We start from the raw sequence: 56,716 nt of genomic DNA on the forward strand, positions 1-56,716 counted from the left end.
GATTTTCTCGAAGATAAATTCGCTCAGGCATCCGAAGTATTGAAACCCTATCTGGTCTGACGGCTACAGTAGCGCACCTTCATGATCCGACTCGAAGACCTGGTGATTTTCGTATCCGCTGCGGCCAACGGCAGTCTGTCTGCCGCTGCGCGCCAGCTCGATCTCACGCCCGCCGTAGCCAGCGCGGGGCTCAAGCGGCTGGAAGCCGAACTCGGCGTGCGGCTGCTGGCGCGCTCGACCCGCAGCCTGCGCCTGACCGCCGATGGCGAGCGCTACCTGGAATTCGCGCGTAACGCCATCGAGCAACTGGAAGCGGGGCAGAACGCCGTCGCGCACGGGCGCAAGATGATCGGCGGCACGGTGTCGCTTTCGATGCCTTCGGATCTCGGGCGCAACGTGCTGGTGGAATGGCTCGACGCGTTTCAGGCGCTGCATCCGGCGGTGTCGTTGCAGGTGCATATCGGCGACCAGATCGCGGATATGTTTCGCGCGCCCATTGGTCTGGCAATCCGCTATGGCGTGCCCGAGGATTCGAGTCTCGTGGCGCTGCCGCTCGTGCCCGGCAACCGCCGCGTGCTATGCGCGACGCCCGACTATTTCGCACGCCACGGCAAGCCGGAAACGCCTGCGGATCTGTCGCGCCACAACTGCCTGCGTTTCGCCTTGAGCGAGACGCTGCACGACCGCTGGACCTTCTTCAGCGAAGGCGAGCCGATTGTCGTGAGCGTGCACGGCAATCGTAGTTGCGACGATGGCGAACTCGTGCGCAAATGGGCGCTGGCGGGTTTGGGCCTCGCCTATAAATCGCACCTGGACGTGCTCGCCGATCTCAAGGCCGGCCGCCTTGAAGCCGCGATGCCGGCCTTCGAAACCGAACACGCACCGCTTCATCTCGTCTGCGCGCACCGCGCGATGCTTTCGCCCACGGTCAGCGCGCTACGCGACTTTCTCCAGCAGCGTTTCGCGGCCTATCTGGCTTGAGCGCGGGACCGCCGGTTTCCTCAGCCGGCATTTTCAATTCTGCTTTGAAACTGATTGCGCGCGTGCCCTCTGGGTTACCCGCGCGATTTCGCCCATCATTCCTCCCATGACGAATCGCGAACGCAACGGGAGGTGCAACGTGGTGATTGCCATCGCGCGTTTTCATTTGCGGCCCGAGCGGGCAGCGGCGTTCGATGCCGTGTGGCAGCGCGCCAGCCTGCTGCTTGCGAACGAGGATGGTTATCGCGGACACCGTCTCGGTCCGCAATGCGAAGACAGCGCATGCTACGTGCTGGAAATCGAGTGGGACAGTCTGGATGCGCAAAGCGCCTTCATGGCGCACGCCGATTTCCAGCCCTTTCTGCGCATGCTCTGGCCGCATTTCGCCGCCGACCCCGAACTGATTCATTTCGAACCGATGCCGCAGGTTCGCTGATTTGTCTTTGCCTCTAACCGTCCGCAACTGGAGAAACATGATGAAAGCGATTGGCTACCACCGCAGCTTGCCGATTACCGATCCTGAATCGCTGATCGATTTCGAACTGCCCGATCCGACGCCGGGCGCGCACGATCTGCTGGTCGAAGTGCGCGCTGTTTCGGTCAATCCGGTGGACACGAAAGTGCGTATGCGCATGGCGCCCGAAGACGCTCAGCCGAAGGTGCTGGGCTGGGACGCGAGTGGCGTGGTACGCGCCGTTGGTGCGAACGTGACGCTTTTCAAGCCGGGCGATCGGGTCTGGTACGCGGGTTCGCTGGTGCGTCCCGGCACCAACAGCGAACTGCATGTGGTGGATGAACGCATCGTCGGCCATATGCCTGAGAAGCTCGATTTCGCGCAGGCGGCGGCGCTGCCGCTGACCACCATCACGGCCTGGGAACTGCTGTTCGACCGGCTGGGCGTCGAAGCATCGCGCGAGCCGAACGGCCAGGCCTTGCTGGTGATTGGCGCCGCGGGCGGCGTGGGTTCGATCCTCGTGCAACTGGCGCGGCAATTGACCGGCCTCACGGTGATCGGCACGGCTTCGCGTCCTGAAACGGCGCAGTGGATCACGGACCTGGGCGCGCATCATGTGATCGACCATACGAAGCCGCTTTCGCAGGAACTCAAGCGTATCGGCATCGAGGGCGTGGAAGCCATTGCGAGCCTGAACCAGACCGATCGTCATTTCGACGAGATCGTTGCGTCGATCAAACCGCAAGGCCGTCTCGCGCTGATCGACGATCCCGAAGTATTCGACTTCCGCAAGCTCAAGTCGAAGAGCGTATCGCTGCACTGGGAGTTTATGTTCACGCGCTCGATGTTCGGCACGGCAGACCAGATTCGCCAGCACGAACTGCTCGATCGTGCCGCCCAACTGATCGACGAAGGCGTGTTGCGCACGACGCTCAACGAACGCTTCGGCACGATCAACGCGGCGAATCTGCGTCGCGCGCATGAACTGATCGAAACCAACCGCGCTCGCGGCAAGATCGTGCTCGAAGGTTTCTGAGCGGCTTTAAATTGCCTCGGGGCGTGTCGAAGCCGTCTGCACGCCGGGATATACTTCGCTTCGTGAACAGGCACGGCCAGCCGCGCGTGCCGGCATTCCTATCCCTCATACGAAGCAACGTTTATTCCGGCGGTGATTCATGGACCTCGTCCAAAGCATGCGGGTCTTCATACGTGTCGTGGACGCGGGCAATTTCACGGCCGCGGCCAATACGCTCAATACGACCACGGCCTATACTTCGCGCGCGGTATCCGAACTCGAAGCGCATCTGCAGACGCGCTTGTTCAACCGCACCACCCGCAAGATCACGCTGACCGAAGCGGGCGAGCGCTTTCTCGCGCGCAGCCGCCATATTCTCGACGATCTCGAACAGGCCGAATCCGAAGCGCGCAATGCAACGGTGGTGCCTTCCGGGCGCCTGCGCATTCATTCAATGAGTGGCTTCGGCACGCGCTATGTGGTGCCGCTCATCTCGCGCTATATGGAGCAGCAGCCGCTGGTCGAAGTAGATCTCACGCTGCATCAGCGCATGCCCGATCTGCTCGAAGAGAGCCTCGATGTCTCCATCGTGCTTGCACAGTCGCTCAAGGAATCGAACTATATTTCGCGCTCGCTCGGCAGTTTCTATAGCGTGATGTGCGCGTCGCCGGGTTATCTCGCGCGTCATGGCGCGCCGCAATCGCTCGCCGATCTCGACCAGCATGCGTGCCTGAAACTCGTGATGCCGTCGGGGGAATCGGAATCATGGGTGTTCGAAAACGACGCGGGGCAGGCGACGTTCTCGCCGCAGAAATTGCCGTTCGCGGTGAACCTGCCTGAAGCGCTGGCCGAAGCGCTCGCTTGCGGTATGGGTGTGGGCGTATTGCCGGCTTCGACCTTCGTGCGCGAATTCATGGCCGGGCGTCTTGCGCGCGTGTTGCCCGAGTATCGGCTGGATGTGCGCAACATCTACGCGATCTATCCTTCGCGCAAATACCTGGACGCGAAGGTGCGCACGTGGATCGAGTTCGCGGGCGAGCATTTGCCGCCGTTGCTGGCAAGCGATAACGCGGTCATCGCTTGAATATGGCTTGAATGTGGTTTGAATGCTGTGCGCGCATCAATTACGGGCTGATGCCGATTAATTGCGCACACAACCACTCTGCCGTTATGCCCCCGCCTTGTGCAGGCGTGGTGTACCCATCTTGAACCACGCCTTTGCGATCTTGCCGTCGAGAACTTCATAGATGGCAAGCACATCGATTTCGCCCACACCTTCGGGAAAATCGCGCGTCACGCGTTCCTGATCGACAACCATATTGCCCACCACACCGCGATGCACCAGATGCCCGTGCAGATGCGGTTCTTCGAAGCGGGTGAGATGGCGCGCGCGAATCTCCGGCGCGCCGCTGGCCAGCAGTCGCGAGGGGAATTCGTAGTATTGGGCGTCGTCGGCCCAGCAGGCCATGAAGGCGTCGATATCGCGCGCGTTATAGGCGTCGAGTTGCCGTTCGACGGGCAGGGCGATATCGGCGGAAAGGGTGTCGCTGGCGATCGTATCGGTCATCGCGGATTTCCTCATATGAAAACGCGTCGCCGATTCTAGCCTGCGTAAAGGCGGGATGTGAACGGAATCGATGCGCTCGCAACGATTCCGCTCAAGAGGCGCGCGACGTGTATGCCGCGCGCCTCCTTTGCAACATTACTTTGTTGCGAGTTCGCCTTCAGCGACGTTTTGTTCGGCTTGCTGCTGGTGCGCGCGCGAGAGGCGACCCATCAGCGGCAGCAGCAGGATCGCGAGCAGCGCGCCTGCCGCGGCGAGCCAGCCCAGACCGTCGAACAGCCGCGTGTACAGCGGCAGCGATTCGAGCGGCGAGAGATTGCCTTCCGGCATCTTCGCGAACGTGGCGACCACGCTGCCCAGGTATTGCGACACGCCCGTGGCCACGAAATACGCGCCCATCATGAAGCCGCTCATGCGAGCCGGCACGTAGCGCGCGATCATCGCGAGGCCCAGGCCGCTCACCAGCAGTTCGCCCAGCGAGTAGAGGCCATAGCCCGCCACCATGAACCACGACGACACGCGGCCATCGACGGCGTAACGGGCGCTCAGCGCATAGACGAAGAAGCCCGCCGATACCACCACGAAACCGAGCGCATACTTGGCTGCGACCGGCACATCGCCGCCACGGCTCGCGAGACGCGAATAGAGCGTCGCGAGAATCGGGCTCATGAGCATGATCCAGATCGGATTGAGCGCCTGGAACTGCGCCGCGCTCCAGCTGAACAGCGTCGTGCCGAACAGGCGGAACGCCGGATCGACGTTATGCACCGCGAACAGCGTGAGCGACGTCGACATCTGCTGATAGAACACGAAGAACAGGATCACCTGCAGCACGAGAATCAGCGCGGCCACGAGGCCCGCGCGCTCCTGGCGTTCGCAGGTCATCAGCATCCAGCCGAAGATCGCGAGAATCGCCACGCCCGCCGTGTACACGCAGGTGACGGCCAGCTTCTTGTCCTGCAGCACGAACATGGTCGCAGCGCCCAGCACGAGACCGCCCGCGAGTACCCACGCGAGACGGCGCCACTGGATCGGTTCCGCATCGGGAATCGAGCCGATCTGCGCCAGCGTGCGCTGCATCAGGAAGAAGTTGGCGATACCGAGCAGCATGCCGCCGCAGCAGACCGCGAAAGCCGCGTGCCAGCCCCAGTGATCCTTGATCCACGGCGTGAGCAGCATCGACACCGTCGAGCCGATATTGACCGCCATGTAATAGATCGTAAACGCCGCGTCGATACGCGATTCGTCCCCTTCATAGATGCGGCGCACGAGATTGGCCGCATTCGACTTGAACAGACCGTTGCCGACCACGATCACGCCGAGCGACGCATACATATGGCCGAGGTGATCGTTGGGCATCGCGAGCATGAAATAGCCCGCGAACAGAATGGCCGCGCCCAGCACCATCGAGCGGCGCGAACCCAGCACGCGATCGCCGATCCAGCCCCCAATCGAAGGCGACGCGTACACGAGGGCGGCAAACGCGCCCCACGTGAGCGTGGCGTGCTCTTCGCTGAAACCCAGTCGTTCGACCATGAAAAGGACGAGCAGCGCCGCCATGCCGTAGTAGCCAAAGCGCTCCCACATCTCGATCAGAAAGACCGTCGAGAACGATCGCGTCCGTGAAACTGTTGAATTCATTGTGACCTCAATTTGCTGCGAATTTACTGCGATAGTGGCAATTGCACGCGGATGGCGTGCGAAGCGGGCCCAGGCATACGCCGGGAGGTGGGCCGCTGGCAAGGACGGCGCTTATGGCGCCAGGTGATGTCATATCTCCTCCTCCTGGGTGGGACTGCGGATCGCGCAGGCACCAGGTTTACAATTTCGTGTTTTTCTTCAAATCCATCACAGTGACGGCGCGGATCTCGCTGACGCACTGTTTTGGTGCCGGTTCATATAAGTGAAATTCCGGAAGGACGCAAGGGTATCAAACGAGATTTACTTATATCAAACTTTTTTTGGCGAAAATTTACGTTCCTGATATGGTTTCTACAAGTGGGAAGCAGGACCCGATGGCGTTGGCGCTCGGCGAAAAGATCCGTGCGCTGCGTCAGCGGCTCAGTCAGACGCTGGATCAGACGGCTAGGGCAGCCGGTATTTCCAAGCCGTTTCTATCGCAGGTAGAACGCGGTCTGGCCTCGCCGTCGCTGACTTCGCTATCGGGTATTGCGCGGGCGTTGGGCGTGACGATGCAGTACTTCATCGAAACGCCATCGGAGGAACGTTCGGTCAAACGCGGCGATCAGCTCGAGTTTTTCGGCTTCGCGGATTCAGCGAATCTGTTCGCGCGACTCACGAATACCGCAGGCGGTCGTCAGCTCGAATCGATCCTCGTGCGTCTGCCCGTCGGCAAGAAACGTTCGGAAGTGACCACGCACGCAGGCGAAGAGTTTCTCTATGTGCTGGACGGCGAGGTGTCGCTGGAACTGGAAGGCAAGGCCTTTGTGCTGCAGGCGGGAGACTCGGCACATTATCAGTCGACGGTGCCGCATGGCTGGAGCAACAACGGCAGCAAGGAAGCGGTGCTCGTCTGGGTTGGGACGCCGCGTCTGTTCTAGGCAGGGAAGTGCCAGGCAAGTCGAAATATCTGGTGCTTCCTTGAAAATATTGATAAGGATGGCGAAGTGAATGTGCGGGCGTGGCAGCCGGCGCGAGCCATAGAAATCGGGGCAATGCGCATCGCCTGCGCATTGCCCCGTTTGCCTTGATAAAGGTGCTTTTGCTTTAACGCACCGGAATCACCAGTTGTTCGCCGACCAGAATCAGATTCGGATTCGGCAGGTTATTGCGGCGCTGGATATCGCGGTAACGCGAGCCCGTGCCCAGTTGCGCGGCGGCGATGGTGTTGAGCGTATCGCCGCGCTTGACGGCGTAGGTATGCTCACCGTGGCTGGCGGCGATCACATCGGCCTGATTGCTGCGGAAATACTTGCGCAGCAGATCCAGATACGCGGGCGATTGCTTGACGCGCCCAATCGCACTGTTCAGATACACCAGCAGATTCTGGTCGTTTGCACGCACGCCAATCTTGTAGCTGATCGACGAGCCATCGAGCTTGGTCTGCGCGAACTTGAGATCGCTGCCTTTGATCGATTCGACGGCGAACGGGTAGTCGTAGATAAACGCATCGACCTGATGGCCGTCGACGGCCTTGTTGATGAACTGATCGTCGGCGTCATTGACCTCCACGAACTGCGTGTTCGGATATTGGCGCGTCACGAAGGCCTTCACATCGGGATCGCCTTGCAGAATGCCCACGGTTTTGCCCGCAAGATCCGCCGTCGAGTGTATCGCCGAATTCTTCTGCACGATCAGCGCATAGCCGAAATCGTCGAGATAAGGATTCGTGTAGAGCACGCCGGCGGGCGTGTTGTCGGGGAAGGTCAGACCGTCCATGGCGATATCGACAGCGGGCACGCCGTTATCCGATGCCAGCAGTTGACGCGGCACGTCCTTGTAGGCGCTGACTTCGTGATGCGTATCGATGGTGACCGGGCCGTTCGCATTGAACTCGGGCTGACCGAACAGCAGCTTCGCGAACTCGTAGTTGAAGCCGTGCGGCGTGCCGTTGGTCTCGCCGTAGATCGGCTCGCTGGGGTTCTCCACGGAAATGCGTACGACGTGGTTTTGCAGGATCTGCTGCCGCGTGTCCGCGTTGGGCGTGAAGCTGGCCGGGATCGGTTGCGGGGCGGGCTGCTGCGCTGTTTGCGGCGTTGCGGGCAAGGAAGACGTGGACGTCGTGGAAGTCGTGTTATTGCCGACGTCGAGCGCCGCGGCCGGCTGCTGCGCATCGCCATGTTTGCCGATGAGGCCGTGCTGCCAGGCATAGTACGCGCCGTAGACGATCGCGACACTTGCGACGAGGCCGAGGAAGCGCTTCGCACCGGTGGTCAACTGCATGAGTAAACTCCTTGGTTTTTTGTAGCGGGCTTAGTTTTTGTAACGCGTATAGTCGATCGGGCCGGGCGCCGGCGGCTGCGATTGACCTGCCGATGTAGGCGACCCATGTGCGGGATCGGTCAGACGCGCGGCCGGCGTGAAGTCGATCTGCCGGCTGTTGAGGTCGGCGAGCAGTTGCAGGCCGCGTTCGGTATCGACATCGTCGCGAATCTGCACGGCGTCGATCACTTTCACGCTGTCCTGCACATAGGCGCGCATTTCGCCCATTTTCGCGGCGCTGTCGTCGTTGATGTAATCGACCAGCATGTCGCGCAATTCATTGACCGTCGTGGTACGGCTGAATGCGCGCCGGAAGCCGCGCCACGCTTCCGTCATCGAATTCACGGCCTCGTATTCCTTGACCTTGAGGCGAATCTTGAACTCCGCTTCGTCGTGCATGCGCCGGAATGCGGTTTCGGCGTCCACGAGATTGTTGTAGGTCGCATTCAGTTCGTCGTAGACCTTGCCGGTGCGCTGGATCGCGGCATCGAGTTGACCGATGCGCCGCGCGTGCGAATTGATCTCTTCCTGCGGACGATGTTTGCGCGCCATCGCCATGGCTTCGCGCTTGAGCTGCTCCTGTTCTTCCTTGAAATCGTCGATGGTCTTGCGCACGGCTTCCACGCGCCCGCCGCCTTTCACCCGGGCGTCCGAAGCTTCGTCGATCATCTTGTTGATCTCTTTGGAGAGAATGCGCTCCGTGGCGGCCGGATCGTATTTGATGATCGAATAGGTCAGCCCTTTCATCAGAAGCTGATAGGCGAGCCACAAACGGCTGCGCAACGTGGAATCGAACACGAGCACGTAGACCAGACCCACGGCAATCGCGCCGAAGAAAACCGCAGCGGCCGTGTTTTCCATCAGCCGCGCGATATACGGCATGACCTTGCCCGCGCCCCAGACCAGGCCGCCGAGCGCCGCGACGCCCACCACCATGCCCACGCCGCCTTCTTTCGTGTCCCAGAACGAGCGCACGCGCTTCTTGATCTCGGACTTCACCAGGTCGTTAGCCATGTGCCGATTCTCCAAGATAGCCCTGAAGCTTCTTCACGATGCCGTCATATTTCTGCACAAGCGTCGAGCGCACCGACTCGAAATCGATCTTCGCCTTCGCGAGCCCCGCCGTCTTGCTGGTGATGGACTTGCTGACTTCGTCCTTCTGCGCGTTCTTTTCCGCAAGCTCGCGCGCCAGCGCGCCGATTTCGTCGTTCAGACGCGTTTCCTGTTCGCGCAGCGAGGCAATCTCCGCTTCCGAACGCGTAACGTAAGCCGCCGCGAAATTCTGCTGCTCTTTGGCGAGCACATCGGCATGCGAATTGACTGCGCCGAGCAGCGAGTCGAGATTGGTCTTTACGCCGAGCAGGGCCGCGCGATAGCGCTGCTGTTCGTCCGGCACGGCGGCCGCGATCGACTGGCTCATTTCGGCGAAGGCGCGATAGGGCGCGTAGGCCGGATTGTCCTGAATGAGGGTATCGATGCGCTTTTCAAGGTCGGTGACATCGATTCCGCTCGACGCACCGGCTTGCCCTTGCTGCGCGGATTGAGCATCCTGAGCCGCGCCTGATGCAGCGGCTGACGAATCGCTTTCGGTCTCTGCCGTGGCGGATGCGGATGAAGCGGATTCATCCACGATCACCAGATTCACCACTTTCCTGAGACCTTCTGGAATTTTCATTCAGTCCTCTCTGGGTGTTTGCTGACGACACAACGACTATTGCGCGCTCATTGTGCGCTGCCCACAACGAAAATCAAGAGGCGCTTGAGGGGTTGAGCGTACGCTCTATGCACGCAGCATCATCTTGAAAATATGCGTGATAGATGGATAAAAACGTCATGTGACCGCCACGAAGAACGAGGCATTTTTTGAATCGATAAAAATAATCTGGAATCCGAAGTATTTGGATGCGAAGGCATCGACATGAGCCGTCATCGATTGAGTCTTGCGAAGGTTCGTCCACGTGCCGCTCGTCGACCGAAAAAGTCTGCCGATTCGTCCCGGCGTCGGTTACGGGTATCTACCAAGCTGCGAACCCGGCGAAGCCGCCGGGCAACGCGCTACGATAGCTCTCGCGACACGAACAAAACGCCCCGCGGCGGCTGGCATCATGCGCGGGCACTTATATTGCTACTCAGAAAGATTTGCGGTGCCCAGAACCGTCAGCGAAGGCCATGGCATTCCCGTACCATGGCAAGGATGCGCGGTGGCCCAAAAGGCCTGCGCGCTCATCGGCGGCTGGTGCCCGGTTCTGCAAGGAGACATCACGCATGCGTGCAATGCCTTATCTAGACGGCTCCACAAGCGAAGCCCCGGTGCGCGATCTTCGCCGCGTACCCATTCACCCCGATCATTGGTATCCGCTCGCCTGGTCGCGCGAACTCAAGGCGGGCAAGACGCTGGGCGTGCATTTCGCGGGCGATCCGATCGTGCTGTATCGCACCGCGTCCGGCAAGGTGTTCGCGCTGGAAGACCGCTGCGCGCACCGCCAGGTGCCGCTGCACAAGGGCGTGGTCGATGGCGAGTCGCTGCGCTGCGGCTACCACGGCTGGACCTACGACTGCTCGGGTCAGTGCGTGGATGTGCCGTATCTCGGCCGCGAGCGCCTGCCCAACGGCGTGCGCGCCTACCCGTGCGAGGAAGCGCACGGCATGATCTTCGTGTTTCCCGGCGACGCCACGCTGGCCGCCGAACGGCCGGTTCCGGCGTTGGCCTCGGCGGAAGACAAGGCCTACAAGACGCGCCGCTTCGGCCGCGAAGTCAAGTGTCACTACTCGTTCATGCACGAGAACCTGATGGACATGAACCATCAGTTCCTGCATCGCCGCCAGATGGGCCAGATGCGCGCGCGCTCGCTGGGCCGCCGGCGCGGCGAAGGCTGGATCGAGGTGGACTACACCTTCTCGCGCATGGAGGGCAAGCAGCCTGCGGGCGAGGCGCTGGTGTTCGGCGGCAGCAAGAAGCGCTCGGACCCGGCCGATCAGAGCGTGATGACCATCCGCACCGAATACCCGTTCCAGACGCTGCAGATCCATTCGAGCGACGGCACGCGCGTGATGGATCTGTGGATCAACTATGTGCCGCTGGACGCGGAGCAGCGCACCAACCGCACCTTCGGCATGCTGTCGATCCGCCGGCCTTCGGTGCCGTTCATGCTCGATATTGCGTGGCCGGTGCTGGTGTGGTTCACCGAGCGCATCTTCGCGGAAGATCGCACCATCGTCGAGCTCGAACAGGCCGCGCACGACAAGCAGGGCGCCGACTGGAACCACGAAGTCTTTCCCGTCATCAACGAGTTGCGCGAGCTGCTGCGCACCTGCGGCGCGCGCGAAGTCATTCCGATCCGCGAAGTACCTAACCTGGTCTGATGCGGTTCAGGCGTCCGCTTTCCGTGCAGTTTTAGCGGCGGGCGCCTTCTTTGCCTGCTTTTCCGCTTTCCTGAGCTGGTTGAATTCGATGGCCGCGCGGATCAGCGCCTTGAGCGCCCGCGCGTTCACCTTGTCGCCCTCGAAGAAGTCGATCGCCCGCCGCGCGTTGCCTTCCAGTCCCGCGTTGAAAAGACCGTCCGGGTCGGGCAGACTCGCGCCGTACTGGAAGGTCAGCTTGACCTTGCCCTTATGCGCATTCGCCACGGCGATGATGCCGTCGCATTCCCAGACCGGGCTGCCCATCCACTTCCATTCCTCGACGATAGCCTTGTCAGCCGCGAGGATGGTCTTGCGAACGTTGGCAAACGTTTCTGCGCGCCAGTCGGGAATGCCGGCGATCAGGGCGTCGATCTGTTCGGAAGGCGTCATGGTGTCTCCTCGCGTGTAAAAACTACAAGGCCAGCGGCTTAGCGAATCGCGCGCGCCGCGGCCCACATATCCCGTGTGCCGATGCTCGCGTGCCACGCCTCGAATTGCGTGCGCCATTGCTCGAACGGCTCGGTGAGCGGATGGCGCGGATCGCCGCTCAGCGAATACGCCATTCCTTCGATCAGCCATTTCGGCCGCGTGGCGACCGCGAGATTGCCGAGCACTTCGGCCTGGCGGTAATGAATCAGTTCGTGCGCGAGATAGAAAGACTTCCAGCCGCGCGGCGCGACGATCACGCCGAAGTCGCCCACGGTCTGCGCGGCCTGTGCGCCCAGACCGAAGGCGTGCGCGCAGGCCGGCGTCGAGCAGAACACGACGCGGGGCGCATCGCGAAACGGCCCGACGGCGTCGCGCGCTTTTGCATAGCCGTCGTGATAGAGCGCGCGGGCGGCGTCGAATTTCGCGGCATCGTCGGTGCAGAGCGTGTCCTTGATGCAGATGACGCCGGGCACCAGCGTCGGCACGACAACGCGCAGCGGTTTGACCAGCGCGAAGGCCGTGACCGGCGCGGCAACGAGCACGGCGGTCACAGCAACGAGGGTGATGCACAACAGACGCTTGACAGTCATGGCGAGCAGCGGCGAGTCCACGGTGCGGGCAAGCTTAGCATTGCCGCGCTGAAAGACTGCGTGCGCCGCTCAGTGCACCTTCGGCACCTTAATGCACGGTGAAGCTGTAGTGTCCGGTCGTGCGATGGCCGTCCGCCGCCACGGCAATCCACGTCACCGTGTACAGGCCCGCGCTCAGCGCGTTGAGCGGTACGGACATGCGCTTCTTGTTCGAGGCATCGACAGCGGCCTTATCGTGGATCACCGACTTGCCCTTCGAATCGGCGACTTCGATCGAGCTGAAGGCGGGTTCGAGCGCATCGTCGAAGTCGATCGTCACGGTGTTCAGCGCGGTCGTGACGGTGGCGCCGGCGCCCGGTTCCTGATGCGTCGGATAGGCATGCGCCCAGGCGAGTTGCGCGGCGCCCAGTGCGAGTGCGGCGGCGGCGAGTCGGAATGCAGCGAATTTCATTTTGAGTGCTCCAGAAAGCGGTGAAAGCGGATGAGCGGGGTTATTGGAACAATGGCTTGCCGATGGAATTCGGCGCCACGTCGTCGAAGAAAATATGCGTCTGCACGAGGATGCCCACGTGCGAGCCGCTGGCGCGATTGAGCGGAATCTGCGCCTCGATGCCGAGCTGGCCGTAACGGTTGATCCAGATAACGCCCGGATTGATCGTGCCGGTCGTCTGCCCCTGGCTGCGCGAAAGCGGCACTTCCACCAGCGGGATCAGGTTCGAGAGCGGTTGCGGCAGGCCCAGATCGTGTACGTGCTGCTGCAGATACGGCAGGCTGTACTGGAACGTGAAACCGTAGTTGAAGGCATTGGGCTGGCCCGCGCCGGTGGTGAACGACGGCCCGAGTTCGCCGGTGATGGCAACCGGGCGCAGCCACGCGAGCGAATCGGGCAGATCGCCCATGCCCTTGCCCGCGTAGAGCGTGGGCGAAATGGTCGAGAAGTTATCGCCGATCGCGCGGCTGCCGGTGCCGCCCAGATCGGCATCCACGCCCACCGAGGTCATGAACTCGTGCGCGTCGTTCACATACAGCAGGTACTTCAGGCCGACGCCGAAGTTGTCGAAGCCGCGCGCGGTGGGGTTGTTCTGCATCACGTAGCCGCCGCTCACGGAGAGCGCGAGGCGCGGCGTCAGCAGCTTGTCGTATTCGAAATCGAATGAGTTGATGCTCTGGTCGCCCGAGTCGCCGGGCACGCGCACATGGCCGAACTGCAGATCGGCTTCGTCGCCGACGCCGGGATCGTCCACGGCCATCGTCGCCGGAAAGACGCGGTCGCCCGCAATGGCGTGGGCGTGGGCTACGCGCGGCGCGAAGGCGAGCGAGCAGAACAGCGCGCAGGCAAGCGTTGCGGCCGTGCGCGGGAAATGGTCAGACATGATGGTCCTGGTAGCGTAAAGCTGTACGCGTGCCAGGCGGCGCGCGTACAAACGCACGGCGACGCGCCAAAGCGCATCGCCGCGAAGGCGGGCACGATCAGGTCAGACCAGGGGCGGGGCGCGTGCGAGCGCGAAGGTCAGCGGTTCGACGCGCGCGAGGCGCTCGAAGCGTGCCGCGACGCGCGCATGAACGAGGCGCGTGGCGAGCGCAAGCGTGACGGGCACGCCGGGCACCACGGGCAGATGGGCGAGCAGGTTGCAGTAGCCGCAGTCCTGCAGATCGCCATTGGGGGTGTAGTCGTGGTGACTTGAAGCGCCGGTGGTGTGTTTGGCGCTTTGCATGTGCCGCATCGACGGCATGTCGCAATGCGCGGACATCGACATCGTCATGGTCATCGGCGGGCCGGACGATGCAGCGGATGTCGCGAGCAGATGCGAGATCACCGGGGCGAGCGTCGTCATGAGGATCGCAAGCGTCCCCAATAGACTGACCAGCCTGAGATGAATCCGGCTCACGGCGATAAGGCAAAAACTGCGCTAAAGAAGCGGGGATTATGCCATGCCGGGCATCCGGCCTCAGACCGCCTCGCCCACCCACGCCGTCGCCCGCGTCTGCAACCACGGCGCGAGCGCCTCGTGCCGCAAGGGCCGCGCATAGAAAAACCCTTGCAGTTCATCGCAGCCAATGCGCCTTAGCGCATCGGCTTCATGCGCCTGTTCGACGCCTTCGGCCACCACGCGCAAGCCCAGTTCGTGCCCAAGCTCGACAATCGCGCGAATCACCGCGAGATCGGCGCTTGCTTCCAGCCGGCCGTTCACGAACGCGCGATCGATCTTCAGACGATCGAGCGGAAACCGGTGCAGATAACTCAAGCTCGAATAGCCCGTGCCGAAGTCATCGAGCGAAAGCTTCACGCCCAAAGCGCGAATCTCGTTGACCACGCCCAGATAGCGATCGACGCTTTCCATCAGCACGGTTTCGGTGATTTCGAGTTCGAGGCTGCCTGCTTCCACGCCATGCGCCGCGAGACTGTCGCGCAGACGGTTCACGAGTTGCGCATCGTCGCGCAGCTGCACGACGGAAAGATTGATCGAGATGCGAATCTCGGGCAGGCCCTCCGCGCGCCACCGCGCAATCTGCCGGCAGGCTTCGTCGATCACCCACGCGCCGATCGGCACGATCAGGCGCGTTTCCTCCGCTATCGGAATGAAGTCCGCCGGCGACACGAGCCCGAGATGCGGATGCTGCCAGCGCAACAGCGCTTCCACGCTCGTCAATTCGCCCGTGCCCGCATGCACGCAGGGCTGATAGGCGAGCCATAGCTCGTCGTGCTCGATCGCCGTGCGCAGATGCGTTTCCAGTTCCAGCCGATGGCGCGTGCTCTCCGCCATTTCGCGCGAAAAGAATTTGACCAGATTGCGTCCGCCCGATTTCGCGCGATACATGGCGGCATCGGCGTTCTGCATCAGCGTTTCGATATCCTCGCCATCGTCGGGATACATGGCGATGCCGATACTGCACGCCACCTGCAAGGTCATGCCGCCGATCGTGTGCGGCTCGCGCATCAGCGGCAGCAAGCGTTCTTCGATCAGATGCGCCACGTCGCTCGCTTCGCCCGCGCCGCCCAGCAGCACGGTGAATTCGTCGCCGCCGAGCCGGCTGACCGTGTCGCCCGCCCGCACCGATTGCAGCAGCCGCTGCGAGACCGAGCGCAGCAGGCCGTCGCCGGCATGATGGCCGAACGTATCGTTGATGTCCTTGAAGCGATCGAGATCGATAAAGAGCACGGCCACGCGACCGCATGTGAGCCGCGCCTGATCGATCGCGCTGCCCAGTCGCCGCGTGAAGAGTTCGCGATTGGGCAATTCCGTGAGCACATCGTGCTCGGCGAGAAACTGGATGCGCGCTTCGCTCTTCTTGCGATCGGTAATGTCGATCAGCGTGCAGATGTAGTGCGAAACGCTGCCGCGTTTATCGCGCACGGCGCTGATCATGAGCCACGCGGGATAGTCGCCGCCCGCGCGCCGCCGAACCACGGCTTCGCCATTCCAGACGCTGGCGATATCGACCAGCGCAGTCAGTTGCGCCATCAACGGTTCGCCGTTATTGCTGGCGACAATGAATTGCGGCAGCTTGCCGCCGATATTGCCGGCGCGATAGCCCGTCGCGCGATAGAACGATGCGTTCGCGGTCAGCAGGCGGCGTTCGTTGTCGAGAATCAGTATGGCTTCGGAGGATGCTTCGAACACTTTGGCCCATAGTTCGAGGCGCTGTTCCATCAGCTTGATCTGGTTGATCGGCGTGAATGCGGTGAGCACCGCATCGCGGCCCTGGAAGGTGAGGCGGCGCGCGGAGAGCATCGCCCAGGTGGGCTCGTCGCTGGCCATCCAGCGCACTTCGAATTCGTCGATGGCGCCGCGATCGGATAGCTGCTGGAAAAAGCGCGCCCGCACGGCGGAATCGAGCCCGAAGGCCCACGGGTCCGACGTACAGCCGTTGAGCCAGTAAAGCGCCGGATGATTGGCGTGCAGCACTTCGTGGCCGGGCACGGCGGTGACCATCATCGGCACAGGCGTGGCTTCCACCAGCGCGTGCTGCGCTTCGGATGCGCGCGCCGTGGCGGCGAGTTCCTTCTGCACGTCGCGCTCGTGATCGAGTTGCGCGAGCATGTCGTTGAAGCCGGTGACAAGCTGGCCGATCTCGTCCTGGCTATGCCACGATGCGCGCTGGCGATGGTCGCCGGTGCGCCGCACGGTGTCCATCACGCGCGCGAGATGGCGCAGCGGCCGCGAAATCTGCTGCGCCACCAGATACACCATCGAAAGAATGCCGCACAGCAGGAACAGGGCCGTGCCCAGATGCAGCCACATGCGCGAGAACAGGCCGCTTACGCGCGCGTGCAGCAAGGTGTCGAGTTCCGCGCCGGTCGCGCGCCACGCATCGCCCACGCGCGCAACGAGCGCCTGCTGGGCCGCATCCGCCGCGGCGCGCGAGGCGTCGTCGGCGCCGCCGTGCGCGACCGCCGTGCGTGCCGCGTCGCGGTAGGTTTCGATTGCGCCCAGCAATTGCGCAATCGGCGCGGCGAGCGCGAGCTTGACCTCTTCGTTGGCCGCGCCCGCTTCGGCGAAGTCGGAACGCAGCCCTTGCGCGACGGCGTCGAGCTGACCTTCGAGCACGAGATAGCGCGTGCTCAATTCGCGCTGCTTTTGCGCATCGCCCGCGCCTTCATGCAGGCGATGGCCGATACCGTCAACCGCGTCGAGCAATGCCGGATAACGCAGGATCGACAACGACATCGAGTAATAGCTGTCGAGGTCGGGGTCCAGAATGAGATTCGACTGATTGCCCACGCGCGTGATCAGATCGCGGCAGGCGGCCAGCGCATCGCGCACGGCATCGGATTCGGCGGCGCGTGGCGCATGGTCGAGCGCATCCAGCGCGTTACGCAGGCGCGCGTTCAGTTCGCTGCTCTGCATATTGGCGCCGTATTGCTGCTCGGCGTTCGTGAGTGCGGTGCGCGTCTGCGCGATGTGCTGCGTGTCGAATTGCCCGCCGGCGCCGCGCGCGGCGACGTCGACGAGCGTGTCACGCACCGTCGCCAGATAGGCATTGCCGACGATCTCCTTCTGCGAGAAGTCGATCGATATATATTTTTCGTGGATCAGGATGCTGCTGATATAAACGACCGCACTCAGGTCGAGCAGATAAATCAGCAGCAGCTTTCGGCCCACGCGCAAGCGCCCGAGCAGTCGGATAAACGGATTGTGCTTCATCACATGCGCCAGGAAGACACCGAGGTTTACGCCGCATTTTGAACTGGAATTCGACGCGATCAATATCAGCGCACGCATTTCATGCGCGCTTGATCATTGCGTAACGGCAACGCAGGGTGTGGGCTTTAGCGTGATGACATCAATTCACTGTAGTGGGTGACAGATTCTTCGGCGTGGTGCGTGATTGCACTATTGTGGCGCGATCGATTGGGTGCGGGCGAAACGATCTCCGTTTCGCCCGCGTCATCGACATTACGAAGAAAGTACCGTCGTCTGGATCGTATGCGTGCCCGATGCAACGGAAAGGCGCGTGCGCTTGAGCACCGGATCGGTGGGCGCGCTGCCATCGCTATTGAGCGGCTTGACCTTGGTGTAGACAACCGAGAACGCATCCTTCGTCACGGTCGCCGATGCGTAGCCTTGTGCATCGTGATCGGCATAGGCGAGATCGGGATTGAAGGCCTGCAAGACGGCGTCGAACGTGGTCGAATTGGTCACGCCCAGAAGCGGCAGCAGCGCTGCATACGAGGTGCCTTCGGTCTGCTGCACGATGTAATCGTAGAACGACGAACTGCTGATACCCGCCGATACGAAATCGACCAGCACCGGCGTGCCGGTCGACGGGTCCGGCACATCGCGTACGACGCCGCACTGGAAGGCGTGCAGATCGCCCGTGATCGCCACCACATTCGACACATTCGCCGATTTCAGATAGCCGAGCACATCGGCCTTGTGCGTGGGATAACCGTCCCACGAATCGCAGTTCATGATGTAGGTATAAGCGGCCGAAGAGGGCACGCCCGATACCGTCGTCAGGTCGATCCACAGGCGGTTGAGCATCACCTCGTTGCCCCACACTTTCCACGTGGCGGTCGAGCCGCTCATCTTCTGCTTGAACCACTGCGTTTGCGTCGTGCCAAGGATCGACGGCGCGCGGCCGAGCGTGGCGGTGTCCAGCGCTTCGGCGGCCGTCAGTGCATTTTGCGTCACGAAATAGCGCACGCCGACCGAACTCGTGCTGCTCGCATCGGGCAGATTGAGCGCGCTCGCCGCCGCGCCGCCAATCTGTTCGCTCATCACGTGCTGGTCGCGGAACAGGCGCTCGTCGGTCATGACGAGATCCATCAGGCCGCCATAACTGAAGCTACGGTAAATGCTGATGTTGGTATACGCAGGATTCGATTCGTCAAACTGCACGTCGCTCCAGTCGATCGGCATGTACTCGGCCCACGCCTGGCTCGCGTTGCGGCGGCGCGCGGTCTGTTGGGCGTTGGCGTCCGTATAGGTCTGGTGATCCTGCCAGCAGTCGTCGGAGAATTCGTGGTCGTCCCAGATCGGAATGATCGCAAAGAGTTGATGCAGCGTTTGCAGGCGCGAATCCGAACGATAGGTGCGATAGAGCGTGCGGTAGTCGTTCAGGCTGTTCGCATAGGTGCCGCTGCCAGAAGGCAAGGTCACGCCGTCGGGCAGAGTGATCTGCGTATGCGCCGGTTCGGCCGAGCCGGACTGGAACGATGCGCCCACGGTTTCGTAGATGTAATCGCCCAGATGCACGACGAAGTCGAGATCGGTTTCGGCGCTAATCAGCGACATGGCCTGCCAGTGATTGACGCTCCAGTCCTGGCAGGTGAACCACGCGAAGCGCACCTGTGAAACGCTTGCGCCCGCCGCAGGCGCGGTTTTCGCCTTGCCGCTCACGCTCATATCGGCGCCCGCAACGAAGCGGTAGTAATACGTCGATGCCGCGCTCAGACCGGTTACTTTCGCGCGTACCGTGTAGTCGAAATCGGCCAGCGCCTGCAGCGAAACATTGGCAACGAGCGCGGAAAAATCAGCGCTACTCGACACCTGCAATTGCACGGCGACCGGCGAGGTCGATGTGCCCGCAACGGTCGTGGCGCGCGTCCAGAACACGATGCTGTCGCTGCGCGGATCGCCGCTCGCCACGCCTTGCGCGAATTGATAGGTGCCTTTGACCGGCCCGGCGAGATCGTCGCTGCCGCAGGCAGTGAGTGTGCCAGTCGCGGCGGCAATGGTGAAAAATGCAGAGGAGCGTAGGAAGTGGCGGCGGTTCATTGTGTGGTTTCCCGTTTTTTTGGCCGGCCGACTTTACGGATTGAGTTTGACGCTAAAGTGACTCGCTTCTCTCCATGCAAAGAGAAATGACGGTTTTTAAAGTCATTCTGACTTATTGGTTTTTCACGAATCGTCCTTGTAAATGAAGGCTTTTCAAGCGCTTATTCTCACGCTCGTGCGCTCGCGAAAGAGAGAATCGAAGTAATGCTCTAGAGAACGATTCAGGCGGTTTCAGGCAGGAAGCAATAGACGCGCGTGTGGAGCCGAGCGCGAACAATCGTTGCGCGAGCATCGAATCTTTCACATCACTTTCATCTTTGCCCGGCACACTACAAAAAAATTACGATACTTTCATACACCGGGTTTTACATGACGACCATCTCCAGCAGGCTCGCGCTGGCGGCTTCGCTGCTTTCGCTCGTTGCCTTGAGCGCATGCGGCGGCGACCCCGCATCCACCGAAAAGACCGCGACATCGGACGCGGCCACGTCGTCCAGCGCCGCATCGGACACCACTGCTGCATCGGCCGGGGACGCCGCGAGCGCGCCCGGAACGTGGCAGGCCGCGACGGCGGGCCAGGTGCTCGACGTCACGCTTGGCGATCTGCATCCCACGCAAGCTGCGCTCGGCTACGACCAGATCTATTACAAGCTCGGCCGCTACGAAGCCGACATGACCAAGGAGTTCGACGACTTCTGCGCCGACGAAGGCCTGACGGGACTCGCAAGCAGCAGCACGACCTCGACGCTGACCGATGCCACCTCGTACACCTGCACGGTCACCGATACGACGCAGCGCGATACCTCGGTGCTCAATCCGGTCGTGATCGGCCCGAATGGCGACACGCTCTATCTGACCGATGGCCACCACGGTTCGTCCACGTATTACGAAGTCGCCAATGGCGGCCCGACCGTGCACGTACATGTTGTGGTCAAAGACAATCTCAGCGCGTATTCGGGCAGCACTTTCTGGGCGGAAATGCAAAACCGCGGCTATACGCGCCTGAAAGACGCCAATGGCGTGGCCATTACCGCCGATCAATTGCCCACGGCGCTGGGTTTGACGCACGGCATGCAGAACGATGTGTACCGCTCGCTCGTGTATTTCACGCGTGATGTGGGCTATAGCAAGCCGACGCCTTCGACCGATTTCCTCGAATTCTATTGGGCCGACTGGCTGCGCACGACGTTCCCGCTCACCGGCTACACGCTGACGAAAGCGGGCACGACCGACCCGGACCCGGCAACGGCCGATACCGGTTATCTGAATGCCGTGTGGAATGCCTCGACGATGATGGTGGCTTCGACCGATGGCGAGATTTCCGGCCTGACCGGCGCGCAACTCGGCCGGCTCGCGCAGATCAACTCGGGCAAGGCCTATACCAAGGGCACGTTTGGCGATCTGTCGAAGGCTATTACCGCTTCGAAGCCAGGCAAGATTGCGTACGCGCTCGACTACAAGACGCGCCACGGCATTCAGTAATTGTCAGCGCAGATCGAAACGCTTTGCGAACAGGCAGAGCATTTCGTACATCAGGGTTGCGGCGACCAGTGCCGTATTGCCGCTCGGATCATAGGGCGGCGATACTTCCACGACGTCGCCGCCGATCCAGTTCAAACCGTCGAGCCCGCGCAACAGCGCCTGCGTTTCGCGCGTGGTCAGTCCGCCAATTTCCGGCGTGCCGGTGCCAGGCGTGAATACGGGATCGAGCCCGTCCACGTCGAGTGACAGATAAACCGGGCCGTCGCCCACCACGCGGCGCGCTTCTTCGGCAATGGCAGCGGCGCCGCGCGCATCGAACTCTTCGATAAACACCACGCGCATACCGCTTTCGATCGAATAACGCCAGCCTTCATCGGAATTCTGCGCGCCGCGAATACCGATCTGGATGGTGCGCTTCGGATCGAGCAGGCCCGCTTCCACTGCGCGTCTGAACGGCGCGCCATGCGTGAATTTGGAGCCTTTGAAACTATCCCAGGTATCGGTGTGAGCGTCGATATGCACGAGCGCAATCGGTTCTTTCGGCGCCAGCGCCTGAAAGATCGGATAGGTAATCGAATGATCTCCGCCCGCGCTCAAGGCGATTTTTCCCGCCGCAAAAATCGGCTCGAAAAAGCGCCGGATATCGTCGTGCGCGCGTTCGAGATGATAGAGATCCGTGAAAGGCACATCGCCGATATCGCCAATCCGGCAGACGTCGAAGGGATTGAAACGCGTGACATGATGCGTCGAGCGCGTAAGCGTCGACATATTGCGAATCTCGCGCGGGCCAAAGCGTGCGCCGGGCCGCGCGGTCACGCCGCCGTCGAACGGCACGCCGGCCAGCACGATGTCGAGCGCGTTCAGATCGGTGCAAAACGGCACGCGCATGAAAGTCGGAATGCCGCTGAAACGCGGCAATTGCATCTGTGTGACGTCGGTGCCTGACACGTTGAATTCCTAGAATGTGGGCGGCGTATTGACCCAGAAAATACGCGTGACGACCTTGCCCGGATTGCGATAGCTATGCGGCACGTTACTGGGGAAATAGAACGAATCGCCGGCTTGCAGGAGATGGCGCTCCTGGTCGAGCGTGAGTTCCAGTTCGCCTTCGATCACATAGCCGAGTTCTTCGCCCAGGTGCGAAATCTGTTCGTCGCTGCTGGAATGCGGCTCGATCACATGAATATCGCCTTGCAGCAACTGGCCGGGCGCGGGCACGACCACGCGTTCGAGCCTGATCGAACCGCGCTTGCCCGCTGTGGGAAAGCTCACCGATGGCCGCTCGTTCGCGCGCTGGATCGCCGAGACATTGACGTCCGGCCCCGAGACCAGCGCGGCGATATTGGTCGATAGCGCGAGCGCGAGCCGGTGCAGCGTGGCCAGTGACGGCGTCGCGCGGCCGCTTTCGACCTTGGACAGCAGGCTTTCCGAGCAGCCCGCCTGTTCGGCGAGCGCCTTCAGCGTCAACTGATGCACCATGCGCGCGTGCTTCAGGCGCACGCCAAGCGAGTCGGCCGGTGTGGCCGGCGTGGCGGGCGTACCCGCTGCGCCGGGCGCGGCTGCGGCGGCATGGCCGGAAGGGGCGCGGACTTTGCCGCTACCCGTGGATGAGGACGTTTTTCTGGTTGCCACCGTAGCACTATCGATTGAGTTGATGGAGTGGGCTGCGCCCTTACGCAAACACCGTGAATTCGACTTCCAGCGGGTTCAGCGCGTTGATCGGAATGATATCTTGCGGGCACGCGGACATCACCACGACACAATCCATCACCGCCTTGATATCCACGTGATCGCCGGCCTTCGAAACCGGCGGCAGCCAGTCGATCGAATAGTCGGGCTTGACGGGGATATTCATCCACAGATTGAACGGCTGCGGCACTTCGCGCGCACGCAGACCGATTGCCTTGAGCGCGAGGCGCATATTGTCGGCGCAATTGTCGTGGTAACCCTCCACGCCCAGATTCTTGTAGCGATAGAGATCGCAGGCGGCAATCAGCGTGTCGTGAACGCCCGGCGAGGTATCGACGACCAGTTCCGCGATCGGGCGGCGCTGGTTCGTCACGAGCGGATCGCCCGGTTGCGGAATGACTTTGTCGATAAACGCGCGCGTATGTTCGAACGAGAGAAACTCATTCAGATGCGTGGCATTGAAAATCCACGTATCGCAGACCTGCGTGCCATGCGGATTCGCAATGCGGATCGTCTGACCGGCTTTCACGCGCACGGCGCGGCCGCAGCGGGCGGGCACCGTGTAGGTCGTGCCCAGTTCGGGCGTGCCGTCGGCGGAGATCGGTTCGGTCAGCGTGGCATTGATGCCGTTTTCGGTGCCGTTGTCCTGCACGGCGTCGAGCGCGTGCGTATGTTCGTGGCTATGAATCGTGCTCATGGTTGCTCCTTCATCAAGGTTCGTTGCAAAGCGTGGCCAGGCAATGCGCGAGTGCGCGGGTGCCCAGTACGAGGTGATCGTCGTCGGTATGTTCGAGCGGGTTGTGGCTGATGCCGTCGCGGCTCGGCACGAACAGCATCGCCGTGGGGCAGTGCCGCGCCAGATACATGGCGTCGTGAAAGGCGCCGGAGGTGAGCGTCATCGTGGGCGTGTCGAGCGCGGCGGCGGCCTCGGTCAGGCGCGCCAGCAAGGCGTTGTCGAATGCCACCGGCGCGTGCGAAAAGAGCCCTTGCAGCGCAACGCCATCGCGCTGCGCGCATTGCGCGATCTGTTGGTCGAAGGCGGCAAGAACGGCTGCGTCCGGGTGGCGGAAATCCACCGTAAAGGTCACGGTAGACGGAATCGTATTGATCGAGTTCGGCGCGACGCTCCAGCGCCCGAAGGTGACGCGTGTGTCGTCGCCGCCTAGCGTATGGGCGAAGGTATCGATCGTTGCGCGCACATCGATGGCCAGCGTCATCGCATCGCGGCGCACCGGCATCGGCGTGGTGCCGGCATGGGCGGCTACGCCGGTGCAGGTGATCGAATACCAGCGTACACCTTGAATGCCACTGACGATGCCGAGCGGTAAATTCGCGTTTTCGAGCTGCGGGCCTTGTTCGATGTGCAATTCGATAAAGGCGTGCGCGGGTTGATTGGCGGGTTGGTCGGCATTACGGCGCGCAAGCGCCGGGAACGTCTGCGCATGTTGCTGCAATGCCTGTGCGAGCGTCACACCGGTTGCGTCCGCAACGGTGTTGTAGCGATCCATCAACGTTGGATCGACGAATGCGCTCGAACCCATTGCGCCCGGTTGAAAGCGCGTGCCTTCTTCGTTCGTCCAGACCGCGACTTCGAGCGGACGCCGCGTGCGAATACCCGCGTCGTTGAGCGCTTCGATGCATTCGAGACCTGCAAGCACGCCATAACAACCGTCGAGCTTGCCTCCGCTCGGCTGGGTGTCGGCGTGGCTGCCGGTCATCACCGGCGCGAGATCTTCGCTGCCGGCACGGCGAATAAACAGGTTCGCGCAATGATCGGTGGTCACGGTGCAGCCGAGTGCGATGGCGCGCTCGATCAGATAGCGTCGCGCTTGCAGGTCGCGCCCGGAAAGTGCGGGGCGGTCCACGCCGCCATCGTCACGTGCACCGAAGCTTGCGAGCGCTTGAATGGCGTCGAGCAGACGTTGCGGATTCACCTGCGCTGCAGCGGCGCGAGCATCGCTGGACGATTCATCGAGCGTCATGCGTCACCCCGTTCGGCAGCGGCGATCAAGGCCGGTTCAGTGGCGCTCGCAGGCGAGACGGAAAGGCTGCGATCGAACCACGGCTTCAGGAACTGCTGCAGACGCGGCGTGCGCGTATTGCCGAACAATTGCGCGGGCGGTCCGGCTTCGACGATCTGTCCGGCTTCCATAAACACCACTTTGTCCGAGATCTTCGCGGCGAAACTCATTTCGTGCGTGACCATCACCATCGTCATGCCGTCTTGCGCCAGCGAGCGGATCACATTGAGCACTTCTTCGACGAGTTCCGGGTCGAGCGCGGAAGTCGGTTCGTCGAGCAGCATCACTTCGGGTTCGATGGCAAGGGCGCGCGCGATGCCCACGCGTTGCTGCTGCCCGCCGCTCAGCCGCGCGGGATACGCATCGGCCTTATGTTCGAGTCCCACGCGCTGCAATGCGGCCAGCGCCTTGCGATGCGCTTCGGCCTTGCTGATCTTTCTGGACAGCACGAGCGGCGCAGCGACATTCGCCACCACCGTCATATGCGGCCACAGGTTGAACTGCTGAAATACCATGGCGACCGGGCGGCGCACTTCGGCGACGCTCGCATCGCTGTCGCGGTCGCGTTCGCTGCGGCCCGCCGAGCGATAACCGAGCAACTGGCCTTTGATCCAGACTTCGCCTTCGTCATACGCTTCGAGAAAATTCATGCAGCGCAGCGCGGTAGTCTTGCCGGAACCCGACGGCCCGATCAGCGTGACGATCTCGCCGCGCATGATGTCGAGGTCGATGCCCTTGAGCACGCGCGTCTTGCCGTACGACTTGCCGACTGCCTTGAGTTGAAGAATGGGGAGTGCGCTCATGACGTCTTCTGCAAAAAGGGAATCAATGCGGTGGCGCGCGTGGCAATCAGCGCGATGGCCTGGGTCAGCAGCCAGTAGCAGACGATCAACATCGCGTAAGGGCCGATATACGTATAGGTCGACGCGACGATATCGCTGGCGGTCATGGTGAGTTCGGGCACGGTAATAATCGACGCTACCGCGCTTTCCTTGATGACCAGAATCACCTGATTGGCAAGCAGCGGAACCGCGAAGGCCAGCACCTGAGGCATTTCGATCGCACGAAACGCAGCCCAGCGGCCGATGCCGAACGCGCGCGCCGCTTCGATCTGGCCGCGCGGAATATTGCTCCAGCCCGCGCGAAAGATCTCGGCGAAATAGGCAGCCGCGTAAATGGAAAGCGAAACGATGGTGGCTTCCACGGCGGTCATCGTCAGTCCCAGCACCGGCAGACCGAAATAGACGATCACCAGTTGCGAGAGATACGGCATGCCGCGCACGAGCCACACGTAGGTTTTGTACGGCACGCCCAGCGCCTTCGGGAAACGCATGCGCAGCGTATTGAGTACAAAACCGCCGATCATGCCGAGCAGCGCGGCAAGCAGGCTGACTTCGAGCGTGACCAGCATCGCGTCGAAAAAGCGGGGGAGGAGTTCGAGGAATGCGTTCATGAATATCGGCTCTTTCGACGCATCAGCCGCGCTTCGCCAGACGCCGCTCGTAGCCGTGGGCGGCGAGCGACAGCAGCGAAGTGATCGCCAGATAGAAGGCCGCCGCGAGCGTATAGACTTCGAGCGGACGATAGCTCGACGACGCGAGTTGCTGACCCACGCGCATCAGGTCCGTCACGGCGATCACCGAAATCACCGCCGATGCCTTGACGATATCGATCATCTCGGACACCAGTGCGGGCAGCGTCATGGCCACCACCTGCGGCACTTCGATATGCCATAGCGTTTGTTGCCGCGTGAGATTGAAGGTGCGGGCCGCTTCGATCTGACCGCGGGGAATCGAACGAAACCCCGCGCCCAGGATCTGCGATTGATAGGCCGCGGTGTTCAGCGACAAACCAATTGCGGCCGCAACGACACCCGGTAATTCAAGGCCGAAAGCCGAGGGCACGTAATAGAACACCAGCAACTGCGCGAGCACTGGCGTGCCGCGAAACACGCTGACATAGACCCGCGCGGCGCGCGACATCAGGCGGCTGTCGTTCACCGACATCATGTAGATAAAGATGCCGGCAAAAAAGCCGCACAGCACCGCCACGGCGGATAACCACAAGGTAGTGATGGCACCGTCGAGTAACTGCGGCAAATAACCCAGGCAGCGGGTCAACAGGTCAGGCGTGTTCATGGCGTCTCGATTCGGATAGCGGGCCGTGCGGTGCTGCTACTGCAATTACATGGAAGGCGGCGGCAGGGCGTCGGCGGGCACATCCATCGTTGCGCCGAACCACTTCTGCTGGAGCTTCTTCATCGTGCCGTCGGCGTTCGCGCGCGCGATGCCGTCGCTGAACAGCTTGACGAGCGCAGCGCTGTCCGCATCCTTGCGCGCCACCCAAGCGAAATAGCTCTTCGGGCCAATGGTTTGCGGCATCACCATAAAGACGCCAGGACGCGCCTTCATGAGCGGCCCGAGATTCGCGACCGATTGCGCAACGGCATCGAGGCGGCCGACTGCGAGATCGGCATAAGCCTCGTCGAACGCGACGTATTGCTTGATCTGCTTGAGGCCAGGACCGCCAGCGTCCTTGAGTTTCTTGTCGAGCGCGACGAGCGCCTGAAGCTGCGCGGAGCCAGTCTGCGAGCCAACGATCTTGCCGTTCAGATCTTCGGGTGTCTTGATGGCGGTTTCGTTGGTGCGCAGCAGAACGCCGGTGGTTGCGTCCGCAACGGGCAGGGTGAAAGCGAAGTGGCTGGCGCGGTCTTTGTTGACCGTTACAGCCGTGACGACGATGTCGAAGCGCTTTGCGTCGAGACCCGGCAGCAGGCCCTGAAACGGCAGATCGAGTTGCTTGACCTTGACGTCGGGGATCGATTTCAGCACGTAGGCCATGAGATCGGCGTCGTAACCGACGATCTTGCCGTTATCGACGTACTCGAACGGCGCGTAGCGCGCCTCGGTGGCGATCGTGATTTCCTTGTTGCTCTTGATGCGGTTGAGCAGATCGCTGTCCTGTGCCCAGCCCGAAGCCGACGCGCAGAATGCGAGCGCGCCCGACAACGACAGTACCAGAGTGCGGAAAGGCTTATTCATGTGGCTCCCGTGCGGTTCGATACGTGTGAGAAATGACCGTGAACAAAATTCAAGTGACTTGAATGATGTTCACTATGCATGAAGTGTGCCAACCCGCAGAAGCCTGATTTATCGGATGCGCTGGCCGGTGATGTGCACCGCGAATGGGACGATGAGCGCATTGCGCACTCCGCTGGTGCCGCGCGCACAAGCTTGGTGGCGCGTTGGTCGAATGAAGGCCGCATGCGCGCGCATTCAGGATTTCCTGAACGAAAAATCGGCCGATCCGTCGCTGAAATTAGGCGCCGCGCGTATTTAGCTCTGGCACATTGCCGCCGTTAGTCCGTTCATCCGTTGCGTCGTGAGGTGGTCGTGGTGCGCACGCAAGCGAACTTCTTCCGGGGCAAAAAAATTGAAAATCACCATTGCGCAGCGACTCTCGCTGACCTTGTGCGTATCGCTGTGCGCGCTGGTTGTGACGTCCGCATTGTCGTTCTGGAATCTGCGCGGCGCGCAGCAGCGCTTCAGCGACGTGCAGACCCATATCGTGCCGGGCCTGATCGATCTCGATGAAACCCGGCAGGCGATGACCGACATGCGCATTGCGCTCTACCGGCATGCGCTGTCGAATGATCCTGCGCTCAAGGACGCGGCCGAAAGCCGTATGCGCGCGGCCGACGACGCGCTGGACACGCTGCTCGCCCAATATGAACGCGAGGACGTGCAAGGCGACGCCGACGATGAAAAACTGGCGCTCGCCGACCGCACCAATCTCGCGGCCTATCGCCGGGCGCGTACCGCTTTTCTCGCGGCGTCGCGCGCGAACGACAGCGCCACGGCAGCGGCCATGCTGGTGCGCGGCGATCTGGACGCGGCTTCGCAGGCCGTGCGCGCCGGGCTCGACCAGCACGTGGCCTATAACGTCGACGCCACGCGCAAATCGCGCGCGGCAGGCGATCTGGCCTATGCGCGTTCGCTCTGGTTCATGGGTGGTTTGACGGCGCTGGTGTTCGCCGCGAGTGTCGCGCTGGCCGTGTCGCTGTTTCGCGTCGTGGATGGCGGCTTGCGCGGCACGCGTTCGACGCTCGGCAAGGTCAGCGAATCGCTCGATCTCACGGCACGCGCGCCGGTGCCGCGCATGGACGAGATCGGGCAGAGCGCGGCGGCGTTCAATCGCTTGATGGAGCGCTTTACGCAGGCGCTGGAATCGGTGCGGGCCACAAGCGAAGTCATCGCCAGTACAACGAAGCAAATCTCGATCGGCAATGCCGATCTCTCGGCGCGTACCGAACAACAGGCCGCTTCGCTGGAACAGACCGCCGCGAGCATGACGCAACTCACGCATACCGTGCAGCAAAGCGCGGGCAATGCGCGCGAAGCGAATCTGCTCGCCGGTAAAGCGGCGGGCATGGCCGAGGTGGGCAATCAGGCGGTGGCCAGCATGGTCGAAACCATCGGCAGGATTCACGAGAGTTCAAAACGTATCGCCGATATCACCGGGATGATCGACGGCATCGCTTTCCAGACCAATATTCTCGCGCTCAATGCGGCGGTGGAAGCGGCGCGCGCGGGCGAGCAGGGGCGCGGCTTTGCGGTTGTCGCCAGCGAGGTGCGGAGTCTCGCGCAGCGTTCGTCGTCGGCGGCCAAAGAGATCAAGACGCTGATCGAATCGTCGGCGCAACTGGTCGATGCGGGATCGGAGCAGGCCGTGAGCGTGGGCATCACGATGGGGCAGGTGCGCGATGCGATACGTCAGGTGTCGGAGTTCGTCGACCAGATTGCCGCTGCATCGACGGAGCAAAGCGACGGCATCGAGCAGATCGATCAGGCGGTGCGCCAGATGGACGCCGTCACCCAGCAGAATGCCGCGCTGGTCGAGCAGGCGGCGGCCGCGGCACTGTCGCTCGATGAACAGGCGCTGCATCTTGAACGTGCAGTGTCGGTGTTCGGCTTTGATGCGCGGCTTCGATGCGCGGCGCCGCGCGGGGGCCTGAAATAAGGCGTCAACGCAGCGATGGGCGGGCTTCGTCGGCAGCAACGCCGTCGTGCACGCACTGCACCGTTTCGCCAAATACCAGACGCACGGTCGATCCCGCGCCTTCGCCGCTCGCGATATGGAACAGTGCGCCGATGATCCGCGCGCGTTCCTTCATGCCCTGCAGGCCATAGGAGCCGCGCTCAATCGCGTTGGATACGTCGAAGCCGCTGCCGTTGTCGCGCACTTCGAGTTCGTATCGATCCGCAGTGCGCAGAATCACTTCCACGCGCGTCGCTCGCGCGTGCCGGCTCACATTGGTCAGCGCTTCCTGCACGATGCGGAACACGGCGGTGGCGCGGTCGTCGCTCAGCGCAGGTTCGCAGCCTTCGAGCCGGAACGTGCAGCGAATCGCATTGTGTTTCGCGAAGTCCTGCACCAGCCACTCCAGCGCCGAAATCAGCCCGAAGTTCAGCGCCGCCGGCCGCAAATGGCTGGCGACGTTGCGCACGATATCGATCGTGCGCTCGGCCAGATCGCCGATATCGCGGCACTTGTGCGTCCAGTCGCCGCCCTGGGCCAGCACCATCTTCAGCAGCGACACATTGATCTTGATGGCGGTGAGCAATTGCCCGAGTTCATCGTGAATCGTCATGGCAATTTGCCGCCGCTCTTCTTCGCGGATCGATTCCTGGTGCGCGGAAAGCTGGCGCAACTGCTCGCGCGAATCGCGCAGCGCGCGCTCGGTGCGCATGCGCTCGCGCACTTCCTGTTCCAGCTGGTCGCGATGGCGCACGAGTTCTTCCATCGCCTGCTTGCGCGAGGTGATATCCGTGAGCTGCCCTTCGAGTGCAGGCTGGCTCGACGAATCGCAATAGGTGCCGCGCGCATTCAGCAGACACCAGACGGTGCTGCCGTCGGCGCGCGTGAGGGCGATTTCCATCCCGGCGATCTTGTCGCTCTGGTTCAGCATCGAAAACAATTGTTCGACGTGTGGCGGCGAAAACGGCGCGGCGCCGGATTTCATGCTCGCGTGCTTCTGCGAGGTGATCAGACTGGTCACATTGGGAAAGCCGAATAGCCGCGCCATCGCCGGATTGGCTTCCTGCAGCGCGCCATGCCGATCGAGCACGAAGATGCCTTCCAGCGCGTTCTCGACGATGCTGCGGTATTTGCGCTCGCTTTCCTTGAGCGACGCTGTGGAGTCGTGCAGCCGCCCGGCCATCAGGTTCACGCGCGCGGCGAGGCGGCCGAGTTCGGCGCTCGACTCGATCACGCAGCGGCTTTGCAGATCGCCGCCGGCAATGCGGTCCACCATTTCTTCCAGACGGCGAATGGGCTCGCGCACGAGATGGCGAATCAGCAGGAAAGTGACGATATACACCACGAGCAAGGCGAGCGCGAGCGTGCCCAGAATCGCGGCACGTGCCGTGGCGAAACCGCTTTTCGCCACGGCCTTGGTGAGCACGACCCGCACTTCGCCCAGCCGCTCGCGCGGCGCATTGCCGGGCGGCGTGAATTCGATCGGCTTCACGCGCACGACTTCTTCGCCGGGGCGCGGCTCGCGCGCGTTGCTCACATCGGCGAGCACGCCATAGCGGGTCGCGGTGACCGTGAAGCGCACGACTTCGGGATTCGGCATGAGCGTGTTCAACTGCCGCACGATGGCGTCGCGATCGATATTCCAGAGCGGTTGCGCCAGCGACTGGCCGAGCAGATCGGCGATGCGGTTGGCGCGCTCGTTGAGTTCGACGATGCGCCGCTCGCGCGCGTGCTCCAGCACCACGAACGCCGATGTGCCGGCCACCAGCGTGCCGAGTACCACCAGCGACAGCATCAACTGGGCGTGCAGGCTGCGTGGGAAGCAGCGGCGTAACCGCGTTCGCCAATTCATGCGAACCGCGCAGCGGAATTCAGCATGGGCTGGAGGTTGAAGTCATACGCGCTGGCGCCGCCGCGCGCGAGGCGCGAAAACGCGCTGAAATCGGGCGCTTCGGCGCGTTCGAACACGACGTTGTAATAACGCGCCGCATCTTTGCCGTGCAGCACTTTCAGATAGTCGAGCCGTTGGCGCGCGCCGCCGGCTTGCGCGAAGTCCGCGCCGTGATGGTAGTCGTGCAGCAGCACCATGGCGCAGGCGCCGATAAACTGATCGCCTGCAACGATGGCGGCAAGCTCGCCTTGCATCACAGATTCGACCGCTTGCGGCAAAGCGCCCAGTCCGCCGACGATCGCCTTCGCATGACGATCGCGGACGGCGCTCATGGCGCCCAGTGTCATCGAATCGTTAGCAGCCCAGACGATATTGGCGTCGGGATAACGGGCCAGCAGCACGAGCGCCTTGTCGCGCCCGTCGTCGTAACTCCAGTCGCCGTAGACCAGTTGGCAAGTGCGATCCTGCGGGCGCTGCGCCAGCGCGGATTGCACGCCGTCGGCGCGTTCGTGCGAAACCGGTGTGGCCGGGTCGCCGGTAATGCCGATCACGCGCGCCGGGGCCGCGCCGTTGCGCGCGCGCAGATAATCCATCAGACGAAAACTGCCGCGTTGCGCATCGGCCGTGACCGTGCCGATCCAGTTGGCGATCGCGCCGCGCTCGCTGCCAATGGCGGCGCGCTGTGCGGCCGTGAGATCGTTGTGGATCAGCAGGACTTTGGCGGACGAGCGCGAGAGCGTTTGCAGCATCGTCGGCGCGGTCATTTTCTCGTTGACGATGACGACGTAATCCGGCGCCACGGCCCGCGCGACGATCGATTCGGCCTGACGCAGCATCAGCAGATGGTCGCGCTCGGCGTAGATGACTTCGAGTTCCATGCCGAAACGCTGCGCCGTGGCGGCCATGAAGCGCGAGACGATCTGCCAGTGCGGGCCGCTGCTGCCTTGCACGCGTTCGCCGGGATTCAGGAATACGATCCGCGCTGGAGGGCGGCTTGCGGGCATGGCCCATGACGCTGGCGCCGCCGCCAAGGCTGCGCTCGCGGCCAGGCAGCGCGCCAACATCTGTCTTCTGTTCATGACCATTTTCGGGCGAACCGGTTCGTCCAATTACATTGCCCGACGCCCCTGACGCCGATCCAGCGCGCAGCATACCGCGCCGCAATGACACACACAATCCGCATAAATTGGCGGAACGGGCCGCGAATGAGTGACAGAACGTCGCGCATTGCGCTCAGGGAACAGTTCGCCGTTAAGGATTTCCTGACAAGGAATTCAGCAGACTTCCCGCCTCGTTTGCAGCGCGGGACGACTGGACTCGATCCGTTACAGCCGCCATATTGATCCGGACGAATCTGGGCAAACCGTGTCGCAGCAAGAGGCAGAGCGTGATGACTTCACCCATGCAGGACCGCAGGATGCACATTGAAGAGGCCGATACGCTATGCCTGCGCCTGTTCGACAACTGGTGCGAAACCCGCGCGCTTACGCCGCTGGCTTATCTGATGCACTGCTGGCCGCTGCTCGATCAAGGTATCGACAGGATCTTGCGTTTGCAGGAAACGCTGAAAGAGTTGCGCGCTTTTCATGGCGACCAACTGGATGCCGAGGCGCTGACGATGCTCGATGCGCTGTTCCGCTGTCTCGATGCGCTGATCGACCGGGAATCCACGCCCGTCGCCTTGCGGCTGGCGAGTTGAGCGCGACGCCCGCATGACCCTGAACGGCGAGCCTAATCGCACGATTCTGCTGGGCGGCGCGCTGGCAGGCGACGAAGCCGCTGTGGCCGCCGTGGCGCAGACGCTCGCCGCGCAGGATTGCCGTCTGCTGACGGCCCGCGACGGCGCACAGGCGAGGGCACTCGCCCAGGCCGCGCGCCCCGACTTGATCCTGCTGGACGAGGACTTGCTCGCGACCTGTCGCGAACTCAAGCACGACGAGGCCACGCGCGAAATCCCGGTGATCCTCGTGCTGTCGGCGGGTTCGCATGAAGCGCTGCATGAATCCATCGCGGCGAGCTACGACGCAGGCGCTGCCGATCATCTTCTCAAGCCTGTCTGCGCAAGAGAACTGGCCGCGCGCGTGAGCACACAACTGGCGCTCGCGCGACTCATGCGTCCAGTCCACGCGCCCGCACACGCACACGCACACGCACACGCACACGCTCACGCTCACGCGAACGTTATCGACGCCTCCAGTCCGGTCGCGCTGTGCGTAACGGCGATGCCAGGCGGCGAGCTCCTTTACGCGAACGCACCGTTGCGCCAGCTATTGCGCCTCGACGAAGGCACGAGCGCGCAGGTCAATATCGTCGACTTCTATGTCGATCGCAGCGTGCGCGAGCGGCTGATCCGCCACCTCGCATCGGAAGGCAATCTGCTCGATGCCGAAGTCGAATTGCGCCGGCGCGACGGCACGCAACTCTGGGCGCTGGCCAATGCGCGCGTTGCGACTTATGACGACGTGCCGGCCATCTATGTCGGCCTCTACGATATTTCCGGGCGCAAGCAGATCGAGCAGGAACTGGTGCGCTCGCGCGAGCAGCAGCGCGAACTGTTCGGCTATTTCGACAGCGCGGGCGAGGACGAGCGCAAACGCAGCGCTTTCCAGATTCAGGACGAAGTGGGGCAACTGCTGACCGCCCTGAAAATGGACGTCTCGCTGCTGCGTATGCGCGTGCGCGAAGATGCCGATGCCATCAGCAAGACCGACGACATGCGCGCGCTGGTCGAGCGCTCGATCTGGACCGTCCGCAATGTGGCGAGTCATCTGCGGCCTGCTGCGCTAAACTTCGGCATCGTTTCCGCGCTCGAATGGCTCGCCGAGGATTTCAGCCGCCGGCATGCCATCGCCTGCGAACTGCGTGTGGAAGGCACCGAGCCTGCCTTGTCCGATATGCGCGCGACGGTGCTGTTTCGTATCGTCGAGTCGGCGCTGGATAATGTCGCGCGCCATGCGGGCGCGCAGCGCGTGCAAATGAGCCTGGCAAACCGCAACTCGATCGATCTGACCATACGCGACGATGGCTGCGGCTTTAACGCATCGGCGGGTGGCGCCGGTTCTGCAAGTCACGCTTACGGGCTGCTCGGCATGGCCGAACGCGCGCGGCTGCTCGACGGCACGGTGCGGATCGACAGCGAGCCGGGCAAGGGCACGACCGTATCGATACATATTCCGCTCGAGGGCACGACGCATACATGATCAGGATTCTCATCGCGGATGACCACGCCATCGTGCGTGGCGGGCTCAAGCAGATCATCGCGACGACGCACGATATCGTCGTCACGGCCGAAGCCGCGCAGGGCTCGGAAGTCGTCGATAAACTGCGCAGCTGCGAGATCGATCTGCTGCTGCTGGACATGACGATGCCGGGCATCAGCGGCGTCGATCTGATCCGTCGCGTGCGCGCCGACCGGCCCAGCTTGCCGGTGCTGGTGCTGAGCATCCACAACGAAGCGCAGGTGGCTTCGCGGGCCTTGCGCGCGGGCGCGACCGGTTATGTGACCAAGGACAGCGATCCCGACGTGCTGCTCGCCGCCATCCGCAAGCTGGCCGAAGGCGGCCGCTTCATCGACCCCAAGCTGGTGGACGCGCTGGTGTTCGACAAGCATGCCGGCGACGAGCCGCCGCATGAAGTGCTGTCCGACCGCGAATTCCAGGTGCTGCAGATGCTGGCGGCGGGGCGCAGTATCAACGATATCGCCGATGCCTGCGCCCTGAGCGCCAAAACCATCAGCACGCACAAGATGCGCCTCATGCAGAAGCTCGGCCTGACCAATAACGCCGAGGTGATCCGCTACGCAATCCGTCATGGATTGATCGCCGAATAGGCGCGCTGCCTGGCGCGCGTGCTGAAGGAAATCCTGACGCCGGAACCAGATTCTCCCGAGGGAACTATCCGTTGCCGCCGATATTGCGCGGCCCGGCGCTTGCCTACGATGCTTTCAGGAACCCGGGTGGCTCATACGGCAGGAGATCGGCATGACGGTGCAGCAGTCGCTTCGCATGGCAGTGGTCAAATGGCTCGCCCCGGGAGACGGGCATACGGTGCGTGTGCTGACCGTGCAACGCTGCGCGGCGGGCAGGATTGTCAGCGTACGTGTCGAAATGGAGGGCGCGAACGGCCCGCGCGCGCTGTTTTTCTTCCGTCATGCCGACCGCGAATGGCGGGTGTTTCCGCCCGACCGCGCGCGTCCGGCGATGGGAATCGAGCGGATGTCGACATAATCCACGCAGCGATTGCGCTTCTGAAGTATTGTCATTAAAGGCAGCGCGCAGAAGAAGATAAGCAAACGTAAGGGACCACAGTAAGGGACCACAAGGAGCGGCCAATGCGAGTCACAGCATCGCTGGAGGTGCAGGGGGCGCAGGAGCTTGAGGAGGCGGTGGAGGCCCTGTCGGTGTACGAGACGGAGTTGCGTGCGTGGATGAGCCAGTGGTTCGACCACGCCGTTCTGCAGGGGCTCGTGCGACCGCCTTTTCTGCTCGACGAGGTCAAGGCCCGGCGTCTGGAGGGTTTGTTTATTGCGGGGCTCACACCGGGCGAGGGCGCGCAGGCGTTTTTTGGCGTCGCCCACTGACGCGTTTATCGAATGCAGCACGAATGCAAAAAGGCCGGCAAGCGCCAAACGCTTGCCGGCCTTTTTTTGCCGTATAAAAAAGCCGCGAAAGCTACCGCGACGTAAAGAGCTCCAGCATCGGGTAACGCTGGAACCTGAGAGAGGGTGTATGAGGCAACGTCAACTTGCGGACCATCGTACCGCCTCTCTCACGCCGCGACTTATAGGTAATCGCTGAATCTCCGTTAAGGATTTTCTGCTTTTATCCGGCCAGGACGTACTTATTCAGCGGTTGCCGTGATCGGCAGGTCGACCGATTGAGCCGGCGCTTCGACCGCTGCGACCGGAGCCGCCGCTTCCTGCACCTTGCTCACGGCTGCGGCTTTCTTTGCCGGAGCCTTTTTCTTTGCTGCGGGCTTCTTCGCGACGGCGGCCTTCTTTGCCGGTGCCGCCTTCTTTGCCGCGACCGGCTTTTCAGCAGGCGCTACCTTCTTTGCTACGGCTGCTTTCTTAGCCGGCGCTACCTTCTTTGCGACCGCCGCTTTCTTTGCGGTTGCCGGCTTTTTCGCGGCTTGTGCTTCCGTTGCGGAACGGGCCGTTTCTGCAATCAGAAAGCGCGTGCGGTCCTTGGCGTTGGCGATCCAGGCGGGTGCACGGCCACGGCCGCTCCACGTTGCGCCGGTCTTGGGATCGCGATAGAGCGCCGGTTGCGGACCGCGCACATAGTTGCCGGCCTTGCTGGCCTTCACCGGAGCGACTGCTGCTGCCGATGCCGATTCAGCGCCTGCCACGAGGAACTTGCTGCGATCTTTTGCGTTGGCGATCCAGTGCGGTGCGCGGCCATGACCCGACCAGGTTGCGCCGCTCTTCGGGTCGCGGTACTTCGCCACCGTTGCGCTCTTGACGGCATTGGCCGCCTTCGCGCCGCGACGCTTGCCTGCGTGCGCCTCGATGTCGGAAAGGCTGATGCCGTGCTTGCTCATCAAGTCGCGGATCTTGTTCAAGACGACGATCGATTTGCTGGCGGCGATGGCTTGTGCCTGCGCCTGAAGCTTTGCAATTTTCGTCTGAATGGATTCGAGCGTTGCCATTTTTTTCTTTCCCTGAAGTTAGTTGGACGCACTATGCCACATTGCGAATTGATTTTGTGAAAGTGCACGCAATATTGTGATTTCAATGCGTGCTCTTTCGATTTCCAACTATTTCCTGACGGTTCTTTCTGGAGAGAATGAGTTGGTGGTGGACGAACGGGCAAGCTTTCATTTGAGTGAGTTCGTTGTGACTTCTTGCGTGTCGGGGTGTTGGGTGGTCAGACAAAATCACTCGAAATCCTTATCGCTTTGTCATGCAGATCACCGTACGATGCAGATCGCCCGTTACCTGAAAACGCCTTTCCGATGAAAAGATTGCCTCCGCTCAACTGGCTTCGTGCATTTGAATCGTCCGCGCGACACCTGAGCTTTACGCATGCCGCGAATGAATTGAGTCTGACGCAGGCCGCCGTTAGTCAGCAGGTCAAGGGACTCGAATCGCATCTGGGCACGGCGTTGTTTCGCCGTCTTCCGCGTGGAATAGAAATGACCGATGCGGGGCTCGCGTATCTGCCGGTCGTGCACGAAGCGATCGAAAGACTGGCGGTGGCAACCGATGAGATCTTTGGCCGCATCAATCTGCGCGTGCTTACCGTGCGCGTCAGTCTGGTGTTCTATACGCAATGGCTTGCCGTGCGTCTGCCTGCATTTCGCGCCTTGCATCCGGGAATCAGTCTGCGCATCACCAGCAATATCTGGGGTGGAGACAGTTGCGTAACCGATGTCGATGCGGATCTCGAGATTCGCCACGGCCATGGAAAATGGTCAGGATTACGTGCGGAACGCCTGACGTGGGACACGCTGATTCCCGTCTGCGCGCCGGGTCTGCCTTGCGCAGAAAGGCCGCTTGCCAAGCCGAAGGACCTTGCCGCACATGAACTGCTGCACGTGCTCGGCTACGAAGAAGGCTGGGGTTACTGGTTGCGCAAGGCGGGCGCGGCGAAGGTCGATTCGTCGTCGGGCATGCATTTCGATACGCTGATTTCCGCGCTGAAAGCCGCCGAACTGGGGCAGGGCGTCGCGCTCGCGCGTTCGTCGCTGGTCGAGCAGATGCTGGCGGACGGTCAACTGGTCGCGCCGCTCAAACCTCATCTGCCGACCGACGAAGCCTTCTGGCTGGTGTACTCGCCGCACAGCATCGTTAACCCGAATGCAAAGGCTTTTGTCGACTGGCTCGTCGAAACGGCAAACCACGCCCATCCCTGATGCCAGCGCAGCCATAAGAAAAACCGCCCCTCAGTCGTTTTTTTTATCGTTTTACCGCCGCCCCGCTCTAGCCGAAAGTCTGCTCCGGGCGCGCCGCCTGATCGCTGCACCGATCGCTGCGCGGCGCTGCCAGCCCATAACACGACGAGCCGCAGACGGCCACGCGCCGCTGTGCTGGAGGCAGGACGGAGATGACGGAAGCACAAGACAAGCGCCCGCTGAGCGGCGTCAACGTGGTCGACTTCGGCCAATACATCGCCGGGCCGGCGGTCGCGATGATACTCGCGGATCTCGGCGCGAAGGTGATTCATATCGATCCGCCCGGCGGCACGCTCTGGGATAGTCCCGCCAATGCCGTACTCAATCGCAACAAGCTCACGGTCCAGCTCGATCTGAAGACCGCCTTGGGCCGCGCTGATGCGCTCGCGCTGATCGAACGCGCCGACATCGTGATCGAGAACTTCCGCCCAGGTGTGCTCGACCGGCTTGGCATCCGCTTCGCCGATCTGCGCGCGGCGCGTGCTGACCTGATCACGCTTTCCCTGCCGGGCTTCGCCAGCAACGACGCCTTGCGCCGCGAATGGCGCGCGTTCGAGCCGATCATCGCATCGGCGTCCGGCGTCTTCACCGACATGGGACAGAACCGTGTGCTGATGGGGATTAACCCGAGCTTTTCGCCGCTGCCGCTGGCTTCGTCGTACGGCACGATGCTGGGCGTCGCTTCCGTCGTGCTGGCGCTGCAGGCCCGCGAACGCACGGGGCGCGGCGACGGCATTGAAGTGCCGCTTTCGTCGGCGGTTCTGGAAGGGCTTTCGTACAACTCGATCAAGATCGACGACTATCCGCAGCGCTATAAAACGCTGCGCGAAAATGAGGTCGAGCGCCGCCGCGCCGCAGGATTGCCGATGGATCTTTCATACGAGGCATTGCAGGAATATCTCGATCCGTTTTACCGCACTTATGAATGTGCCGATGGGCGCAAGTTCTATGCGGTTTGTCCGTCGCACAACGCGCACGCCAAACGTTGCCTGATAGCGATGGGCCTTTACGAAGAAATGATCGAGGCCGGACTGCCGACGGTCGCAGATTGCTATCGCCCCGTAGCGGAGTGGGAAGGCGATGCGTCGCTGGGCGTGTATCCGCTACCGGCGCATTGGGCGGCTCGCATCGCCGCGCGTATGAAAGCGGTGTTCCTCACGAAAACAGCCGCCGAGTGGGAGCGCATTTTTGGCGAAGGCGGTTTTCCGGGCGCCGCGCACCGCAGCACGCATGAGTGGTTGCATGACGATCACGCGAATGCCGCCGGTCTCGTGCTGGAGGCGCATGATCCCGAATTCGGCACGATGAAGCAGCCGGGCCCGGTCGCCTGGCTCGAAGACAGCGCTGAAGCGATGCTCGCGCCGGTGCCGCGCTGCGCGGTGTCCGCTGCCGAAGCCCTCGCTGCGCTCGACGCCACGGCGCGCCCGGCGCGAGCGGTCAGTCCTCGCGATGATGTCGGCGGCTGGCTCGACGGCGTGCGCGTCCTCGATCTGACCAACGTGATCGCCGGTCCGCATTCGACGTCTTTCCTCGGCCGCTTCGGCGCGGAAGTCATCAAACTGGACCCCGTTACGCCGAATTACGATCCGTGGAATACGGTGGTCTTCGGCATGTCGTCCGCGCGCGGCAAGCAAAGCATGCTGGTCGATCTCGGTAAGGACGAAGGGCGGCAGGTGTTCCAGACGCTAGCCCGTTCGGTCGACGTGATCGTGATGAATGCGCCCGACCGGCAACTCGCGCCGCTGGGTCTGGACGAAGCCAGTCTGCGTGCATTGAATCCGGGTGTGGTGTTTTGTCAGCTAGATTGTTTCGGCGGCCCCAGGCGCGGCCCGCGAACGGACTATCTCGGCTACGACGATCTGATCCAGGCCTGCACGGGCATCATGGTGCGTTTTGGCGGCGGCATGGCGACGCCGGAAGAGCACGCGCATGTCGGCACCATCGACGTGATGTGCGGTTTTGCAGCGGCGCTGGGCGTGGCCGCCGCGTTGTATCGCAAGGCCCGTACCGGCGCGGGTGGCCGCGCACGGACGTCGCTGGCCGCGCTCGGCAACCTGGTGCAGATTCCGTTCTGCTACGACTACGCTGGCCGCGCGCCGTTCGACGAGCCGTCGGGACGCGAGGCTACGGGATTCGGGCCGCTGTCGCGATTCTTCCGCGCGGCCGACGGCTGGATCTACGTGCATACCGATGAAAGCGAAGTCGAACGGCTCGACGGTATCGAAGGTCTGCACGGCATTGCCGGTTCGCCAGCTCCGGCCGATTTTCTCGCCCACGCGCTCGCAGCGGATTCGGCCGCAAACTGGCAAACCCGGCTGCAAGCCGCCAATATCGCGGCCGCCGTGCCAGACAACCTGGACAATCTGCGCCGCAGCGCCAGCCGTCCCGCCGACGGCGAACCCGGCATCGATCGCGGCAGCTATGCGTTCAGCGTCTACGAGTCGCATCCCAGCGGACATCGTGTGACCCAGCTCGATCCCGTTGCCGTTCGACCCGCCAATGCGCCCGTTCGCGCGCTGGCGCCCGCAGAAAAATTCGGCGCTTCGACACGCACGATCATGCGCTCGCTCGGTTATTCCGAAGGCCTGATCGATTCGCTGATCGACCGTGGCGCGATTGGCGTGAGCTGGTCGAAAGAGTATCTGCCGAGCTGATCGGCTTCCGGTTCAATCGATTCAGATCTACTACATCGTCAGTTATGCAAAATGAAATGATATCGAAACGGCAATCACTCGGCGATTTCGACTTTATCGTGATCGGCGGCGGGACTGCGGGATGTGCGCTGGCCAACCGCCTTAGCGAAGACGCCAGGGTATCCGTGCTGCTGCTCGAGGCGGGCGGAAAAGACAACTATCACTGGATTCATGTGCCAGTAGGCTATCTGTACTGTATTGGCAATCCGCGCACCGACTGGAAATTCCGCACCGAAGACGAGCAGGGCCTGAATGGCCGCTCGCTCAGTTATCCGCGCGGCCGCGTGCTGGGTGGCTGTTCGTCGATCAACGGCATGATCTATATGCGCGGCCAGCGCGAAGATTACGACGAATGGGCGCAGATGACGGGCGACGCAGGCTGGCGCTGGGAATCGGTCCTGCCGGTTTTCCGCCGCAGCGAGGATTACCACGGCGGCGCGAGTGAGTTGCATGGCGCGGGCGGTCCCTGGCGCGTCGAGAAACAGCGCCTGCGCTGGCCGATACTCGAAGTCTTTTCGCAAGCGGCGCAGCAGAGCGGCATACCCGCGACGTCGGATTTCAACGGGGGCGATAACAACGGCGTGGGCTACTTCGATGTCAATCAACGTCGCGGCATTCGCTGGAATATGTCAAAGGCATTTCTCCGGCCAGCCGCGCATCGAAACAATCTCACGGTCGTCACGCTGGCTCAAACTGAGCGCCTGAAATTCGACGGTAAGCACTGCGTGGGTGTCGAAGTCACCGTCGATGGCGTGCCGATGCAAGCCACCGCGCGGCGCGAAGTGATTTCATGCGCGGGTGCCGTCAATTCGCCGAAGCTGCTCGAATTGTCGGGCATCGGCGACCCGGACCGGCTGGCGGCGTTGGGCATTCCGGTGCGTGCCGCGCGACGTGGCGTTGGCGAAAATCTCCAGGACCATTTGCAATTGCGCATGGTGTTTCGCATCGACGGCGCGACTACGCTCAATACCTTGAGCGCGTCCTGGTGGGGCAAATTGCGTATCGGGCTGCAATACGCGCTGGACCGCAGCGGTCCGATGGCCATGTCGCCGTCGCAATTGGGCATTTTCACGTCCACCCGCTTCGGCAGCGCGAATCGTCCCGATGTGCAGTATCACGTGCAACCGCTTTCTCTGGACCGATTCGGCGAGCCGCTGCACGGGTTCGATGCGATTACAGCATCGGTTTGCCAGTTGCGTCCCACGTCGCGCGGCAGCATTCATGCGGTATCGGCCGATTCTTTTGCGCCGCCGCGCATCGCGCCGAATTATCTCTCCACCGAACTCGACCGCAAGGTCGCGGCCGATGCGCTGCGCCTCACACGACGGATCGCGGCGGCGCCCGCATTGGCGCCGTTCCATCCGCGCGAAGTGCTGCCGGGCCTTGAATTCCAGAGCGAAGAAGAGTTGCAGCGCGCTGCCGGCAATGTGGGCACGACGATCTTCCATCCGGTCGGCACCTGCCGCATGGGGCGAATCGAAGACAGCGACGCGGTGGTCGATTCGCGCTTGCGCGTGATTGGCGTCACGGGTCTGCGCGTAGTCGACGCCTCGATCATGCCGACGATTACCTCGGGCAACACGAATTCCCCCACCTTGATGATCGCCGAACGCGCAAGCGACATGATTCGCGAAGACTGGGCGAATGCGCGAAACATCGCATTGGCTCGCGACGACGAGGAACGGGTCGCCTGAACACGTAGTTCGCGCGAGCGGGTGGCGCGCCGCTGACCCCCGCGACAATTAAAACTCTTGGAGACAGTGATGCAACACAGCAGCTCTACGGTGGTTGCGGAGCCCACGAAGCCGCGCCTGGGAGTCGAGCGTCGGTCGATCGACTATATTCCGCACGCCGAGCGTCACGGGAAAATCTGGCAACTCGGCACGATCTGGTTTTCCGGTTCGACGCAGATCGCCACGCTGGCCGTCGGCGCGCTGGGCGGGGCGATGGGATCGAATCTGCTCTGGACCGCGATTGCGGCGGTGCTCGGCGCGGCGTTCGGGACTTTCTTCATGGCGTTCCACTCGACGCAAGGGCCGCAACTCGGTCTGCCGCAGATGATTCAATCGAGGCCGCAATTCGGGTATATGGGCGCGTTGCTGGTGTGGGTCGTCGCGCTTGTTACCTACGTCGGCTATAACGCATTCAATCAGGTGCTGGCGGGAGATTCGCTGCATCATCTTCTGCATATCGACGCACATGTCGGGCTGATTGCGTTCACCGTGCTATCGCTGGCCGTGGCATTCCTCGGTCATGACTGGATTCATCAGGCGCAGCAATGGCTGGCGGTGATGATGGTCGTCGTGTTGTCGATCCTTTCCATCGGTATTGTGACGACGGTGCATTTCGATGCGGCCATGTTCAGCGTGAGCGGGTTTCGCAGCGTGCCGTTCTTTGTGCAGTTTTTCGCTGCTGCCGCTTATCAGTTGAGCTGGGCGATCTATGTATCCGACTATTCGCGCTACATGCCGGCCAATGTTGGCGTACGAGCTTCGTTCTGGTGGACCTATCTGGGCGCATTCATCGGCGGCGCGTGGATGATGCTGATTGGCGCGGCGGCTGCGGCCATTCATGTGAAGACCGATATTGGCGCAGCGGTGAAGCAGGTGGGCGATGCCATTTACCCGGGCCTCGGCGGGTTGACGCTGGTGCTGTCCGTTGCCACGCTCGTGACGATGGCGAGCCTCAACTTCTACGGCGCGTCGCTGACGCTCATGAGTATTGCGGATTCGCTGAAATTGTCGAAGCCAACGGTTCGCGCGCGTTGTGTCAGCCTGATTGTCGTTGCCGTCGTGGCTACCGCGATTGCTCTCGCCGCTTCCGGCGACTTCATGGCGAAATTCGGCGATTTCCTTGGCGTTCTGCTCTATCTGTTCACGCCCTGGACGGCGATCAATCTGGTCGACTTTTACTTTGTCCGCAAAACGGAATACTCCGTGCGCGAGATTTTCAATCCGCGAGGCATGTATGGGCGATGGAACTGGCGTGGTCTGAGCGCCTATTTCATTGGCTTTGCCGCGATGCTGCCGTTTTCGTCGACGGGCTTCTATATTGGCCCGCTGGCGCGTATGCTCGGCAATATCGACATGGGTATGGTGATTGGCCTGGTGGTGTCCGCGAGTGTCTATTGGGTGGCTTGCCTGTCACTGGATACGCGTGCGGAGCGCAGCCTGGCGCGCGACGCAGATCGTGGCCTCGATAGCAAGATCTGATAGCGGCATTTCCCAAAACATCTCGACCAGCCAGGCGATAGACCGCCTGGCTTTTCTCATTTCAGAGCGATTAACCCCCGTTCGAGGAAAGGTACTTTCGCGCGCATCGTATTAATCATCTCGCAAGCTGCGCCGACAATCGCGACCTTATGCGCGCACGGTCCCTGCGCGCGCCGCCTTTCCAACAACAACACGGGCGAGCGATGCCGCGAGTGAGTTTGCGCGCGCGGCCTTTACGCCCGCAAGACCAGAACATGATGAACAGGAAAGTCCTTTCCGCCTGCGCCGCCTGTATCGGCGGCCTCAGCGCCGGTGCTGCGCACGCACAGAGCAGCATCACGCTGTACGGTTTGATCGATGCTTCGATATCCTATGTAAACAATCAGCGTACGAATGGCGCTGGTTCGCCAGGCAGCGGCAATGTGTCGATGAACAGCGGCAATCTCAGCGCGTCGCGTTGGGGGTTGCGTGGTAGCGAGGATCTGGGCGGCGGTACATCGGCGATTTTCATGCTGGAAAGCGGCTTTTCTTCCGTCAACGGCAAAACCAGCAACGGCGGCAATCTGTTCGGGCGTCAGGCTTACGTGGGCTTGCGCAAGAACGGTTACGGCACGTTCACGATGGGCCGCCAGTACGATTTTATTCTGACCTTCGTCACGCCGTTGGGCGCGGCCGGTTCGGGCTGGGGCGGCAATCTGGCGATGCATCCCTACGATAACGACGACTCGATCCAGAATATCCGCATCAATAACGCCGTGCGCTATACGAGCGAAACGTATCGCGGCTTCACGACGGGCGCGATGTACGGCTTTTCGAATACGCCAGGCAGCTTCGGCAATAACGCCGCGTATAGCGCGGGGCTGTCTTACGCGAACGGTCCGTTCAAGGCCGGTGCAGCTTTTCTCAAGATCAATCGCGACGGCCACGTGGCCAATCCCGATGGCGCCGTGAGCACGACCGACGGTTCCGCGACCGTCACGGGCGGCGATCAGTTGCTCGTGGCCGTGGGCGCGCGCTATGCGTTCGGCCCGCATTCCGTGGGCGTGAGCTGGACCCATTCCGCCACCGACGACGTCACGGGCATTTATCAGGGCGGCAAGATTGCTTCGCTCAAAGGCAATACGCTGATCTTCGATAACTACTCGATCGATGGCCGTTACGCGGTGACGCCTTCGCTTTATGTATCGGCGGCTTATACGTATACCCAGGCACGCTTCGATGCAGGCGCCGCTTCCGCGCGCCCCAAATGGAATCAGGTGGTGGCGCAGATCGATAAATCGGTGACGCCGCGTACCGATCTCTATCTGGAAGGCGTGTACCAGAGCGTCAGCGGCGGGCGCAATATCGCGGCATTCGATGCGTCGGTTTATACGCTCACGCCTTCGTCGAATAGCAATCAGGTTGTGGTGGCGATGGGGATGCGTCACCGCTTCTGATTGATTCGCTCGCGCGCATGCTCATGCAAAATCAGCTGCTTTTAGCCGATTCCAGCAGCCATTGCGCGAGCCGCTGCGCGCCGTCCGGCATTTCCGCGTCGGCGCGCCAGCACAGATAATAGTGACGCCCATCGTCGAGTTCCTGATCGAACAACTTCTGCAACGCGCCTGAAGCCAGTTCGCGCGAAATCAATGGCGCACGCAGCAGCGCGGCGCCCAGGTCGGCCAACGCGGCGCTCAAGGTCAATTGACCGTCTTCGAAAAGCGGGCCCTCGGTGCGTGTGACGTGCTTTGCGCCCGCGCTTTGCAGCCAGTTCATCCACGCACTGCGATCTTCGTCGTGCACGAGCGGCACGCCCGCGAGATCGGCGGGCTTGCGCAGCGGCCCGTAGCGGCGCAGAAAACGCGGCGTGCACACGGGCACCACCGCGCCGGAGAGCAGCGGCGTACTCGTATAGCCGATCCAGTCGCCGGTGCCGAAGCGAATCGACAGATCGGCGGCATCGCTGCGGTAATTGCGGTGATTCGCGTAGAGCACGGTGACATCGACGTCTTCATTGGCGTCGAGAAAGTCATGCAGGCGCGGAATAAACCAGCCCATGCCGGAGAGCGGAATCAGGCTGATCGTAATCTGGCGGCGCGCGGAGCGCTCGCGCACGAAGCCTGTCGCGCTGCGCAGCACCGAAAAGGCCGCGCTGATCGAGCGGTAGTAATCGCGGCCTTCGTCGGTGAGTACGAGCGCGCGGCCGCTGCGAACCGTGAGCGGTGTCTGCACGAATGACTCCAGCAATTGCAGCTGATGGCTCACGGCCGAAGGCGTGATGTCGAGCTCGCGCGCCGCCGCCGCCACCGATCCATGCCGCGCGAAGGCCTCGAAGGCACGCACTGCGCGCAGGGGCGGATCATCGGGGATATGCTGAATTTTATTCATGTGTCGAATTATATCGAACAGCCTGGCTTCCGGTAGTGATTGAATTTATATCGATAAATCATGGCGTTATGGCGCATATTGTCGTGCGGGAATAATGATCGAACTAAAGATCATTTAGGCTGTTACGCATCAAACCGTAATCTTTTTCATCATTCGAGGGCGGCGCAGCAAGTGCCTCTCCGTTCCCACATTGCACGCATACTCACGAACATGAAAAAGAAAGCTCTGCTGTTGACCGCCGTTGCGCTGGCCGCAACACTCGTTGCGGGTGCGGCGCAAGCCCAGGACGAACAGGTCGTGCTGATCGGTCTCGCCGCGCCGCTGACCGGCGGCTCCGCCCGTATCGGCAAGGATCTGGAAAACGGCGCGCAACTCGCCATCGACGACGCCAACGCGAAGCATCCCACCATCGGCGGCAAGCCCGTGACCTACAAGCTCGCGAGCGCCGACGATCAATCTGACCCGCGTACGGCCGTGACCGTCGCGCAGCAACTCGTCGATCGCCATGTGATTGGCGTGGTGGGCCACTGGAATACGGGTTGCAGCGTGCCGGCCGCGCGCGTCTATCACGATGCGGGCATCGCGCAGATCGCACCGGCTTCGACGGGGCATCAATACACGCTGCAAGGCTTTGACACGTCGTTCCGCATCATGGGCCACGACGACGATAGCGGCGCCTACACCGGCGCTTATGCGGTGAAAACGCTCAACGCGAAGCGTATTGTCGTGATCGACGATCAGACCGCGTTTGGCGCGGGGCTTGCGAACCAGTTCATCAAGGGCGTGCAGGCCAATGGCGGCGCGGTGATCGACCATCAATATGTGACCGACAAGACCATCGATTTCAGCGGCGTGCTCACGGAAATCAAGGGCAAGCGCCCCGATCTGATCTTTCTGGGCGGTATCGACGTAGAAGCCGCGCCGCTCGTGCGCCGTATGCGTCAGCTGCATATTCAGGCGCCGTTGCTGGGCGCGGGCGGTTTCGTGAGCCAGACCTTCCTCAAGCTCGCCGGTCCCGCGGGCGAAGGCGTGACGGCGCTCGAACCGGGCCGTCCGCTCGATCGCATGCCTGGCGGTCCGGCATTCGACGCGCAGTATCGCGCGCGCTGGCATGCGCCGATCGAACTGCACGCGCCGTTCGCCTACGACGCGGCCGCTACGATTATTGCGGCCACGCAGCAGGCTAATTCGACCGATCCGAAGAAGATCGTCGCGACGCTGCACACGATTCGCCGTGACGGCGTGACGGGCACCATCGCATTCGATGCGCAGGGCAACCTCAAAGATCCGGCGTACACGATCTATCAGGTGCGCGACGGCAAGTGGGCCGTGGTGGACGTGCTCGGCGGCGGGGAAAAAGCCAAAACGCAATCCCAAACCTAGGCCCAGACCAAACCCAAAGCGTCCGCGCACTGAGCGAGGAGGAGACGATCATGACGCAACAACACGAAACGCACGCGGAACAAACCGAAGGCGTGAATGGTGTGACGCTCGGCATTCTGGAGCGCCGCCGTATCGAGGCGGAAATCATCAAGCCGATCTACGAGATTCTCAAGCGCGACTTCGGCGCAGAACGTGCCGCTGCCGTGATTGCCGAAGCCGTGCGCGGCGCGGCCGTCGATGCGGGCCGTGAATTCGCCGCGCGCGAGCCGAATGGCACGAGCATCGCTTCGTTCGTCGCGCTGCAGGTGCTCTGGGAAAAGGACGATGCGCTCGACGTCGAAACGCTGCGCGCCGACGCCGATGCCTACGATTACAACGTGCATCGTTGCAGCTATGCGGAGATGTATCACGCGATGGGGCTGGGCGAGATCGGCCATCTGCTGAGTTGCGCGCGCGATAGCGAATTCATTGCCGGTTACGATCCGCGCGTCGAACTCACGCGCACGAGCACGATCATGCAGGGCGGCAAGCGCTGCGATTTCCGCTATCGGATGCGCGAAACGAATGCGGGGAATGGCGATGTCTGAGCAGTTTGAAACGGCGCAGGCTGCGCTGCGCGTGAATGGCGCGCGCCTGTGGGAATCGCTGGAGCGCATGGCGCGGATTGGCGCGACGGAAAAAGGCGGCGTGTGCCGCCTCGCGCTCACCGAACTCGATCGCGAAGGCCGCGATCTGTTCGTGCAATGGGCGCGCGAAGCGGGTTGCACGATTCGTGTGGATCGCATGGGCAATGTTTTTGCGCGCCGTGCGGGCCGCAATCCTCACGCCGCGCCCGTGCTGACCGGCTCCCATGCCGATACGCAGCCCACGGGCGGTCGCTACGACGGCATTTACGGCGTGCTGGGCGGCCTCGAAGTCGTGCGCGCGCTCAACGACGCAGGCGTGGAAACGGAGCATCCGCTCGAAGTCGTGATCTGGACCAATGAGGAAGGCTCGCGCTTTGCTCCGGCGATGATCGCTTCAGGCGTTTATGCGGGCGTTTATCCGCTCGAATACGGGCTCTCGCGCACGGATGCTTCGGGTACGACGATCGGCGAGGCGCTTGCGCATATCGGCTATGCGGGCGAGGAGCCGGTGGGCGGCACGCCGGTTCACGCGGCCTATGAACTGCATATCGAACAGGGCGCGATTCTGGAACGCAGCGGCAAGACCATTGGCGTCGTGACTGCGGGACAGGGGCAGCGTTGGTACGAGGTCGAACTCGTCGGCGTGGACGCTCATGCGGGCACGACGCCGATGGATCTGCGCCGCGATGCACTGGTGGGTGCGGCGCGCATGATCGGGTTCGTCGAGGCGCTGGGCCGCAGCTATGCACCGCATGGCCGTGCGACCGTCGGCATGATCGAGGCGAAGCCGAATTCGCGCAATACCGTGCCGGGACGCTGCTTCTTTACGGTGGAGTTTCGTCATCCGGAGTCCGAAGTATTGGCGGAAATGGACGCGAAACTGCGTGCCGAACTGGCACGCGTCGCGCAAGAGGCGCAGCTCGGTCACACGATCGAGCAGATCTTCAACTACGCGCCCGTGCCGTTTGCACCCGAGTGCATCGAAGCGGTGCGCCGCGCCGCCAACGATCTTGGTTTGCCGAATGCCGAGATCGTCTCCGGCGCGGGCCACGACGCGTGTTATCTCGCCCGCGTCGCGCCCACGGGCATGATCTTTATTCCGTGCGTCGATGGTTTGAGCCACAACGAAGCGGAAGCGATCACGCCCGAGTGGGCCGAAGCCGGCGCCAACGTGCTGCTGCACGCGATGCTGGCGAGCGCTGCCTGAACGTTCGAACGCGCGAGCGTTTAAAGATCGAGTACGAGCAACGGCGTGTGCGAGCGCGAGCAGCAAGGCAGGAATTGATCGCCGACGGCTTTTTCTTCGTCGGTGAGATAAGCGTCGCGATGATCGGGGAGGCCCTCGATCACGCGCGTGATACAGGTGCCGCACACGCCTTGCTCGCATGACGTCAACACATCCACGCCATTGGCGGCGAGCGCTTCGATTACCGTGCATCCCGTGGGCACGTCGATCGTTGCGCCGCTGCTGGCGACACGCACCTGAAACGCGGCATCGGCGGACGATTGTTCGACGATGCCGCCAAAAAACTCATAGTGCAGGCGTGTTTCGTCCCACTGCTGCCGCCGCGCCTCGGCGAGCACGGCATCCATGAAGCCGCGCGGGCCGCAGACATAGAGGTGGCTTTCCGCGGGCGCATTCGCCAGCGTGGCCGCGATATCGAAGCGCGGCGCGTGCGCTTCATCGTCGAAATAGAGCGCTGTGCGATTGCCAAATGGCGACGCCGTTACCGGCTCGACAAAAGCCGCGCGCTCACGCGAACGCGCGCAATAGTGCAGATCGAACTTTTCGCCGGCACGAATCAGATGCTCCGCCATGCAGAGAATCGGCGTAATGCCGATACCGCCCGCAATCAGCAGATGATGGGGCGCGGCATGCGCGAGCGCGAAATGGTTGCGCGGCGCGCTGATCCTGATCGTGTCGCCCTGATTGACCTTGTCGTGAATCGCGCGCGAACCGCCGCGGCCATCCGCGTCGCGCAGCACGGCAATACGATAGTGATGCGTGCTGCCAGGATCGTTGCACAGCGAATACTGGCGAATCAGGCCATCGGGCAAATACACATCGATATGCGCGCCCGCGCTGAAGGGCGGCAGGGCGTTGCCATCGGCGTGAGTGAACTCGAATCCGTAGATGTCCTGAGCTTCCTGCCACTTGCGCGAAACCGTAACATCGAGCGTGGTGTCCGCCATCATGCCTCCGTAACAGCAGGCGTGCTGCGTTCTGCTGCGAGCATCTTGTCGATGACCTTGCGCGAGAGTACGCCGCCGGCATCGATATTCAGTTTAAGCAATGTGCGCTGCGGCCATGCTTCGAGATTACGTTGCTGGCGCTCCAGCATTTCCAGATCCTCGGAGAAAATCTTGCCCTGGCCTTCGCGAATCTGATCGGTCAGCGCGGCGTCGCCGGGCTGGAAATTGCGCGCCATGCCCCAGAAATACCAGATCGACGATTCGGTTTCGGGCGTAATGAAATCGACCACGATGGACGAAGCCTTGTATTGCGCCGGTGCGTGATAGCCGCCATGCCCCGCGTGCGCCACGCCCACTTCGATCATCACGTGGCTGGGCGGCGAGAAGCGGCAGATCTGCCAGCGGTCGACCGGTACGTCGTCGGCGAGACCGTTGCCGCGCAGCGCCATGCGCCAGAACGGCGGCGGCATGACGTTTTCCATAAAGCGGCTCGTGACGACTTCGTTGCCCTCGCTGGTGGTTTTGGGCGGCGCTTCGTCAATTTCCTTCTGGCCGATGCTGCTCGCGTGCACGTAGGTCTCGTGCGTGAGGTCCATCAGATTGTCGATCATCAGGCGGTAATCGCAGCGGATGTGATACAGGCCGCCGCCATACGCCCAGTTGGGATCTTCGGCCCAGGGCAGCGGATGCAGCGCTGCGGGATCGGCGGCGGCCGCGTCGCCCGGCCACACCCAGATGAAGCCATAACGCTCGATGACGGGGAAACTGCGCACGGCCGGAAAGCCGTTCACGCGTTGTCCCGGCATGCCGGTGGCCTTGCCCTGGCAGCCCATTTCCAGGCCGTGATAGCCGCACACGAGCGTGCCGTCGCGCACGAAGCCCAGCGAAAGCGGTGCGCCGCGATGCGGGCAAAAGTCCTCCAGCGCCGCCACCTTGCCGCCTGCCGCGCGGTAAAAGACGATGGACTCGCCGCAGATGGTGCGGCCGAGCGGCTTCTGCGCGATCTCGTCGGGCGTACATGCCACATACCAGGCATTCTTGAGAAACACCGTGCGTCTCCTTGGGGATAGGTTTGTCGTCGCGTACGGAAGCTCGATCGATCATTCCGTACACTGAATGACATTCAGTATACTTACGGATATCGCTGCGGACAAGCGCTGCGGTATGCTGGTTTTCCCGTAACGCATTCCCGGCACGCACGATTTCATGGCAACGATTGAAGCCCAGCACGACGTTATTGATGCGCGCTCGCGCACGCTCGATCTGTATGACGACGCGGGGCATTTGATTCGCCGCGCCCATCAGATTGCGGTGGCGCTGTTTCTGGAAAAGATGGGCCGGGACGTGACGCCCGTGCAGTACGCGGTGCTGCGCATGCTGCACGAAACGCCGGGTATCGATCAGGTGACGCTTGCGCAGCGCGTGGCGCTCGACACCTCCACGACAGCCGAACTGGCCGCGCGGCTCGAAGCGAAAGGCTGGATCTCGCGCGAAATGATGGCGCGGCGTCAGCGGCGGCTGACGCTCACGCCAGCGGGCGAGGCGCTGCTATTGCGGCTCGTGCCGGATGTGGAATCGCTGCACGACGGCCTGTTCGAAAGCATGGACGACGGCGAAGCGGGGGAATTGATCCGCCTGTTGCGCAAATTCGTCGATCTCAACAACGAGCAGAGCCGCGCGCCGCTGCGGGTCAGCCCGGCGACGTCAGACCGGCAATGATGCGCCGCGCGCGATTGGCGCCCACATCGACGTGAATATCGATCTGCGGGCCCGCGCCAAAGCGTTGCTGGTTGCGATATTGCGCTTCGATCACCACTTTGTCCTCTTCGAAAGTCAGCGCTGTCTGTTCGAACACCTTGTCCATATTGCTGCCGCCGTCGGGGCGGCGGTTGGTCGACATCGTCCAGAAATAGTGCGTGGTGTTGGCTGTTTCCGGCGTGACGCCATGCAGCCCGCGCATATGAAAACCGCCGCGCGACGGATCGTCCAGTGTTTCGCTGCCCGCATCCACGGCGCCGGTCCAGATGCGCAGATGGCTCACGTCGAATTCGATTTCCTGCCAGCGGTCGATCCTGTCCGCGAACGGCCATGCGGCCGCATAGGTGGCAGGCGGCTTCGAGTGGCGCATATGGCGCACGACGCGCACCGTATTGCCCGCGCTCTCGACTTTCATTTCGGCCTGCATATGCGTCGAGGGATCGCCGCCTATCGTGCGCAGATGCACGTAACCCAGGTGACTCAGGTCGAGCAGATTGTCGTGAATGAGTTGATACGGCGCGTCGTAATGATAGACATCGCCGCGAAACTCATAGCGGGAATCTGCGTGCCACGGATAGTCGGGCGGATCTTGCAGCGGCGCAGGATGATCGGCATCGCCGAACCAGAGCCAGAGAATCTGGTCTTTTTCGCTTAAGGTATAGGCCGGTACGCGGCATTTGCCGGGGATCTTGTCCTGGCCGGGAATGTCGAGGCACGCGCCGTCCGGGCCGAATAGCAGGCCGTGATAGCCGCAGCGCAAGCCGCGTTCTTCGATCGTGCCGAACGACAAGGGCAGCGCGCGATGACAGCAGCGGTCTTCCAGTGCGGCGGCACGTCCATCTGGAGTGCGAAATAATACGAGCGGCTTGTCGAGCAGCGTGCGGGCGAGTGGTTTTCCCTGATCGAGTTCCCAGCTAAAGCCTGCGATGTACCACTGGTTGAGTGCGAACATGGTGTCTCCTGTTCCGGCGGATTGCGATATCGCCGATATTCAGCATGCTTAACATCTAACGTTCAGTGTACATAAGAAATGGCTGGGGCGTTTTCAGTACCTTCCCTGGGGCGGCAACGCGAAATAGATACGTGCGCGGGACCTGAGCGGGCCAGGCGATGCGCTAAAATCGCCGCATCGAGAAACGGGCGCGATGCAGCACCGTTTGACCAGAGGACATCCCATGAGCAGTACGGCACCGCGGCCAGCCACTCGGGCGCGCAAGAAGAAAAAAGACGAGCTGTCCACCGATCTTTACGAACAACCGGGCCATTTGATTCGTCGCGCGCATCAGATCGCCGTGTCGATGTTTCATACCGTGCTGGGCCCGGATATCACGCCGGTGCAGTACGCCGCGCTGCGTATTCTTCAGGACCATGCGGATATCGATCAGGTGACGCTCGCGCGTTACTGTGCGCTCGACAATTCGACCACCGCCACGCTCGCCGTCCGGCTCGAAGAGAAGGGCTTGATCGAGCGCTTTACGCCGCCCGAGGACAAGCGCGTGCGCCTGCTGCGTCTGAGCGGAGCGGGCGAGGCGTTGCTGGACAGCCTCGTGCCTTCGGTGCATGAACTGCGCCGGCGCATGATGCAGACGCTTTCGGCGGAAGAGCAGGAAACCTTTCTCGCGCTGCTCTCGAAGTTCGTGCAGATCAACAACGAAAAAAGCCGCGCGCCGCTGCGCCGCGGCGATCCGGATTGAGGGGCACAGGGCTGCACTCTTCTGCCAACTTGTCAGCGGCGCCCGCGTGGCGCCGTTTTTACACCCAATATCTGCAACTAACAGCTAAATCCCGCCGATCCCGACGCACGCCGTTTCACGGCGCAGCCTGTGGATCGCTTGCCACGGCGGCGGCCGCCGCGGCGTTACATTGCTTAAAGATGTCTGACGTCGTACTTAAATCTGCGCCTGTCTGTATTTTCGTTTCTGTTCGTTTATAGGCCTTTTGCCTATTGACCATGTTCGAAATCGAACATAGGATCGGCCTGTCGTCGGGATATCAGGCAATGCCTCGTGCATCGATGACGAAAAACAGTCGTGTTTCGCCGCCCCAGTAAACGGCGTAGTCATACGACAACGTAACAGATCGAAAGCAGATCAAAACAAGACGGAGACAAGCGGTATGGAGGCAGTCTCGCAAGGCATCAAAGGATTGCGCTGGTGGATCATCGCGCTGGTTTGCATCGGCACGATCATGAATTACCTCACGCGCAATTCGCTGGGTGTGCTCGCGCCCGAGTTGAAGGGCGAACTCAATATGTCCACGCAGCAGTATTCGTACGTGGTGGGCGCGTTCCAGGTGGGCTACACGATCATGCAGCCGGTGTGCGGCATCATCGTCGACCTGATCGGGCTGCGGCTTGGCTTTGCGCTGTTCGCGGCGCTCTGGTCCGCGACCGGCGTGCTGCACGGTTTCGCTACCGGCTGGACTTCGCTCGGCATGATGCGCGGTTTGCTCGGCGTGTTCGAGGCGGCCGCGATTCCCTCCGGCATGAAAGCCGTCGCCGAGTGGTTTCCCGACAAGCAAAAGTCCGTTGCCGTGGGCTATTTCAACGCGGGCACGTCGCTGGGCGCCTTGCTCGCGCCGCCGCTCGTGGTGTTTCTTTCGCTGCGCTATGGCTGGCAGTCCGCGTTCGTGGCGACGGGCGCACTCGGCTTCGTCTGGGCCGCCGTCTGGTATGTGCTTTATCGCTCGCCAGCCGAACATCCGCGTATTTCCGCGCAGGAACGCGAATTGATCGAGAGCGGTCAGGCGCGTGTCGCGCCGGTGGGACGGCGCCCGGTGCTCGATATTCTCGGCTCGCGGCGTTTCTGGGCCATCGCGCTGCCGCGCTTTTTCGCGGAACCGGCGTGGCAGACCTTCAGTTTCTGGATTCCGCTTTATCTCGCCACCGAGCGGCACATGGATCTCAAGCAGATCGCCATGTTCGCGTGGCTGCCGTTCCTGGCGGCCGATATGGGCGGCATTCTCGGCGGCTATCTTTCGCCGTTCCTCATGCGCTATTTCCGCGTGCCTTTGCTGTGGTCGCGGGTTGCGGGCGTCGTGCTGGGCGCCTTCATGATGATCGGCCCGGCGTGTATTGGCCTTGTCGCGTCGCCGTATATGGCGATCGCCTTGTTTTGCCTCGGCGGCTTCGCGCATCAGATGCTGTCCACGCTCGTCAACACCTTGTCCGCCGATGTCTTCGATCCCGATGAAGTCGCCACGGCCAGCGGTTTCGGCGGCATGGCGGCGTGGATCGGCGGACTGGGATTTTCGCTGATGGTGGGCGCGCTCGCCGACAAGGTGGGATTCGGGCCGCTATTTGGCTGTCTTGGCGCGTTCGATCTGATTGGCGCGGCCTTGCTGATTCTGCTGATACGCGGACAGACGCGCGAAGCACGCGCCGCCATGCCTGCCTCGCGCCCCGCTGCGTGATTTGATCGGACTCCAAACGATAAAAGAAAAATGCACACATCACACTTCTCGTACCGCAGCAAAACGATCAGGACTTTGCTGGCCGCTGGCCTGTCCGTTGGCGTGCAGGCAGCTCACGCGCAATCGAGCGTCACGCTTTACGGTGTGCTCGACGATTCAATCGCCTACGTCAACAACCAGAAAGGCCACTCGAATGTGTATCTGCGGCAGGGCAATCTGTACGCATCGAAATTCGGCTTCAAGGGCACGGAAGATCTGGGCGGCGGCACGAGCGCAATCTTCGATCTGCAGGCGGGTTTCGATCCGAACAACGGCACGGCGTCATCCTCGGGGCTGATTTTCAATCGCCAGGCGTATGTGGGTCTGCAAAACAGGACCTGGGGCACGCTCACGATGGGCCGGCAGTACACGCCGTATTTCCTGCTGGTCGGGCCGCTTGCTTCGAGCACGTATCTGACC

At 62.1% G+C, this 56,716-nt stretch carries 54 protein-coding genes (2 of these 54 running past the window's edge); 27 read left to right on the forward strand and 27 right to left on the reverse strand.

Annotated elements, in window-relative coordinates; translation table 11 throughout:
• The 5 genes from G3N59_RS26640 to G3N59_RS26660 all read left to right on the forward strand — a co-directional run.
• A protein-coding gene (locus G3N59_RS26640) for a LysR family transcriptional regulator (RefSeq protein WP_205985805.1) crosses the window boundary here: on the forward strand, positions 1-60 show its final stretch. Its footprint begins 864 nt before the window's first position; 60 of the gene's 924 nt are visible here — the last part of the coding sequence; its start codon lies beyond the left edge, outside the window; the stop codon is at positions 58-60.
• Between the two features lie 21 nt (positions 61-81).
• Positions 82-981, forward strand: a complete 900-nt coding sequence (locus tag G3N59_RS26645; protein WP_205985806.1) for a LysR family transcriptional regulator — start codon at positions 82-84, stop codon at positions 979-981.
• A gap of 106 nt (positions 982-1,087) precedes the next feature.
• Complete coding sequence (locus G3N59_RS26650) at positions 1,088-1,417, forward strand: antibiotic biosynthesis monooxygenase (RefSeq protein WP_205985807.1); 330 nt, start codon at positions 1,088-1,090, stop codon at positions 1,415-1,417.
• 40 nt (positions 1,418-1,457) lie between these two features.
• Entirely contained in the window at positions 1,458-2,471 is a 1,014-nt protein-coding gene (locus G3N59_RS26655; RefSeq protein WP_205985862.1) for a zinc-binding alcohol dehydrogenase family protein, read from the forward strand.
• 139 nt (positions 2,472-2,610) lie between these two features.
• Positions 2,611-3,534 (forward strand): LysR family transcriptional regulator, encoded by a 924-nt coding sequence (locus tag G3N59_RS26660; protein ID WP_205985808.1) that lies wholly within the window; start codon positions 2,611-2,613, stop codon positions 3,532-3,534.
• An 84-nt stretch (positions 3,535-3,618) separates the two neighbouring features.
• Here G3N59_RS26660 and G3N59_RS26665 read toward each other — a convergent pair whose 3' ends face one another.
• Together G3N59_RS26665 and G3N59_RS26670 are read right to left on the reverse strand one after the other, a co-directional pair.
• A complete protein-coding gene (locus G3N59_RS26665) occupies positions 3,619-4,017 on the reverse strand; it encodes a nuclear transport factor 2 family protein (protein WP_241024177.1) in 399 nt (132 codons plus the stop codon).
• 135 nt (positions 4,018-4,152) lie between these two features.
• Positions 4,153-5,655, reverse strand: a complete 1,503-nt coding sequence (locus G3N59_RS26670) for an oligopeptide:H+ symporter (RefSeq protein ID WP_205985810.1) — start codon at positions 5,653-5,655, stop codon at positions 4,153-4,155.
• 344 nt (positions 5,656-5,999) lie between these two features.
• Here G3N59_RS26670 and G3N59_RS26675 point away from each other — a divergent pair, with 344 nt between their 5' ends.
• Positions 6,000-6,575: a cupin domain-containing protein gene (locus tag G3N59_RS26675; protein ID WP_205985811.1), complete on the forward strand. Its 576-nt coding sequence runs from the start codon at positions 6,000-6,002 to the stop codon at positions 6,573-6,575.
• A 166-nt stretch (positions 6,576-6,741) separates the two neighbouring features.
• On the opposite strand, the gene G3N59_RS26680 is transcribed toward G3N59_RS26675, so the two are convergent.
• From G3N59_RS26680 to G3N59_RS26690, 3 genes are read right to left on the reverse strand one after another with little or no spacing between them, the layout of a single operon-like run.
• The gene (locus tag G3N59_RS26680; protein WP_205985812.1) at positions 6,742-7,917 is read right to left on the reverse strand and encodes a transporter substrate-binding domain-containing protein; all 1,176 of its coding nucleotides are present in this window, start codon (positions 7,915-7,917) and stop codon (positions 6,742-6,744) included.
• Positions 7,918-7,947: 30 nt separating this feature from the next.
• Positions 7,948-8,970 carry a hypothetical protein gene (locus G3N59_RS26685; protein ID WP_205985813.1) on the reverse strand — a complete coding sequence of 341 codons (1,023 nt, stop codon included), beginning with the start codon at positions 8,968-8,970 and terminating at the stop codon, positions 7,948-7,950.
• The gene (locus G3N59_RS26690) at positions 8,963-9,631 is read right to left on the reverse strand and encodes a hypothetical protein (protein WP_205985814.1); all 669 of its coding nucleotides are present in this window, start codon (positions 9,629-9,631) and stop codon (positions 8,963-8,965) included. Before G3N59_RS26690 ends, G3N59_RS26685 begins: the two co-directional genes overlap by 8 nt.
• A 590-nt stretch (positions 9,632-10,221) precedes the next feature.
• Here G3N59_RS26690 and G3N59_RS26695 point away from each other — a divergent pair.
• The gene (locus tag G3N59_RS26695) at positions 10,222-11,319 is read left to right on the forward strand and encodes an aromatic ring-hydroxylating dioxygenase subunit alpha (RefSeq protein WP_205985815.1); all 1,098 of its coding nucleotides are present in this window, start codon (positions 10,222-10,224) and stop codon (positions 11,317-11,319) included.
• Positions 11,320-11,325: 6 nt separating this feature from the next.
• Here the strand turns inward: G3N59_RS26695 and G3N59_RS26700 are convergent, their stop codons facing one another.
• The 7 genes from G3N59_RS26700 to G3N59_RS26730 all read right to left on the reverse strand — a co-directional run bounded on the left by G3N59_RS26700 (position 11,326) and on the right by G3N59_RS26730 (position 19,600).
• Positions 11,326-11,748: a DUF1801 domain-containing protein gene (locus G3N59_RS26700; protein WP_205985816.1), complete on the reverse strand. Its 423-nt coding sequence runs from the start codon at positions 11,746-11,748 to the stop codon at positions 11,326-11,328.
• A 38-nt stretch (positions 11,749-11,786) separates the two neighbouring features.
• Positions 11,787-12,377: a hypothetical protein gene (locus tag G3N59_RS26705; protein WP_205985817.1), complete on the reverse strand. Its 591-nt coding sequence runs from the start codon at positions 12,375-12,377 to the stop codon at positions 11,787-11,789.
• Positions 12,378-12,465: 88 nt separating this feature from the next.
• Positions 12,466-12,828, reverse strand: coding sequence for a copper resistance CopC family protein (locus G3N59_RS26710; protein ID WP_205985818.1), 363 nt, complete (start codon positions 12,826-12,828; stop codon positions 12,466-12,468).
• 40 nt (positions 12,829-12,868) lie between these two features.
• Positions 12,869-13,750, reverse strand: a complete 882-nt coding sequence (locus tag G3N59_RS26715; RefSeq protein WP_205985819.1) for a hypothetical protein — start codon at positions 13,748-13,750, stop codon at positions 12,869-12,871.
• 102 nt (positions 13,751-13,852) lie between these two features.
• Entirely contained in the window at positions 13,853-14,266 is a 414-nt protein-coding gene (locus tag G3N59_RS26720; protein WP_205985820.1) for a DUF2946 domain-containing protein, read from the reverse strand.
• A 60-nt stretch (positions 14,267-14,326) separates the two neighbouring features.
• Positions 14,327-17,524 carry an EAL domain-containing protein gene (locus tag G3N59_RS26725; RefSeq protein WP_205985821.1) on the reverse strand — a complete coding sequence of 1,066 codons (3,198 nt, stop codon included), beginning with the start codon at positions 17,522-17,524 and terminating at the stop codon, positions 14,327-14,329.
• Positions 17,525-17,776: 252 nt separating this feature from the next.
• Positions 17,777-19,600, reverse strand: coding sequence for an alkaline phosphatase D family protein (locus G3N59_RS26730; protein WP_205985822.1), 1,824 nt, complete (start codon positions 19,598-19,600; stop codon positions 17,777-17,779).
• 369 nt (positions 19,601-19,969) lie between these two features.
• Here G3N59_RS26730 and G3N59_RS26735 point away from each other — a divergent pair, with 369 nt between their 5' ends.
• Complete coding sequence (locus tag G3N59_RS26735) at positions 19,970-21,082, forward strand: ParB/Srx family N-terminal domain-containing protein (RefSeq protein ID WP_205985823.1); 1,113 nt, start codon at positions 19,970-19,972, stop codon at positions 21,080-21,082.
• Between the two features lie 3 nt (positions 21,083-21,085).
• On the opposite strand, the gene speB is transcribed toward G3N59_RS26735, so the two are convergent.
• Genes speB through G3N59_RS26775 form a run of 8 tightly spaced genes read right to left on the reverse strand, consistent with a single transcriptional unit; the run spans position 21,086 to position 27,833 of the window.
• Positions 21,086-22,030 (reverse strand): agmatinase, encoded by a 945-nt coding sequence (gene speB, locus G3N59_RS26740; protein ID WP_205985824.1) that lies wholly within the window; start codon positions 22,028-22,030, stop codon positions 21,086-21,088.
• 9 nt (positions 22,031-22,039) lie between these two features.
• Positions 22,040-22,714 (reverse strand): cupin domain-containing protein, encoded by a 675-nt coding sequence (locus tag G3N59_RS26745; protein ID WP_346777938.1) that lies wholly within the window; start codon positions 22,712-22,714, stop codon positions 22,040-22,042.
• 40 nt (positions 22,715-22,754) lie between these two features.
• On the reverse strand, positions 22,755-23,468 hold the full coding sequence (locus tag G3N59_RS26750; protein WP_205985825.1) for an urea carboxylase-associated family protein: 714 nt from the start codon (positions 23,466-23,468) through the stop codon (positions 22,755-22,757).
• 13 nt (positions 23,469-23,481) lie between these two features.
• Entirely contained in the window at positions 23,482-24,753 is a 1,272-nt protein-coding gene (locus G3N59_RS26755; RefSeq protein ID WP_205985826.1) for a M20 family metallo-hydrolase, read from the reverse strand.
• Positions 24,750-25,595, reverse strand: coding sequence for an amino acid ABC transporter ATP-binding protein (locus G3N59_RS26760; protein WP_241024182.1), 846 nt, complete (start codon positions 25,593-25,595; stop codon positions 24,750-24,752). Before G3N59_RS26760 ends, G3N59_RS26755 begins: the two co-directional genes overlap by 4 nt.
• Positions 25,592-26,245 carry an amino acid ABC transporter permease gene (locus tag G3N59_RS26765; protein ID WP_205985827.1) on the reverse strand — a complete coding sequence of 218 codons (654 nt, stop codon included), beginning with the start codon at positions 26,243-26,245 and terminating at the stop codon, positions 25,592-25,594. The genes G3N59_RS26760 and G3N59_RS26765 overlap by 4 nt, the downstream gene beginning before the upstream one ends.
• Before the next feature lie 22 nt (positions 26,246-26,267).
• Positions 26,268-26,930 carry an amino acid ABC transporter permease gene (locus tag G3N59_RS26770; RefSeq protein ID WP_205985828.1) on the reverse strand — a complete coding sequence of 221 codons (663 nt, stop codon included), beginning with the start codon at positions 26,928-26,930 and terminating at the stop codon, positions 26,268-26,270.
• 45 nt (positions 26,931-26,975) lie between these two features.
• Entirely contained in the window at positions 26,976-27,833 is an 858-nt protein-coding gene (locus G3N59_RS26775) for a transporter substrate-binding domain-containing protein (protein ID WP_205985829.1), read from the reverse strand.
• A 151-nt stretch (positions 27,834-27,984) separates the two neighbouring features.
• On the opposite strand from G3N59_RS26775, the gene G3N59_RS26780 reads away from it, so the two are divergent.
• Both G3N59_RS26780 and G3N59_RS37370 read left to right on the forward strand, forming a co-directional pair.
• Positions 27,985-28,131 carry a hypothetical protein gene (locus G3N59_RS26780; protein ID WP_205985830.1) on the forward strand — a complete coding sequence of 49 codons (147 nt, stop codon included), beginning with the start codon at positions 27,985-27,987 and terminating at the stop codon, positions 28,129-28,131.
• Between the two features lie 93 nt (positions 28,132-28,224).
• Positions 28,225-29,811 (forward strand): methyl-accepting chemotaxis protein, encoded by a 1,587-nt coding sequence (locus G3N59_RS37370; RefSeq protein ID WP_277397935.1) that lies wholly within the window; start codon positions 28,225-28,227, stop codon positions 29,809-29,811.
• A gap of 4 nt (positions 29,812-29,815) precedes the next feature.
• On the opposite strand, the gene G3N59_RS26790 is transcribed toward G3N59_RS37370, so the two are convergent.
• Together G3N59_RS26790 and G3N59_RS26795 are read right to left on the reverse strand one after the other, a co-directional pair.
• Entirely contained in the window at positions 29,816-31,681 is a 1,866-nt protein-coding gene (locus G3N59_RS26790; protein WP_205985831.1) for a PAS domain S-box protein, read from the reverse strand.
• Entirely contained in the window at positions 31,678-32,799 is a 1,122-nt protein-coding gene (locus G3N59_RS26795; RefSeq protein ID WP_241024188.1) for an ABC transporter substrate-binding protein, read from the reverse strand. Before G3N59_RS26795 ends, G3N59_RS26790 begins: the two co-directional genes overlap by 4 nt.
• Positions 32,800-33,137: 338 nt before the next feature.
• On the opposite strand from G3N59_RS26795, the gene G3N59_RS26800 reads away from it, so the two are divergent.
• The 5 genes from G3N59_RS26800 to G3N59_RS26820 all read left to right on the forward strand — a co-directional run bounded on the left by G3N59_RS26800 (position 33,138) and on the right by G3N59_RS26820 (position 36,299).
• Positions 33,138-33,419: a hypothetical protein gene (locus G3N59_RS26800; protein ID WP_241024190.1), complete on the forward strand. Its 282-nt coding sequence runs from the start codon at positions 33,138-33,140 to the stop codon at positions 33,417-33,419.
• A gap of 13 nt (positions 33,420-33,432) precedes the next feature.
• Positions 33,433-34,920: an ATP-binding protein gene (locus G3N59_RS26805; RefSeq protein WP_205985833.1), complete on the forward strand. Its 1,488-nt coding sequence runs from the start codon at positions 33,433-33,435 to the stop codon at positions 34,918-34,920.
• The gene (locus G3N59_RS26810; protein WP_205985834.1) at positions 34,917-35,549 is read left to right on the forward strand and encodes a response regulator transcription factor; all 633 of its coding nucleotides are present in this window, start codon (positions 34,917-34,919) and stop codon (positions 35,547-35,549) included. The genes G3N59_RS26805 and G3N59_RS26810 overlap by 4 nt, the downstream gene beginning before the upstream one ends.
• A gap of 151 nt (positions 35,550-35,700) precedes the next feature.
• Complete coding sequence (locus tag G3N59_RS26815; protein WP_205985835.1) at positions 35,701-35,946, forward strand: hypothetical protein; 246 nt, start codon at positions 35,701-35,703, stop codon at positions 35,944-35,946.
• A gap of 104 nt (positions 35,947-36,050) precedes the next feature.
• Positions 36,051-36,299 (forward strand): hypothetical protein, encoded by a 249-nt coding sequence (locus G3N59_RS26820; protein ID WP_205985869.1) that lies wholly within the window; start codon positions 36,051-36,053, stop codon positions 36,297-36,299.
• A 260-nt stretch (positions 36,300-36,559) separates the two neighbouring features.
• Here the strand turns inward: G3N59_RS26820 and G3N59_RS26825 are convergent, their stop codons facing one another.
• Complete coding sequence (locus G3N59_RS26825) at positions 36,560-37,369, reverse strand: H-NS family nucleoid-associated regulatory protein (protein WP_205985836.1); 810 nt, start codon at positions 37,367-37,369, stop codon at positions 36,560-36,562.
• Between the two features lie 306 nt (positions 37,370-37,675).
• On the opposite strand from G3N59_RS26825, the gene G3N59_RS26830 reads away from it, so the two are divergent.
• From G3N59_RS26830 to G3N59_RS26850, 5 genes are all read left to right on the forward strand, one after another.
• Positions 37,676-38,575 carry a LysR substrate-binding domain-containing protein gene (locus tag G3N59_RS26830; protein ID WP_205985837.1) on the forward strand — a complete coding sequence of 300 codons (900 nt, stop codon included), beginning with the start codon at positions 37,676-37,678 and terminating at the stop codon, positions 38,573-38,575.
• A 191-nt stretch (positions 38,576-38,766) separates the two neighbouring features.
• A complete protein-coding gene (locus G3N59_RS26835) occupies positions 38,767-41,268 on the forward strand; it encodes a CoA transferase (protein WP_205985838.1) in 2,502 nt (833 codons plus the stop codon).
• Between the two features lie 56 nt (positions 41,269-41,324).
• The gene (locus G3N59_RS26840; RefSeq protein ID WP_241024192.1) at positions 41,325-43,001 is read left to right on the forward strand and encodes a GMC family oxidoreductase N-terminal domain-containing protein; all 1,677 of its coding nucleotides are present in this window, start codon (positions 41,325-41,327) and stop codon (positions 42,999-43,001) included.
• Between the two features lie 69 nt (positions 43,002-43,070).
• Positions 43,071-44,519, forward strand: coding sequence for a cytosine permease (locus tag G3N59_RS26845; RefSeq protein ID WP_205985840.1), 1,449 nt, complete (start codon positions 43,071-43,073; stop codon positions 44,517-44,519).
• Between the two features lie 257 nt (positions 44,520-44,776).
• Positions 44,777-45,955 (forward strand): porin, encoded by a 1,179-nt coding sequence (locus G3N59_RS26850; protein ID WP_241024204.1) that lies wholly within the window; start codon positions 44,777-44,779, stop codon positions 45,953-45,955.
• Between the two features lie 31 nt (positions 45,956-45,986).
• On the opposite strand, the gene G3N59_RS26855 is transcribed toward G3N59_RS26850, so the two are convergent.
• Positions 45,987-46,886, reverse strand: coding sequence for a LysR substrate-binding domain-containing protein (locus G3N59_RS26855; protein WP_205985842.1), 900 nt, complete (start codon positions 46,884-46,886; stop codon positions 45,987-45,989).
• A gap of 210 nt (positions 46,887-47,096) precedes the next feature.
• On the opposite strand from G3N59_RS26855, the gene G3N59_RS26860 reads away from it, so the two are divergent.
• Genes G3N59_RS26860 through G3N59_RS26870 form a run of 3 tightly spaced genes read left to right on the forward strand, consistent with a single transcriptional unit; the run spans position 47,097 to position 50,102 of the window.
• Entirely contained in the window at positions 47,097-48,269 is a 1,173-nt protein-coding gene (locus tag G3N59_RS26860) for a branched-chain amino acid ABC transporter substrate-binding protein (protein WP_205985843.1), read from the forward strand.
• A 50-nt stretch (positions 48,270-48,319) separates the two neighbouring features.
• A complete protein-coding gene (locus G3N59_RS26865) occupies positions 48,320-48,856 on the forward strand; it encodes an L-2-amino-thiazoline-4-carboxylic acid hydrolase (RefSeq protein WP_205985844.1) in 537 nt (178 codons plus the stop codon).
• The gene (locus G3N59_RS26870; RefSeq protein ID WP_205985845.1) at positions 48,849-50,102 is read left to right on the forward strand and encodes a Zn-dependent hydrolase; all 1,254 of its coding nucleotides are present in this window, start codon (positions 48,849-48,851) and stop codon (positions 50,100-50,102) included. The genes G3N59_RS26865 and G3N59_RS26870 overlap by 8 nt, the downstream gene beginning before the upstream one ends.
• Before the next feature lie 20 nt (positions 50,103-50,122).
• Here G3N59_RS26870 and G3N59_RS26875 read toward each other — a convergent pair whose 3' ends face one another.
• Together G3N59_RS26875 and G3N59_RS26880 are read right to left on the reverse strand one after the other, a co-directional pair.
• A complete protein-coding gene (locus G3N59_RS26875; RefSeq protein WP_205985867.1) occupies positions 50,123-51,088 on the reverse strand; it encodes a PDR/VanB family oxidoreductase in 966 nt (321 codons plus the stop codon).
• Positions 51,088-52,137, reverse strand: coding sequence for an aromatic ring-hydroxylating dioxygenase subunit alpha (locus G3N59_RS26880; RefSeq protein WP_205985846.1), 1,050 nt, complete (start codon positions 52,135-52,137; stop codon positions 51,088-51,090). Before G3N59_RS26880 ends, G3N59_RS26875 begins: the two co-directional genes overlap by 1 nt.
• A 157-nt stretch (positions 52,138-52,294) precedes the next feature.
• Between G3N59_RS26880 and G3N59_RS26885 the strand changes: the two genes are divergently transcribed.
• On the forward strand, positions 52,295-52,807 hold the full coding sequence (locus G3N59_RS26885) for a MarR family transcriptional regulator (RefSeq protein WP_205985847.1): 513 nt from the start codon (positions 52,295-52,297) through the stop codon (positions 52,805-52,807).
• On the opposite strand, the gene G3N59_RS26890 is transcribed toward G3N59_RS26885, so the two are convergent.
• Positions 52,779-53,798: an aromatic ring-hydroxylating dioxygenase subunit alpha gene (locus G3N59_RS26890; protein WP_205985848.1), complete on the reverse strand. Its 1,020-nt coding sequence runs from the start codon at positions 53,796-53,798 to the stop codon at positions 52,779-52,781. The genes G3N59_RS26885 and G3N59_RS26890 overlap by 29 nt on opposite strands.
• Positions 53,799-54,021: 223 nt before the next feature.
• Between G3N59_RS26890 and G3N59_RS26895 the strand changes: the two genes are divergently transcribed.
• From G3N59_RS26895 to G3N59_RS26905, 3 genes are all read left to right on the forward strand, one after another.
• A complete protein-coding gene (locus G3N59_RS26895) occupies positions 54,022-54,540 on the forward strand; it encodes a MarR family transcriptional regulator (protein WP_205985849.1) in 519 nt (172 codons plus the stop codon).
• Positions 54,541-54,961: 421 nt separating this feature from the next.
• On the forward strand, positions 54,962-56,257 hold the full coding sequence (locus tag G3N59_RS26900) for an MFS transporter (protein ID WP_205985850.1): 1,296 nt from the start codon (positions 54,962-54,964) through the stop codon (positions 56,255-56,257).
• Positions 56,258-56,287: 30 nt separating this feature from the next.
• Positions 56,288-56,716: the 5' portion of a porin gene (locus G3N59_RS26905; protein ID WP_205985851.1), read on the forward strand. The gene runs 759 nt beyond the window's last position; only the first 429 of its 1,188 coding nucleotides appear in the window; its start codon is at positions 56,288-56,290; the stop codon falls past the right edge of the window.

The organism is Paraburkholderia sp. Ac-20340 (assembly GCF_017104965.1).
Classification (GTDB): domain Bacteria; phylum Pseudomonadota; class Gammaproteobacteria; order Burkholderiales; family Burkholderiaceae; genus Paraburkholderia.

Bases quoted from the DNA above. Each gene is read 5' to 3' on its own strand.
- G3N59_RS26645 (WP_205985806.1), top strand. From the start codon at position 82: ATGATCCGACTCGAAGACCTGGTGATTTTCGTATCCGCTGCGGCCAAC.
- G3N59_RS26650 (WP_205985807.1), top strand. From the start codon at position 1,088: ATGACGAATCGCGAACGCAACGGGAGGTGCAACGTGGTGATTGCCATC.
- G3N59_RS26655 (WP_205985862.1), top strand. From the start codon at position 1,458: ATGAAAGCGATTGGCTACCACCGCAGCTTGCCGATTACCGATCCTGAA.
- G3N59_RS26660 (WP_205985808.1), top strand. From the start codon at position 2,611: ATGGACCTCGTCCAAAGCATGCGGGTCTTCATACGTGTCGTGGACGCG.
- G3N59_RS26665 (WP_241024177.1), bottom strand. From the start codon at position 4,017: ATGACCGATACGATCGCCAGCGACACCCTTTCCGCCGATATCGCCCTG.
- G3N59_RS26670 (WP_205985810.1), bottom strand. From the start codon at position 5,655: ATGAATTCAACAGTTTCACGGACGCGATCGTTCTCGACGGTCTTTCTG.
- G3N59_RS26675 (WP_205985811.1), top strand. From the start codon at position 6,000: ATGGTTTCTACAAGTGGGAAGCAGGACCCGATGGCGTTGGCGCTCGGC.
- G3N59_RS26680 (WP_205985812.1), bottom strand. From the start codon at position 7,917: ATGCAGTTGACCACCGGTGCGAAGCGCTTCCTCGGCCTCGTCGCAAGT.
- G3N59_RS26685 (WP_205985813.1), bottom strand. From the start codon at position 8,970: ATGGCTAACGACCTGGTGAAGTCCGAGATCAAGAAGCGCGTGCGCTCG.
- G3N59_RS26690 (WP_205985814.1), bottom strand. From the start codon at position 9,631: ATGAAAATTCCAGAAGGTCTCAGGAAAGTGGTGAATCTGGTGATCGTG.
- G3N59_RS26695 (WP_205985815.1), top strand. From the start codon at position 10,222: ATGCGTGCAATGCCTTATCTAGACGGCTCCACAAGCGAAGCCCCGGTG.
- G3N59_RS26700 (WP_205985816.1), bottom strand. From the start codon at position 11,748: ATGACGCCTTCCGAACAGATCGACGCCCTGATCGCCGGCATTCCCGAC.
- G3N59_RS26705 (WP_205985817.1), bottom strand. From the start codon at position 12,377: ATGACTGTCAAGCGTCTGTTGTGCATCACCCTCGTTGCTGTGACCGCC.
- G3N59_RS26710 (WP_205985818.1), bottom strand. From the start codon at position 12,828: ATGAAATTCGCTGCATTCCGACTCGCCGCCGCCGCACTCGCACTGGGC.
- G3N59_RS26715 (WP_205985819.1), bottom strand. From the start codon at position 13,750: ATGTCTGACCATTTCCCGCGCACGGCCGCAACGCTTGCCTGCGCGCTG.
- G3N59_RS26725 (WP_205985821.1), bottom strand. From the start codon at position 17,524: ATGAAGCACAATCCGTTTATCCGACTGCTCGGGCGCTTGCGCGTGGGC.
- G3N59_RS26730 (WP_205985822.1), bottom strand. From the start codon at position 19,600: ATGAACCGCCGCCACTTCCTACGCTCCTCTGCATTTTTCACCATTGCC.
- G3N59_RS26735 (WP_205985823.1), top strand. From the start codon at position 19,970: ATGACGACCATCTCCAGCAGGCTCGCGCTGGCGGCTTCGCTGCTTTCG.
- G3N59_RS26750 (WP_205985825.1), bottom strand. From the start codon at position 23,468: ATGAGCACGATTCATAGCCACGAACATACGCACGCGCTCGACGCCGTG.
- G3N59_RS26755 (WP_205985826.1), bottom strand. From the start codon at position 24,753: ATGACGCTCGATGAATCGTCCAGCGATGCTCGCGCCGCTGCAGCGCAG.
- G3N59_RS26760 (WP_241024182.1), bottom strand. From the start codon at position 25,595: ATGAGCGCACTCCCCATTCTTCAACTCAAGGCAGTCGGCAAGTCGTAC.
- G3N59_RS26765 (WP_205985827.1), bottom strand. From the start codon at position 26,245: ATGAACGCATTCCTCGAACTCCTCCCCCGCTTTTTCGACGCGATGCTG.
- G3N59_RS26770 (WP_205985828.1), bottom strand. From the start codon at position 26,930: ATGAACACGCCTGACCTGTTGACCCGCTGCCTGGGTTATTTGCCGCAG.
- G3N59_RS26775 (WP_205985829.1), bottom strand. From the start codon at position 27,833: ATGAATAAGCCTTTCCGCACTCTGGTACTGTCGTTGTCGGGCGCGCTC.
- G3N59_RS26780 (WP_205985830.1), top strand. From the start codon at position 27,985: ATGAGCGCATTGCGCACTCCGCTGGTGCCGCGCGCACAAGCTTGGTGG.
- G3N59_RS26790 (WP_205985831.1), bottom strand. From the start codon at position 31,681: ATGAATTGGCGAACGCGGTTACGCCGCTGCTTCCCACGCAGCCTGCAC.
- G3N59_RS26795 (WP_241024188.1), bottom strand. From the start codon at position 32,799: ATGAACAGAAGACAGATGTTGGCGCGCTGCCTGGCCGCGAGCGCAGCC.
- G3N59_RS26800 (WP_241024190.1), top strand. From the start codon at position 33,138: ATGCACATTGAAGAGGCCGATACGCTATGCCTGCGCCTGTTCGACAAC.
- G3N59_RS26805 (WP_205985833.1), top strand. From the start codon at position 33,433: ATGACCCTGAACGGCGAGCCTAATCGCACGATTCTGCTGGGCGGCGCG.
- G3N59_RS26810 (WP_205985834.1), top strand. From the start codon at position 34,917: ATGATCAGGATTCTCATCGCGGATGACCACGCCATCGTGCGTGGCGGG.
- G3N59_RS26815 (WP_205985835.1), top strand. From the start codon at position 35,701: ATGACGGTGCAGCAGTCGCTTCGCATGGCAGTGGTCAAATGGCTCGCC.
- G3N59_RS26820 (WP_205985869.1), top strand. From the start codon at position 36,051: ATGCGAGTCACAGCATCGCTGGAGGTGCAGGGGGCGCAGGAGCTTGAG.
- G3N59_RS26825 (WP_205985836.1), bottom strand. From the start codon at position 37,369: ATGGCAACGCTCGAATCCATTCAGACGAAAATTGCAAAGCTTCAGGCG.
- G3N59_RS26830 (WP_205985837.1), top strand. From the start codon at position 37,676: ATGAAAAGATTGCCTCCGCTCAACTGGCTTCGTGCATTTGAATCGTCC.
- G3N59_RS26835 (WP_205985838.1), top strand. From the start codon at position 38,767: ATGACGGAAGCACAAGACAAGCGCCCGCTGAGCGGCGTCAACGTGGTC.
- G3N59_RS26840 (WP_241024192.1), top strand. From the start codon at position 41,325: ATGATATCGAAACGGCAATCACTCGGCGATTTCGACTTTATCGTGATC.
- G3N59_RS26845 (WP_205985840.1), top strand. From the start codon at position 43,071: ATGCAACACAGCAGCTCTACGGTGGTTGCGGAGCCCACGAAGCCGCGC.
- G3N59_RS26850 (WP_241024204.1), top strand. From the start codon at position 44,777: ATGAACAGGAAAGTCCTTTCCGCCTGCGCCGCCTGTATCGGCGGCCTC.
- G3N59_RS26855 (WP_205985842.1), bottom strand. From the start codon at position 46,886: ATGAATAAAATTCAGCATATCCCCGATGATCCGCCCCTGCGCGCAGTG.
- G3N59_RS26860 (WP_205985843.1), top strand. From the start codon at position 47,097: ATGAAAAAGAAAGCTCTGCTGTTGACCGCCGTTGCGCTGGCCGCAACA.
- G3N59_RS26865 (WP_205985844.1), top strand. From the start codon at position 48,320: ATGACGCAACAACACGAAACGCACGCGGAACAAACCGAAGGCGTGAAT.
- G3N59_RS26870 (WP_205985845.1), top strand. From the start codon at position 48,849: ATGTCTGAGCAGTTTGAAACGGCGCAGGCTGCGCTGCGCGTGAATGGC.
- G3N59_RS26875 (WP_205985867.1), bottom strand. From the start codon at position 51,088: ATGGCGGACACCACGCTCGATGTTACGGTTTCGCGCAAGTGGCAGGAA.
- G3N59_RS26885 (WP_205985847.1), top strand. From the start codon at position 52,295: ATGGCAACGATTGAAGCCCAGCACGACGTTATTGATGCGCGCTCGCGC.
- G3N59_RS26890 (WP_205985848.1), bottom strand. From the start codon at position 53,798: ATGTTCGCACTCAACCAGTGGTACATCGCAGGCTTTAGCTGGGAACTC.
- G3N59_RS26895 (WP_205985849.1), top strand. From the start codon at position 54,022: ATGAGCAGTACGGCACCGCGGCCAGCCACTCGGGCGCGCAAGAAGAAA.
- G3N59_RS26900 (WP_205985850.1), top strand. From the start codon at position 54,962: ATGGAGGCAGTCTCGCAAGGCATCAAAGGATTGCGCTGGTGGATCATC.